The following is a 57,671-nucleotide window of genomic DNA, read 5'->3' as shown; positions in this document are numbered from 1 at the left end:
GCATATCGACATTGCCGGGACGGTTGATTCCATCGATAAAATCACGGCAGATAATCTATACGCGGCTTACCAGACCTTTTATCACCCCAGCAATATGGATTTAGTTGTGGTGGGGGATTTGGATCCTGAGCAAACGTTAGCGTGGATTGAGGCTAATCAGGCCCGCAAGACTTTTGCTCCAGTCACACCACTTAAGCGCATCGCCAGCCCACAAACGGCTCCTGATCAGGTCGTGGCCCACACGACCAAGTCATTGACCGTTGTTCGGCCTAAGGTTAGCTTGGGTCTGCGAGGCTACGATACCGTCCCGACTGGTCGTGAAGGCTTGCGGTATAACGTGGCTGTCTCGTTAGCCTTTGATTTGCTGTTCAACGATACCAGTGATAATTACTTACGCTTGTACGATGCTAACGTGATTGATGATAGCTTTGGGTACGATTTCGTGACGCAACGAGGGGCACACTTCGGGCAACTGGCAACGGATACCGACCAACCGGAGCTGTTCGTTGCGGAAATGCAGGCCATCTTGGCGGCTGTCCCGCAACAGTTACAAGCCGCTCAACCTCAGTTTGATCTGGTCAAACGGGAAGCGATTGGCCGGTTGATTGGCGCTATCAATTCGCCGGAAGCCATCGCCAATCAATATTCAGGGCCGCTATTTGCGGGGTCGACTTTGTTCGATGAATTAGCCATCCTGGAGGCCTTACGCTTCGAGGACCCGGAAACACTCGCCACGGCGTTCTTTGCGCAGAGTCAATCAACCGTCGCGACCATCCTGCCGAAGGGTTAAGAAAGCGTTAAATCCGGGATTCTGACCGCTAACGCTGAAAATCTGGGGAAGCCTATGCTATACTGCAATAGAGAATACTGAAATTAAATGGAGAGTTTAAACATGAGCGAGAACAACAAAATTACACTGGGAAAAACGCTGAAGGACGCGCGGATTGCCAAAGGGTTCACGTTGGACGACTTACAACAGGCAACCAAGATTCAAAAACGGTACTTGATTGCCATCGAGGACCAGCAATTCGATGAACTTCCGGGGGATTTCTACGTGCGGGCCTTCATCAAGCAATACGCGGACATGGTTGATTTAGACGGTGCCGAACTCCTTAAACAGTTCGACAGTGCGTTACCAAGTACCCAGACTCAAGAATACGCGGACAAGGTCAACGAAAGTAATCCAGAGACCCGTTCACAGCAACGCAAGGATGACGATCGCTACTTAAAGATGCGGCGGATCATTCCGATTACCGGGATCGTGATTGTGGTCCTGTTAGTATTGGTTGGCATCTGGGTCGCGGCGGCTAAAAGTGGTCACTCGACGGAAAAGCAAAACGTGGACAGCAGCGCCGTGAGCGTCTCAGGGAGCAGTTCATCCAGCAGTAGCTCGTCCAGTAGCCAGTCGTCGTCGAAGAAGTCATCATCGAAAAAGAAGGCCGCAACGGCGAGCTTTAAGCAACTGAGCTCAACGTCGTCCGGGTCGACTTGGGAACTGAAGAACGCGCCAAGTAAGCGGACCGTTAAGTTGTCGGCAACTGGGAGCAGTTGGATTGCCGTTTCAGTTGGGGGGTCTACGACTTGGCAAGGGACGTTGTCGTCATCGACCACACACACGCTGACGATTCCCAGCTCAGCATCGAGTGTGACCTTTAAGTTCGGAAACGCACCAGTCACAACGGTCACGTTGAATGGTAAGAAGTTTAACTTTAATTCGGCCACGAGTACCAGTTCAGCCTCGAGCAGTAGTTCGAGCACGACTGGGGCCACGACCAGCAGTAGTTCCAGCACCAATAGTACGCAAGTTCAAGACGTGACGTTGAAATTCAAATAATGCACAGGGGGAGCGGGTCGGTCCGTTGACGACCGGGACGCTTTTTTTGTGTCAGTGAGTGAGCTAAAGGAGGAATAGGTTGTGAACGTTCCAAATCGTTTGACCTTAATACGAATCATTATGATTCCCATTTTCTTGTTAATCCTAGTGTTGCCCCTTAATTGGGGAACGGTAACGTGGTTGGGGACCACCATTCCGGTGACTCAAGTGTGGGGGGCGCTGATCTTTGCGGCGGCGTCAATCACGGATTTTTTGGACGGGCAGATTGCCCGGCGTCAACACCTGGTGACGAACTTTGGGAAGTTCGCTGACCCGTTGGCGGATAAGATGATTGTGATGACGGCCTTTATTCTGTTGGTCGCGATGGGTGCCGTCCCGGCTTGGGGCGTGGCCATCATCGTCTGCCGAGAACTTGCCGTGACCGGCTTACGGTTAATCGTCGTGGAGACTGGCGGTCGCGTTTTAGCGGCGGCTTGGCCGGGTAAGATCAAGACCACGACGCAAATGGTTGGGATTATCTTGCTGTTGCTGAACAACATTGGGTTCAGTACATTGAATATTCCCATGGCGTTAATTTTCTTTTATATTTGCCTGTTCTTCACGATTTACTCGGGAATCGACTACTTCGTGCAGAACCGGGAAGTTTTTGCGGACTCTTCCGCAGAATAGCGGTGCACCGGGACCGATTTCTCGGTGGACTGCGCCAATTCGAAATGAGTCTGAGAATTCTCAGACTCATTTTTGGCGCGGTCAGAAAAAAGAATGTTACGCTTAACGGAGCTTACTAAGATTGTTTAGGAGGGGTGACCATGCAAGCAGAGATTATTGCAGTGGGAACGGAAATTTTATTAGGGCAGGTCGTCGATACTAATTCGGCGTTCATTGCCCGTGAACTGGCAGGAGCCGGGATTGAGGTCTATTATCATTCCCTAGTCGGCGATAATGCGGACCGGTTGACCGGTGTGGTGAAACAGGCACGTTCGCGCAGTGATTTAGTCGTCATCAGTGGTGGCTTGGGTCCCACGAAAGATGATTTGACCAAACAGACTGTTGCCCACTTGCTGGGCGTGAAGCTAGTTGAAAACGAAGCGGCCATGACGAAGATTAAAAACCACTTTGCGACGACTGGTAAACCCTTGACGCCGAACAATCGCCTTCAAGCACTGTATCTAGCAGGGAGTCAACCCCTGAAGAACAGTACGGGGATGGCCGTGGGGGCCTTTTACCAGGCTCCGGATGACGAGGCCGACATGTTACTGTTGCCCGGTCCACCAAGTGAGATGCAACCGATGATGACGCACGAAGCCGTGCCAGCGTTACGAGCGGCTTACCAACGCCACGAATACCTAACGTCGCGGGTCCTCCGTTTCTTTGGTATCGGGGAGAGTCAGCTGACCACTAAGTTGGGCGACCTCATCGAGCACCAGACTAATCCGACTATTGCCTCCTACGCCAAGCGCAACGAGGTAACGTTGCGTTTGACGGCCAGCACTACGGGAAGTGCTGAAGCGCAGACGTTGCTCGACCAAATGACGGCCACCATCAAGGAACGAGTCGGTGACTACCTGTATGGGTACGGCGACGACAATAGTTTAGCCAACGTGGTGGTTCAGCGATTGATCGACCAGCATCTGACGATTACCGGTGCCGAAAGCTTAACGGCTGGTGAATTCCAGAGTACTATCGGATCGATTCCCGGGGTGTCGGCTGTCTTTCCCGGAGGATTCGTGACCTACGCCAACCGGGCCAAACACGACTTGTTGGGGATTCCGCAACGGATTATCGATAATGACGGGGTCGTTAGTGAAGCCACAGCTAAGGAAATGGCCGAACGGTCGCGGAAGTTGCTCGACACGGACTTAGCCCTTAGTTTCACCGGTGTTGCGGGTCCCGATAGCCTCGAAGGGCAACCAGCGGGAACCGTTTGGTTAGGGTTAGCCCAACGGGGACAGGCTCCCCAGGCCAAATTGATGCACTTTGCGGGCACCCGCGGAGACATCCGGATGCGATCGGTTTTGACCGGTTTAGATTGGTTACGGCGACTGATCCCGGCAGCAAAATAAGGGGAACTTTTGTTCTGGTTTTGCTTGCATTTTGTCCCTAATGCCGGTATAGTATTACTTGAATGTTTAAGAGCGATTAAAGGAGGATTTGAATGGCTGACGAACGACAAGCGGCGTTAGATAAAGCGCTGAAGAAGATCGAAAAAGATTTCGGTAAGGGCTCCATCATGCGGATGGGTGACGATGCCAAGACACAAGTCTTGACGGTGCCATCTGGCTCGTTGGCTTTGGACGTGGCCTTAGGTGTCGGGGGTTACCCACGGGGCCGAATCGTTGAGATTTACGGTCCTGAATCATCTGGGAAAACGACCGTTGCCTTACACGCGGTAGCCGAAGTGCAAAAGCGCGGCGGTACGGCGGCCTACATCGATGCCGAAAATGCCTTGGATCCCGCCTATGCGACGGCTCTCGGGGTAGATATTGACAATCTCTTGCTGTCTCAACCGGATACCGGAGAACAAGGGTTACAGATTACGGATGCGCTGATTTCTTCGGGAGCGGTCGACATCGTGGTCATTGACTCCGTGGCAGCCCTGGTTCCACGGGCTGAAATCGAAGGCGAAATGGGTGACGCCCACGTGGGGTTACAGGCCCGGTTGATGTCCCAAGCACTCCGGAAACTATCCGGGACCATCAACAAGACCAAGACCATTGCCCTCTTTATCAACCAGATTCGGGAAAAAGTTGGGGTCATGTTTGGGAACCCAGAAGTTACGCCCGGTGGTCGGGCTTTGAAGTTCTATTCGACGATTCGCCTGGAGATTCGGCGGGCCGAACAGATCAAGAACGGCACGGACGTGATTGGGAACCGGACCCGGATCAAGGTCGTGAAGAACAAGGTTGCGCCGCCGTTTAAGAAAGCCGAGGTCGACATCATGTATGGCCAAGGAATTTCCCAGACGGGTGAATTGCTCGACATGGCGGTCGAAAAGGACATCGTGGACAAGAGTGGGTCCTGGTATTCTTACGGTGAAGACCGGATTGGTCAAGGCCGCGAGAACGCTAAGCAGTATATAGCGGACCACCCGGACATGATGGCTGAGGTCAACCAACGGGTTCGTAAGGCCTACGGGGTGGCTGATGAAGACGCCAATGACGATGAAGCAGCGGGCAAGTCCAAGGCAAAGACCAAGGACGACGCTAAGTCAACAAAGTCGGCAACCAAGACAGCCGATAAAGCAGCTGCGACTAAGGGGACAGCCAAACCGGATACAACGCCTGGTGCGACGGTGATTCAACCCCATTCAACCAAATAACTAACTGACGAAACGATTTGAGAAACGCTCAGCCAATGGAATGACCACTGGCTGAGCGTTTTTTGTAAGCCGGCAATTGCTCGTCTACCGTGAAGCCATGCGGCTTGAACTGATTTTTGAACTTAGTCGGGGTTTCTGGTGAGTTTAGTTGACAGGCCCCCTAGCAACTATTAAAATTAAGTTTGTGTCAGTTATCATATAAACATCTTAAAAAGTCTGATTTTTAATTAGTCATTTTTGATGATGCGGAGGTGGAATCATGAGTGTTCCAAGCATAATCCTCGCAATCATCGCTATCGTTGTTGGTGTCGTGGGTGGTTATTATTTACGGAAATCCGTTCACGAACGACAGTTAGACGCTGCAAAGTACACGGCCAAGGGTGTATTAGCGGAGGCACATAAACAAGCTGAAACGGCTACTAAAGAGGCTCTGTTAGGGGCTAAAGAGGACAGTCATAAGTACCGCGCGGAAGTTGAACAGGAGCTCAAGCAACGCCGAGCCGAAGTTCAAAAACAAGAGGATCGGTTGATTCAGCGTGAAGAGACGTTGGACCGGAAAGATAACTCACTAGAGAAGCGTGAAAACGCTTTGAACCGGCGGGACAAAAAGCTGAGTGCTGAAGAGCAGAACTTAACTCGTAAGCAGCAACAAGCAGACTCACTGATTGAAAAACGGCAGGCAACGGTTGAATCCGTTGCGGCCTTATCCCAGGAAGACGCACGGGACCTGATTATTTCCGAAGCCAAAACGACTTTGGCCGGGGAACGTGCCAAAATGATCAAGGAGAGCGAAGAAACTGCCCGCAAGACGGCCGAAGCGAACGCGAAGGACTTAATCGTCTCCGCGATTCAACGCAGTGCCGCCGACATGGTGACCGAAACGACGATTACCGTTGTGACGTTGCCGAACGACGACATGAAGGGTCGAATCATTGGGCGTGAGGGTCGTAATATTCGGACCTTAGAAACGCTGACCGGAATTGATCTTATTATTGATGATACGCCCGAGGCAGTCGTCTTGAGCGGATTTGATCCGTTGCGGCGCGAAGTCGCGAAGATCGCGCTAGAGAAGTTGATTCAAGATGGCCGGATTCATCCGGCACGAATTGAAGAAATGGTTGCCAAAGCGAAGAAGGAACTCGGCGAACGTATCCGAGAACTCGGTGAGCAAGCAACCTTTGATTTGGGAATTCATTCGATGCATCCCGAACTGATCAAGCTCGTGGGTCGCTTGAATTTCCGGATTTCTCACGGGCAAAATGCGTTAGCCCATTCTATTGAAGTGGCGAAGATCACTGGGGTCTTGGCCGCTGAACTCGGTGAGGATGTTACGTTAGCAAAACGTGCAGGATTACTACATGATATTGGCCGCGCTGCAGAGCACGAAGATGACAGTTCATTTATCACCCTCGGAACGGAACTGGCGAAGAAATACCGGGAAAGTTCGACCGTGGTAAACGCCATCGCGGCGCAAGCAGATCAGACGGCTCCGCAATCTGTGATTGCGGAACTGGTCGAGACCGCGGATACGATTTCTGCGACCCGACCGGGAGCACGTTCGGATTCCCTGGAAAGCTACATTCACCGCTTAGACAAACTGGAGACCATCGCCAATGAATTTGACGGGGTCGACCATAGCTTTGCCATTCAAGCGGGACGGGAAGTTCGGGTCATTGTGCGGCCGGAGAAGATTTCCGATACGGATGCCGTGGTCTTGGCCCGCGACATCAAGAAACGCATTGAAAGTGACCTGGATTATCCGGGCCACGTCAAAGTTTCCGTGATTCGGGAAGTTCGGTCAGTTGAATATGCAAAATAAGTCAGAGAAGCTAGGCCCTAGGTCCTAGCTTTTTTACGTCATAACCTAAAGAAGCATGGTAAAATAGACAATATTTGAAGTGGCGGCAACGACCCGCCCAGATAGGGGAACGAAAATGCGTATTTTATTTGTTGGTGACGTGGTCGGAAACGTTGGGCAGGCCATGATTCACGAGTATTTGCCCCAATTGAAACGGGACTTAAAGCCCCAAGTGACCATCGTCAATGGCGAAAATTCCACACCGGTGGGCCGCGGAATCAGTTATAAAATTTATAAGCAATTATTGAAAGATGGCGCCGACGTGGTGACTATGGGGAACCACACCTGGGATAACGCGGAGTTGTTTGACTTTATCGATGATGCGAACCGGTTGGTCCGGCCCGCCAACTTCCCGGGTGAGACACCGGGACAGGGCTGGACCAAGGTCAAGGTCAACCAACAGTCGTTGGCCGTGGTCAACCTGCAAGGGCGCGTCTTCATGAACCAATTGGTCGATGACCCGTTTGCCAAAATGACGGCGCTGTTGCCACAATTGGACACGCCGTTTGTCTTCGTCGACTTCCACGGGGAGGTCACCAGTGAAAAGCGGGCCTTTGCCATGCGCTTTACCGGCAATGTGTCAGGTGTCGTCGGCACCCACACCCACGTGCAGACCAGTGACGCCCAGGTCCTGGACCACCAGACGGCCTTTTTGACCGAAGTGGGGATGACCGGTCCAGCCGACAGCATCTTAGGGATGCAGGCTGACAGTGTCATCACCAAGTTCGAGAATCAACGACCAGCCCGCTACACGGTCCAAGAACAGGGACCGGGGCTGTTATCGGGGTGTGTGATCGACCTCAACGACAAGACGGGCCACGCGACCGCCATTCGGGAGATTTTAATCAGTCCCGAGCATCCCTATCAAGGCTAGGACGACGGAAATGGAAGGATGACAGAATTTTCATGAGTACACCAAAGCTAACCCCGATGATGGTTCAATACCAAAAAATCAAGGATCAATATCCCGATGCCTTTTTATTCTACCGGCTCGGGGACTTTTACGAAATGTTTAATGACGACGCCGTTAAGGGGTCACAATTACTTGAATTAACGCTGACGACGAGAAGTCACAGCTCGAAGAACCCCATTCCGATGTGTGGGGTACCGCATAAGGCGGTCCAAAACTACGTGGACATCTTGGTCGACCAGGGCTACAAGGTCGCTATCTGTGAACAGATGGAGGATCCAAAATTGGCCAAAGGGATGGTCAAACGGGAAGTCATCCAACTGGTGACGCCTGGGACCCAGACCGATACGGGCGCAGCTGGGGCCAAACGGAACAACTATTTGACGGCCTTGATGATGCCGCAGGCCGACCAATATAACCTGGCTTACACGGACCTTTCGACCGGAGAGCTCAAGGCGGCCGCTATCGATAGCCGGACCACGGTCATGAATGAACTGATGAGTTTACAGACCAAAGAAGTCGTGGTGGACGACAGTGTGCCCACGGCCTTGACCAACCAATTGCAGAAGATGGGGATTTTAATCTCTAAGCAGGAGACCGTTGAACCTAGCGCTGAGGTCAGTTACGTCCAACAAGACCTGACCGATCCCCGCTTACAACAAGTCGTGGGCTTATTGGTGACCTACGTGACAGTGACCCAAAAACGCAGCTTAGCGCATTTGCAACGAGCAGTGGCCTACAAGCCCACGTCGTTCTTGAAGTTTGACCACTCGTCACAGGTAAACCTGGAACTGACCCAAAATCTGCGGACCAAAAAGAAGTCTGGGACCTTACTCTGGTTGCTGGACGAGACCAAGACGGCGATGGGGGGCCGACTGCTTAAGCAGTGGCTCGACCGCCCGTTAATCGATCGGCAGCAAATCGAGACCCGGCAGGCGCGGGTGGGTGCCTTACTGGACCACTATTTCGAGCGCAACAGTCTCCAAGATGAACTGGTCAAGGTCTATGATTTGGAACGCTTAGCCGGCCGGGTCGCCTTTGGTAGCGTCAACGGCCGGGACTTGATCCAACTCCAGACCTCACTAGAACAGGTGCCACAAATCAAGCACACCCTAGCGGAACTGGATGAAGCAGTTTTTGACCCGTTGCTGACGCAACTGGACCCGGTCGACGACGTGGCAGCGGCCATCAAGGCCGCTATCGTCCCCGAACCACCATTGTCGGTCACCGACGGGGGTCTCATTAAAGATGGGTACAACGACCAATTAGACACCTATCGCGACGCCATGCGTAATGGCAAACAGTGGTTGGCTGAGATGGAAGCCCACGAACGCGAAGTCACCGGAATCAACAACTTGAAGATTGGCTATAACCACGTTTTTGGCTATTACATCGAAGTGACCAAGGTCAATTTGGACAAGTTACCGGCGGACCGATACGAACGCAAGCAGACCTTAGCCAACGCAGAACGGTTCTCGACGCCTGAATTAAAGGATAAAGAACGCTTGATCCTGGAAGCGGAAGAAAAGTCGGTCGCTTTGGAATACAAGTTGTTCGTAGACTTACGCGAGCAGGTCAAGTCTGCTATCACGCGCCTTCAGAAATTAGCCGCAGCGATTGCGAGTCTCGATGTGTTACAGAGCTTTGCCGTGGTCAGCGAAAATTACCACTTTGTGAAACCGACTTTTACTACGGGGCACGTCTTGGATATCAAGCAGGGCCGGCACCCGGTCGTGGAGAAGGTGTTAGGGCGCCAGTCCTACGTGCCCAATGACGTCGAGATGCCCGACGACACCACCATCTTACTGATTACGGGGCCGAACATGTCCGGGAAGAGTACCTACATGCGGCAACTAGCGTTAACGGTCATCATCGCGCAGATGGGGTGCTTCGTCCCAGCGGAAAGCGCGCAGATGCCGATTTTTGACCAAATCTTCACGCGTATTGGGGCGGCCGACGACCTGATTTCGGGCCAGAGTACCTTCATGGTGGAAATGCAGGAAGCTAACCGAGCACTCAGCCAGGCCACCGAAAATAGCCTGATCCTCTTTGACGAAATCGGGCGGGGGACCGCAACCTACGATGGGATGGCGTTAGCCCAGGCCATCGTGGAGTTTGTGCACAACCATGTTCACGCGAAAACGCTGTTCTCGACTCACTACCATGAATTAACGGCCTTAGACACCGTGCTCCCTGCGTTACGTAACGTGCACGTGGGCGCGGTCGAACAAGATGGTGATTTGGTCTTCTTACACCAGGTCCAGCCTGGTCCTGCCGATAAGTCATATGGGATCCACGTGGCAAAACTGGCGGGGATGCCGGAGTCGTTACTCAAACGGGCCGACGTGATTTTAGGTGAGTTGGAACAACAAGCCGCCAGTGCACCGACCGTGGCCAAGGAACTGACGCATGATCGCCCTAATGTGGCTTCTGCTGAGTCACAGTTTGCTACAACCAGTCCGGTCAGTGCCAGTACCAGTACTAGTACCGTTGCGGAACAATCCGTTTCGGCTGTGTCCGCGACGCCGGCAGCAACCAGCGATGCGGTGACACCCAAACCACAACCAACGGATGCCGACCAACAACTGTCCCTGTTTACGGATGAACCGGAGGTCGACCCCACTCAAGCCAAGGTTTTAGCCCAATTGAAGGACTTGAACTTAATGGGGATGACGCCGATGGCTATCATGAACCAGGTCTACCAGTGGCAGCAGAAATTGAACAAGTAAGACAAGACGGCGGCCAAGATGCGCGCCGATAAAACTAAGCGAAAGGAAGGGTCACAATGGCGAAAATTCATGAACTAGCCTCGGTACTAGCCGACCAGATTGCGGCGGGTGAGGTGGTCGAACGCCCCGCTTCCGTGGTCAAGGAATTAGTGGAAAACGCCATTGACGCGCACAGTACCCAGGTGGACATCACCGTGGAGGAGTCTGGCTTGAAACGCATCTCGGTGGTCGATGACGGTGACGGTATCGCCGACGAAGACGTTGAGATGGCTTTTAAGCGCCACGCGACTAGCAAAATTACTGACCGGCGGGACCTCTTTAAGGTCAAATCACTGGGGTTTCGGGGTGAGGCTTTACCGAGTATTGCCTCGGTGGCCGACGTCACGTTGACCACGTCCACGGGCAGCGTTGGCACTATGATTCATAACGTGGGGGGCAAGATTGTGGCCCACGAGCCCGCGGCCGCCCGTAAGGGGACCGACGTCACGGTCAAAGACCTATTCGGCAACGTCCCGGCCCGGTTGAAGTATTTGAAATCACCGACGACCGAGTTGTCTAAAATTACGGACATCGTTAATCGTATCGCGTTGAGTTATCCCGACATCGCTTTTTCGCTGGTGCATAATGGCCGCGAATTAACGCGGACCAGTGGTCGTGGTGACCTCCAGCAGGTGATCGCCGGCATCTACGGGGTCCAAAGCGCTCGTAAGATGGTGGCTATCTCTGGTGAGACGCCCGACTTCAAGGTGAGTGGGTACGTGAGCCTACCAGAACTGACCCGGGCCAGCCGGCAATATATCTCGATACTGCTGAATGGTCGCTACATCCATAACTATCAGTTGAGTAAGGCCCTAGTCGCCGGTTACGGCTCGAAGTTGATGGTCGGCCGGTACCCGCTTGCGGTGCTGGCCATCACCATGGACCCGTTGCTGGTAGATGTGAACGTGCACCCGACCAAGCAAGAAGTCCGGATCAGTCAGGAAGCGGATCTGACCAAGTTGATTCAGACTACCGTCTTTCAACGCTTGTCTCAGGAGAACTTAATTCCGGATGTTTTCAGCGAGATGCCGAAAAAATCTCGGACCGAACCGGCCAGTGACCAGTTGACCATGGCGTTGAACCAGGTCTCCCAAAAACACGCGCCGACTAGTAGCTTAGCGGCCGCCCCGCACGCAAGGTCCGCGGCTTCGCTCACGGCTCAATCAGCCGCCACGGCACCGGAAACGGCTGCGACTGAAAGTGCCGACCGCCCAGTGGGACCCGCACCGATGACCACGCCGACGACTAACCCGGTCGAACCGGTGATGGTACAGTCGGCCGCCGAATTACAGTTGCCGGCGGTCCAGGCGTTTGATGCCAAGTACCAGCATGAGGGCAAGGTCTGGGCGTTAGGAGCACCGGACCCCGCACCACAAGTGGCCACGGCGCCAGCCCAGCCCACGTCGCCGCAACCTCGGTTCCCCCAACTGCGCTACTTGGGGCAGGTCCACGGGACTTATTTACTGGCGGAAGCGGACGATGGTTTGTACCTGATTGACCAACACGCCGCTCAAGAGCGAGTCAACTACGAGTATTACCGCCAGGCGATTGGCGAGGTCGGTGACGATGAACAGAAGTTGCTGGTGCCTATCGTCTTGGATTACCCGACTACGGACATCCTGGCATTGAACGACCATTTAGATACCTTAGCGAGTGTTGGGATTCACTTGGAGTCGTTTGGACCGAACAGTTTCATCGTCCACGAGCACCCGACCTGGTTCAAGGCTGGCCAGGAAACGGCGACCATCAAAGAAATGATCGACTGGGTCTTACGGGACGGTAAGTTGACCGTGGCTGCCTTTCGAGAGAAGACCGCCATCATGATGAGTTGTAAGCGAGCCATCAAGGCGAACCACCATCTGGATGGTCAACAGGCCCAAGCCCTCTTGGCCAAGCTAGCGACCGCCGAGAACCCGTTCAACTGTCCTCACGGCCGCCCGGTACTGGTTCACTTTACCGACCAAGATTTGGAACGCTTGTTTAAACGGATTCAAGATCCACACCATAGCGGGGATGATTGGGGCGAGTAGTTTCTCCGTAATTGTTGGTGCGAATATGGTACAATTTAAAAAAGCAAACGTATGTTTCTAAAAGGAGAATCAAGCGGCATGTATGAATACCTACGAGGGACCGTGGCGGCCATCAAACCCGACCATATCGTGGTCGATGTGCAGGGCGTTGGCTACTTGGTCAACACGGCCAATCCCTACCGCTACACCCAAGACCAAGAAGTCACGATTTACGTCTATCAGGCGGTCAGTGACTCGGCCCAGACCCTTTACGGGTTTGCAGACTATGCGGAAAAGCAATTGTTTTTGAAACTGATCAACGTGAGTGGAATCGGGCCCAAGAGTGCTTTGGCGATTCTGGCCAATCCAGACCACCAGGGACTGATGGTCGCCATCAAGACCAACGACATCAGCTTTTTGACTAAGTTTCCTGGTGTGGGCAAGAAGACCGCGGGCCAGTTGGTCTTAGATTTGCAAGGCAAGTTGGATGACTTAGCGGATAACGAGTCGCCGGACCTGTTCAAACCGGAGGCCGTTGCCACGGGCACGACCAACGCCCAGCTCGACGACGCGTTGGCGGCGTTGCAAGCTTTGGGCTACCGGGAAGCCGCCGTCAAAAAGATTACCCCGCAACTCAAGCAGTTAGCGGGTCAAGACACGAACGAATACTTGAGTGAGGGCTTACGGCTCTTGACCAAGTAATGGCAAATGAGAAAGGAGGGGTCGTGTATGGCAGATGACGACCGCATTGTGTCACCAGAACCGGAAGATGCGCGGGAAGACTCCGTAGAAAAATCCTTACGACCCCAGACATTGGGGCAGTACATCGGCCAGGCGCCCATCAAGCACGAATTAAATGTGTATATCAAAGCCGCTAAGCAACGCGAAGAGTCCTTGGACCACGTTCTGTTGTATGGGCCACCGGGACTCGGGAAAACCACGCTGGCTTGGGTGATTGCCAACGAAATGGGGGTGCAGATTCGCACGACCAGTGGCCCGGCTATCGAAAAACCGGGGGACTTGGTCGCGTTGCTCAATGAATTGCAGCCCGGTGATATCCTGTTTATCGATGAGATTCACCGGTTACCGAAAATCGTCGAAGAAATGTTGTACTCGGCAATGGAAGACTTTTACATCGATATCGTGGTGGGGCAGGGCCCAACTGCGCACCCGGTCCACTTCCCGTTACCGCCGTTCACGTTGATTGGGGCGACGACACGAGCCGGATTATTGTCGGCACCATTACGGGATCGCTTTGGCATCGTGGAACACATGGCGTATTACAACGCGCAGGACCTCGAAGAAATCGTCTTGCGGTCGGCCGACATTTTCCAGACACCGATTGCGACGGCCGGGGCCCACGCAATTGCGCTCCGGTCGCGGGGGACGCCGCGAATCGCTAACCGGCTGTTGAAGCGGGTCCGCGACTTTGCGGAAGTCTCCCCGGACCACGACACCATTGACCCGGAGATCGTCGACCACGCGCTGACGCTATTACGGGTCGATTCCGCCGGGTTAGACTCGACAGATATCAAGTTACTGACCACCATGATCGACTATTACGATGGCGGTCCGGTCGGGTTGAACACATTAGCCGCTAACATTGGTGAAGAGACCGAGACGGTAGCGGCGATGTATGAGCCGTACCTGTTACAACGAGGGTTTTTGAAGCGCACGGCGAAGGGCCGCGTGGTGACCGAAGCGGGTTACCAACACCTGGGCCGGCAGTTTAAACCCAAAGACTAAGGTTAAAGGGGGATGCTGACGATGACGACACTAGCGGATTACGATTACGAGTTGCCACCGGAGCTGATTGCGCAAACGCCAATCGAGCACCGGGATGCGTCGCGGTTATTGGTCTTGGACCACCGCACAGGCCAATTGACCGACAAGCACTTTTACGATATTTTGGCGGAGATTCACCCGGGGGACGCCATCGTCATGAACAATTCCCGGGTGATGCCCGCCCGATTGTATGGGGTCAAAGAAGATACCGGTGGTCACGTCGAAGTCTTACTGTTGCATAACGTGGCTGGTGATGTCTGGGAGACTTTGATGAAACCGGCCAAACGTTTACGAGTTGGCACCACCGTTAGCTTTGGGGCCGGTCAGTTAACGGCGACCGTGACTGAAGAACGTGAAGATGGGATTCGGCTGATCGAATTTCACTACCAGGGCATTTTTATGGAAATCCTGGAACAACTGGGTGAAACGCCGTTGCCGCCTTACATCAAAGAAAAGTTGGCTGATGCCGACCGTTACCAAACGGTTTACGCCAAGGAAAACGGCTCGGCGGCCGCCCCCACGGCAGGGTTACACTGGACTCAGGCGTTACTGGACCAGGCCGTGGCTAAGGGGGCCAAGCTGGTGTACCTGACGTTACACGTCGGGTTAGGTACCTTCCGGCCGGTCGAAGAAGAAAACGTGGACGACCACAAGATGCACAGCGAATTTTATCGGTTGGACGAAAAGTCCGCCGCGACCTTGAATCAGGTCCGGCAAAACGGGGGGCGAATCATTGCCACCGGGACCACGTCGATTCGCACCTTGGAGACCATTGGCACCAAGTTTCACGGTGAGATACGCGCCGACTCCGGCTGGACAGACATCTTCATTCGTCCGGGTTACCATTGGCAGGTCGTTGACGCGTTTATCACTAACTTTCACTTGCCTAAGTCGACCTTGATTATGCTGGTGGCCGCCTTTACGGGGCGCGAGCAGATTCTGGCCGCTTATCAGCACGCCATCGCTGAACGTTACCGTTTCTTTAGCTTTGGGGATGCAATGTTTATCAAATAATTGGAGGGACAGCATGGAACCCGCGATTAAGTATCGTTTGATCAAGACCGAAAAGCACACCGGAGCGCGGTTGGGTGAACTCATGACGCCCCACGGGACCTTTGCGACCCCGATGTTCATGCCGGTCGGGACTCAAGCGGCCATGAAGGGGGCCATCAGTCCCGAGGAACTGGACGAGATGGGCTCACAGGTCATTTTGGCCAATACTTATCACCTGTGGCTCCAACCGGGGGCAGACCTGATAGCCGAGGCGGGAGGCCTGCACCGGTTCATGAATTGGCCCAAAGGAATTTTGACCGATTCAGGGGGCTTTCAGGTCTTCTCGCTGGCGAAGAACCGGCGACTGACCGAGGAAGGCGTTCATTTCCGTAACGCGGTCAACGGTGACCGGTTGTTTTTGTCGCCGGAAAAGGCGATTCACATTCAAAACCAACTGGGGCCTGATATCATGATGAGTTTGGATGAATGCCCGCCGTTCTTTGAAAGTTACGATTATGTCAAACACTCGGTCGAGCGGACCTCGCGCTGGGCAGAACGGGGGTTAAAAGCCCACGCCCACCCCGATTACCAGGGGTTGTTTGGCATCGTACAGGGCGCCGGTTACGAAGACTTGCGACGTGAATCCGCCCGGGACTTGGTCAGCTTGGACTTTCCGGGTTATTCGATTGGGGGGCTTTCCGTGGGCGAATCCAAGGACGAGATGAACCGCATCTTAGCCTTGACGACCCCGCTCCTGCCAACGAGCAAACCCCGCTATCTGATGGGCGTCGGGACTGCTGATTCCCTGATTGACGGGGTGATTCGTGGCGTCGACATGTTCGACTGTGTTTTACCTACTCGGATTGCCCGGAAAGGGACTTGCATGACCACCCACGGTCGTTTGGTGGTCAAAAACGCCAAGTATGCCCGGGATTTTCGGCCCATTGACCCGGATTGCGATTGCTATACTTGCCAGCATTATAGTCGGGCCTACTTGCGGCATTTGTTCAAGGCGGACGAGGATTTTGGTCTCCGGTTAGCCAGTTACCATAATTTGTATTTCTTACACCACCTGATGAAACGGGTGCGCCAGGCAATCCAAAATGACAGTTTGTTGGACTTGCGGGCGGAGGTCTTCGACACGTATGGCTATAATGCCGAACATCCGAAGAACTTTTAGAAATAATTGGACGGATTCCTTGGAGTCTGGTAAAGTTGTTCATTAGATAGGATACGAAGGAGTGAACCAATGTGTTAAGTAATCTTGTAGTTGCCGCAGGCGGCCAGTACTCGACGTTAATTATTTTGGTCGTTTTCTTGGCCTTAATGTACTTCTTAATGTTGCGGCCGCAACAAAAGCAACAAAAGAAGCACCGGGACATGATGAGCCAGTTGAAGAAGGGTGATCATGTCATCACGATTGGCCGGTTACACGGGGTCATCGATGAAATCAACCAAACCGACAAAACAGTCACCTTGGATTGTGACGGGATTTATTTGGTCTTTGACTTACGGGCGATTGCGCAAGTGACGTCCCAAGGCCCACAAGCGGTCACTGCACCGGCTGCTAAGCCAGCCGCGGCCGCACCCGCAAAGCCGGCGGACCAACCAGCCGACACGCAACAACCAACGGCAACTAAAACAGATGATCAAGCTGACGATGCACCGAAGTCTGACGACGATGCCAACGATAGTGCCAAGAAGTAAGCTTGATGACCCGGCGACTCCTTTTGGGGGTCGTTTTTTTTTAGCGCTAAGCGTGCAAGCAAACAAACGTTCTGGTATAATAATAATCAACGGGGAAGGGTGGTGTGTTCAATGATTGACGCAAAATTTACGCAACGCAAAATCATTCATGTCGACATGGATGCCTTTTACGCGTCTATTGAGGAACGGGACCACCCAGAATTCAAACGCCACCCGTTGATCATCGCCAAGGATCCCCGTAAGACCGGTGGGCGTGGCGTAGTGACCACCGCCAATTATCGGGCCAGAAAGCATGGTGTTCACTCGGCAATGAGTGCCAACGAAGCGTTGAAACTTTGCCCGCAAGCCATCTTTCAGACACCGAATTTTCCCCACTACCGGGAAATCTCTAACCAGATTCACCGCATTTTTCACGAGTACACAGATAAAATCGAACCGGTCGCCTTTGACGAAGCCTATCTGGATGTAACTGAAAATAAGCACCATCTGCATTCGGCCGTGCAGGTGGCCCACGAAATCCAAGCTGAAATCTATGATCAGACCCATTTGACTTGCTCGACGGGGATTTCTTACAGTAAATTTTTGGCCAAGGAAGCCTCGGATTTTCGCAAACCGGTCGGTGTCAGCGTGATTTTACCCGAAGACGCCCATGATTTTTTGATGGCACTGCCCATCGAGCGCTTCCGGGGCGTGGGTAAGAAGACCGTCCCCAAGATGCACGATTTGGGCATCCAGACCGGGGCTGACCTCTACCAGCGCTCGCAACTGGAATTGATTCACGACTTTGGGAAGTTCGGCTACGTCTTGTATCAGCGGGTCCGCGGCATCGACGAGCGGCCAGTGGCTTATCAACGGGAACGCAAGTCCATCGGTAAAGAACGGACGTATGGTCCGCCGTTAACTACTAGTGGTGAGGTGGAGAACCAGTTGCGTCACTTGGCCGAACTGGTGGCTCAGGCCGTGGCCCGTAAACAGCGGCACGGTAAAACGCTGGTCTTGAAGTTGCGGACCAGCGACTTTACCACGGTGACCAAGCGGGTGACTCAGGAAGATTTTTTGACCAACGAAGCAGAAAATTACTACGAGTTAGCGCTGGAGTTGTACCATGAGGTGGCGACGCCCGATGAACAGATTCGTTTGCTAGGCATCACCATCACCAGTCTGGCTGCACAGACTTTTGAAAACGTCCGCCTGCCTTTATGGGGGGATTAAGGCAGACTTTCTTTGAAATTACCCCCTAAAACTTGTATACTGAAACGCAGTATTGCGGCGGGAGCAACCCGCCAATCGGAAAGAACGGGTGAACAGCATGGCAATTCAAACCGCCATTTTAGAAGAAATCAAACGTTACCAGACCATTATTATCCACCGACACCAGCATCCAGACCCGGATTGTGTGGGCGCCCAACTAGGCTTACGAACCATTTTACGGGCTAGTTTTCCCGCTAAGACCATCTTAGCGGTAGGTAAGCACTATCCTGGTTTTGACTGGTTAGGCCAAGCCGACCAGAATGTCAGTGACGACCAATATAAAGACGCTTTAGTCATTGTGGTCGACACGGCCAATCAGCCGCGGGTCGACGATGCGCGTTGGGAAACGGGTAAGGCCGTGATTAAGATCGACCACCACCCTAACGACGACGCCTTTGGTGACCTCCAATGGGTCGACGATCAGGCGTCGAGTACCTCGGAATTACTAACGGACTTTTACACCGCCAACGAAGCGGAATTGACGTTGCCCCAAGAGGCCGCGCGGTTATTCTACGCCGGCATCGTCGGGGATACGGGCCGCTTCATGTACCCGGCTACCTCGGCGCATACCATGGCTGTGGCGGGGCAATTGATGACCACGGGCTTTTCCGCCAACGACGTCAACCAGGCCGAAGACGAAATTTCGCCAGCTATGGCGCGCTTATCGGCGTACGTTTATCAGAATTTGACCATCCTGCCAAGTGGGGCGGCTTATTTGAAGTTAAGCGATGCGGACTTAGAACCCTTCGAGTTAGCGGAGACCGATTCAACGTCAGCCGTGGTCCCGTTGCCTGGCAAGATCACCACGGTCAAGGCCTGGGCGTTCTTCGTCGAAGCTAAGGACCACACTTACCGCATTCGGTTGCGGTCGAAGGGTCCTTCGATCAACGGCTTAGCCAAGCAACACGGTGGCGGGGGCCACGCCTTGGCCAGTGGCGCAACGGCCCATGACCAAGCTGAAATTGACCAGGTCATCCAGGAATTGGATACCTTGGTCGCACAAGATAAAGGAGAGTAACATGACCGCAAATTTTAGCGAGTTTCACTTGCAGCCATATTTGATGACGGCCTTAAAAAAGATTGGCTTCAAACAGCCGACCGCCGTGCAGGAAAAATTGATTCCCATCATTGCTGCGGGCAAGGACGTCGTCGGCCAATCCCAGACCGGGAGCGGGAAAACCCACACGTTCTTACTGCCCATTTTTAACCAGCTGACCAGTGAGAACCAGGTCCAGGCCGTTATCACGACCCCCAGTCGGGAGTTGGCCTACCAGATCCACACGGCGGCTGAACAGTTAGCCGCCGAAGCCCCCTTTGAGATTCGGATTGGCAACTACGTCGGGGGGACTGACAAGCAGCGTCAGGTCAATAAATTGCACCATTTCCAACCACAATTGGTCATCGGGACCCCCGGCCGGGTCTTGGATCTGATTCAATCACAAGCCCTAGACGTGCATACGGCGCACCAATTCGTGGTGGACGAAGCCGACATGACCTTGGACCTCGGGTTCTTGGATCAGGTCGATAAGATTGCGGCCCGGATGCCGCACGACCTGCAGATGATGGTCTTTTCCGCGACCATCCCGCAACGGTTGAACCCGTTCTTACGCAAGTACATGAACCAACCGGTCATCGAAGAGATCCCAGTGACCTCGATTATCAGTGATACTATCGATAACTGGTTGATTTCGACTAAGGGGAAGAACCGTAACCAGTTGATTTACCAACTAATTACGATGGGAGAACCCTACCTGGTGCTGATTTTTGCCAACACCAAGAAGCGGGTGGAAGAACTCCACGATTACCTGAAGAACCAGGGACTGAAAGTCGCCATGATTCACGGCGACATCAAGCCGCGGGAACGTAAACGGGTGATGCGCGAAGTCAAGAACCTGCAATTCCAATACGTCGTGGCGACCGATTTGGCGGCTCGAGGAATTGACATTGAAGGGGTCTCGCACGTCATCAACGATGATATTCCGGAAGATCTCGACTTCTTCATTCACCGGGTCGGCCGGACGGGTCGTCAGGGGATGCCAGGAACGGCCATCACCCTGTACTCCCCAGGGGAAGAGGCCCAGGTTGCGGCCATCGAAGAACTCGGCGTGCACTTCAAACCTAAGCGCATCAGCAACGGTGAAGTCGTCGACTCTTACGACCGGAACCGGCGAAAGAAGCGCAATAAGTCCACCCAAAAGCTGGACCCAACGCTGATTGGCCTGGTCAAGAAGAAGAAAAAGAAGATTAAACCCGGCTACAAGCACCAGATCAAGCAAGCCATTCACCACAAGAAGGACCAGGAACGCCGGATCGAACAACGGGCTGCGGCCCGGGCCGAACGAAAACGGCGCAAACGCGAGTCCAATCGTTACCAATAGACTTGCGATTGACAAGTGCCAACCGGCCACCTATAATTTCAAGTGGACAATTAAATAAGCATAGAGGATATACCGGTGGGGCCCGACTTTCAGAAACGTTTTGGGTGCTGTGAAAAACGACTCGACCCCAATTGGTGCTCCCTCGCAGGCAACATCGCGACTCGGCGTTATGAGTTTAAGAGGTTAACGACTAAACATCGTTGCAAGTAAAGTGGTACCGCGCTTCGGCGTCTTTACGGGCAACGGTGTTTTTATCTTTTTTTGGAGGTATTTAAGAGATGAAAGAGCTAAGCAGTAGTCAGATTCGGCAGATGTATCTCGACTTCTTCAAGTCCAAGGGACACACCATTGAACCCAGCGCCTCGCTGGTGCCGAAGGATGACCCGTCCTTACTCTGGATCAATTCCGGAGTAGCAACCATGAAAAAGTATTTCAGTGGCCAAGTGGTTCCCGAAAACCCGCGGCTGACCAGTTCACAGAAGAGTATCCGGACCAACGATATCGAAAATGTCGGTCGGACCGCCCGGCACCACACGTTATTTGAAATGTTAGGGAACTTCTCGGTGGGTGATTACTTTAAAAAAGAAGCCATCACCTGGGCTTGGGAACTCTTAACGTCGCCCGACTGGTTCGGCTGGGACCCCGATAAGCTGTACATGACGGTCTACCCCAAGGATACGGTCGCTAAGGAAGACTGGGAAAAGGCCGGGGTCGCCCCCGACCACATCATCGCGGTGGAAGACAACTTTTGGGATATCGGTGAAGGGCCTTCGGGACCCGACTCCGAAATTTTCTATGACCGGGGCGAAGACTTCAACAACTTAGCACCGGACGACCCGGAAAACTACCCGGGTGGTGAAAATGAACGGTATCTGGAAGTTTGGAACATCGTCTTCTCCCAGTTCAACCACGAACCAGACGGCAGCTACAAGCCGTTACCGCGGAAGAACATTGATACGGGGATGGGGCTGGAACGGGTCGTCTCGATTTTCCAAAACGCCCGGACCAACTTTGAGACCGACTTGTTCATGCCGCTGATTGAAAAGACGCAAGCCTTAAGTGACAACAAGCATTACGGTGCTGACAAGGAAGATGACATCTCCTTTAAGGTCATTGCTGACCATGCGCGGGCCATCACTTTTGCCATCGGTGACGGGGCGTTGCCAAGTAACGAAGGCCGCGGCTATGTCATCCGGCGCTTGATTCGTCGGGCCGTTGTCAACGGGCAGAAGCTCGGGATTCAAGGCGCCTTCTTGGACCAATTAGTGCCCATCGTGGGGCAAATCATGCAGTCCTACTACCCAGAAGTCTTAAAGCAAAAGGACTACATCGCAAAGATTGTGCGCTCTGAAGAAGACCGGTTCGGCGAAACGCTGACCGGTGGCTTGGACCTCTTGAACGGTTTAATCGCCGATCTCAAGCAAACGGGGAAGAAGCAAATTAATGGGGCTGACGCCTTCAAATTGTACGATACCTACGGCTTCCCGGTTGAACTGACCCAGGAATACGCCATCGATCAGGGCGTCACGGTCGATCAAGACGGATTCAAGGTCGAGATGCAAAAGCAACGGGACCGGGCTCGTAATGCGCGCGGTAAGCAAAAGGCCATGGGCTTACAACACGACTTGTTGATCAACGTCAAAACCCCGAGTGAATACGTGGGGTACACGCAGCTGACGGCTAAGAGTGACTTGGTCGAATTAGTGGCTAACGACCAGTTGACCGACGAAGTCACCACTGGGACGGCCGAAGCCATGTTTGCTCAGACGCCGTTCTACGCCGAGATGGGGGGCCAAGTCGCCGACCACGGGGACATTTATGACTTGGATGGTCAGGTCGTGGCTCACGTGACGGACGTGCAACATGCCCCGAACGGCCAGAACCTGCACACCTTAGATGTCGTAGCGCCACTGAAAAAGGGCACCACGTACGAACTCAAGGTCGACCCAGTCTTCCACAGCAAGGTCGAAAAGAACCATACCGCAACGCATTTGTTGGACAAGGCGTTACGCGATGTCTTTGGCGAACACACTCAACAGGCCGGTTCCTTAGTTGAAGGCGACTACCTGCGGTTTGACTTTACCCACTTTGGCCAAGTCGACCCGGCTGATTTGGCGAAGGCCGAAGCCATCGTCAACCAAAAGATTTTTGACGAATTGCCGGTGAACACGGTCGTGACCGACATCGACAGTGCTAAGAAGATGGGCGCCATCGCGTTGTTCAGTGAAAAGTACGGCAAGACGGTCCGCGTGGTGAGCGCCGGCGATTACGTCACGGAATTCTGTGGCGGGAACCATGTCCGCAACACCAATGAAATCGGCTTGTTCAAGATTACCTCGGAATCCGGGGTCGGCGCCGGTGTGCGGCGAATCGAAGCCGTGACCTCGGCGGCCGCTTACCGTTACTTGAATGACCGGAGTAACGTCTTGGATCGGGTTGCGGGCGATTTGAAGGTCACCCAGACCAGCGAAGTTGAGATACGTCTGCAGGCCTTACAAGCCCAGGTCAAGGACTTACAACAGAAGCAGGCGACCTTGGAAGGCAAGTTGGCCGGTCAACAAGCTGGAGCGGTCTTTGACCACGTCGAAACGGCTGGTCAATATCGGTTGATTAGCGGGACCGTCCAAGTCTCCAAGATGGACCAGTTGCGAGCCTTAGCTGACACTTGGCGCGACAAGGCGTTATCCGACGTCTTGGTCTTGGGGGCCGAGGTCAACGGTAAGGCTAATCTGATTGTGGCGGTCAGTGCCGACAAGCAAAAGCAAGTCAAGGCCGGTGATTTGATTAAAGCCATTGCCCCGAAGATTAACGGTGGCGGTGGCGGCCGGCCGAACCTAGCTCAAGCCGGTGGCAAGAACCCAGCGGGCTTGCCGGATGCGATGCAGGCCGCTAATGATTGGTTAAGTGCCCAAGATTAACCGGTTACGAGACTGAAAATGGTAAGGACGGTGAGGACGCGTAACTAGTGGCCGCGCCGTCTTTGCGTTGGCACCCCAAAGTGGTTAAGAGTATTACGAAAACATTACATTGGAGGCCCGTCGTTGTAGTTTAACGGGCAATCGAGTAAAATTAAGACTAAGTGAGGAAGTACGGGGGTGTGATATAGTGAGTTCATTAGACAAAACGATGTATTTTGATTTTGGCGCCAACCAGCCAAAGGATGTTCATGAGACACTGGTAACGGTTTATCAGGCACTGGAAGAGAAGGGGTATAATCCCATTAATCAGATTGTCGGGTACCTGCTATCAGGCGATCCTGCGTACATCCCGCGAATCAATGATGCGCGGAATTTAATTCGCAAACACGAACGTGACGAGATTATTGAAGAACTCGTGCGTTTCTATCTTAATCAGAATGGACCGGTGAAACCTTCATGAAGTTAATGGGACTAGACGTCGGATCACGAACCGTGGGGGTCGCCGTGAGCGACGCCTTGGGCTGGACGGCTCAAGGGGTTGAGATCATTCCAATTGATGAAGATCAAGAGGTGTTTGGCTTGGACCGCGTGGCGGAACTGGTCAAGGCCCATGAAGTTGACGGTTTCGTGGTCGGATTACCTAAGAACATGAACAATACCTTAGGCCCGCGTGTGGCGGCTTCGCAACGTTACGGTCAAATGTTAACGGATCGGTTTCACTTACCGGTCGATTACGAAGACGAACGGTTGACAACGGTTGAAGCGGAGCGTATGTTAGTGGAACAAGCAGACACGTCACGGCGGAAACGCAAGCGTGTCATTGACAAATTAGCAGCTGGGTTGATTTTGCAGAATTATTTGGATCGTAAAGGCAAATTAACCCGAGAAAAGTGAGGTTTCCCATGAACGAAGACCAAGAACAAATTACATTAGTTGATGAAAATGGTAACGAAGAGTTATACGACGTGTTATTCACGTTTGAATCCGACGACTTTGGTAAATCTTACATTTTGATTTACCCGGCTGGTAAGAGTGACGACGAAGAAGTCGACATTCAGGCCTATGCCTTACCGGCTGACGATGACCCGGCTAATCCTTCCGGCGGCGATCTTCAATTGATCGAATCCGACGAAGAATGGGACATGGTCGAATCCGTTTTGAACACCTTCTTAGCGGATGGTACCATCGACCCGAACGCGGGCAAAAAGTAAAGCAAGCGGGCAATGAGGGGCGGATGACCGCCCTTTTTGTTTGGGCTCATTTTGGTGTGTGTCAAAACTAGGCCCAACTCCCAATTAATGGTAAAATTAAGGCATTGTGGAAAATAGGGGGATGATGAGATGACAGAACAGACCCACCGCTTTAAGGCGGTGATTGCGGGCAAGCCCTACACCATCGTGGGTCAAGCAACCGATGACCATATGCGTGCCGTAACCACTTTATTGAATGAACAATTCGACCAATTGAAAAAGGTATCTCCGGATATCAGTAAGGAAGATGCGGCAGTTTTAATGGCGTTTAACGCCATTTCGGATCAATTGAAGATGGCGGCCAAGGCTCAGAATCAGCAAAAAGCCCCCAATGCGCAGAAGACGTCCGCGGATACGGAGGACCACACTCCCCGACCGCACTCACCAGAAACGGGGGCTTAGGGTGTTACTCAGTCTCGGAATTTTAGTGATTTTAGCTTGGGGCTTTCACCGTGGTTATCGGCGCGGGTTCGTGATCCAAATTTTATTGACCGTGGGGTACCTCGTGGTCTGGGTGGCAGCTCGATTTGGCGCCCAGCCGGTGGCAACGGGCCTCAGTCAATTCGTGGGCAACTTGAATCTGAATAGTTCGGTCAGTGCGGTAACGGCTGGCCAAAGTAGCCACTTTTTCTTGAATGGGTTGGCTTTTTCCGCCATCCTGACCGTGGGCTACTTTATCGTGCGCCGTCGTTTGGGTTGAACCGGGCGACTAAGCTACCGGTCGTCCACCAAGTGAACGCCTTAGCTGGCGGTTTGATCAACTTAGTGATTCGTTATGTGGTTATCTTTTTAATTTTGAATTTATTGATTTTATTACCCATTACCGGGTTTCAAACGACCTACCAGGCGTCTCCTGTGGCGCAGTGGATCGTGAAACAGACCCCTGGCTTGTCTTATCAGATTTATGACTGGTGGTTGACCAAGTCCTAGGGAGCCCTTTGTGAGAGGAGTTACACATGAACCAAAAAACACTCAGCATCATGGAGTATGGGCGCATCAAGCAAGCTATCCAGCACTACTTGGTCTCGGCGGCTGGTCGCCGAGAACTCGATCACTTACAGCCCACGGCCGATAGTGAGCAGTTACAGCGTTGGTTAGATGAATCTCGTGACGGCGCGGATATTTACCGCTTAGAAAGTGGGATTCCGTTGCCGAAACTAGATGACATTCGCCCGCATTTGAAACGGTTGGCCTTAGAAGCCGTTTTAAACGGTCTGGAATTAGCGCAAATTAGTCGAATCCTGTGGACGACCAGTTCCGTGGTCCGGTTCTTTGAACAGTTGGCGGATAAAGAAGTTGACCTACGCGTACTAGACCAAGAAGTCCACGAATTAGTGACTTTACCAGACGTGACGCGGCGGTTACGCACGTCGTTAGAAGGAGACGGTCATCTAACTGACGACGCGTCACCGGAGTTACGCCAGATTCGCCAACACATCACCCAAACGGCGGCGGCCATTCGTCAAAGTATGGATCAGTACACCCGGGGCAAGGACGCCAAGTATTTAAGCGAGACCATCGTAACGATTCGCGACGACCGCTACGTGTTGCCGGTCCGTTCGGAATATAAGCAACACTTCGGGGGCATCGTCCACGACCAAAGTGCCAGTGGGCAGACCCTGTTTATTGAACCGCAAGCGGTGGTTAGTTTGAATAACCGTTTGCGGCAAAACCAGATGGACGAACGGCACGAAGAGCAGCGTCTGTTAGCGGAATTGACCGCCTTACTGACGCCGTACCAACAAGAAATCTTACGTAACGCTGAAATTTTAGGGCACTTTGACTTTATCAACGCCAAGGCCCAGTACGCGCATCACTTGCACGCCACAGAACCCAAATTGTCGACGACTAATCAGGTGAACCTGCGCCAAGCGCGGCACCCGTTGATCGACCAAAAAAAGGTTGTGGCTAACGACATCGCAATCGGTCAGGATTACAAGACCATCATCGTCACTGGGCCCAACACTGGTGGGAAGACCATCACCTTGAAAACCCTGGCGTTGGTCCAGTTGATGGGTCAGTCCGGTCTTTTTATTCCAGCCAACGAGAACAGTGTGATTGGCGTCTTCGACGATATTTTTGCCGATATTGGAGACGAACAATCCATCGAACAAAGCCTAAGTACCTTCTCGGGGCACATGGAAAACATCGTCGGCATCTTGAAACAGGCCGATGAAAATAGCCTGATTGTTATCGACGAACTGGGTGCTGGGACCGACCCTCAAGAAGGGGCCGCACTGGCGATTGCCATTTTGGACCAGATTGGGACTTTGGGCAGTTACGTGATGGTGTCGACCCACTACCCGGAACTCAAGGCTTACGGGTATAACCGGCCGGAGACCATCAACGCCAGCATGGAGTTCGACGCCGAAAGTTTGCAACCGACTTATCGGTTGTTGATTGGGATTCCGGGGCGCAGTAACGCGTTAGATATCGCGGCCCGTTTAGGAATGCCTAGCCAAGTCGTGGCGGCGGCGCGGGGCTTGACCGACCAGGATAGCCAAGACTTGAACGCCATGATCAGTGACTTGACCGAGCAAAAACGCGTGGCTGATAGCCATGCGGCCGAATTGGCCACGCAACTGAAGGAAGCCACGGAACTGCACCACGAGTTGCAACACCAATTTGACCAGTATCAGCAGCAAAAAGACCACCTGATGACGACGGCCAAACAGGAGGCCAACCGATTAGTGGACGAATCACGTAAGCGGGCCAACAAGATCATTTCTGACCTGCGAAAGAAACAACTCGATGCGGGGCGCAGTGTGGTCAAAGAAGATGAGTTGATTGCCGCGCAAGGCGCGTTGAACGCCATCCAACAAGATACGGGCCTGAAGAAAAACAAGGTTCTCCGCCGGGAAAAGGCGAAGCATACCTTCAAGAAGGGTGATAACGTGCTGGTCAAGTCGTACGGCCAACAAGGCGTCTTGATGCAACAACTCGACGACGACCACTGGGAAGTTCAATTGGGCATCTTGAAGATGAAGATTGCCACGTCGGACCTTGAAAAGGGTGCCGATCCCGCTAAATCAAAGAAGCAACCCCGAGCATCGGTACGCCGGACTGGGTCGAGCGGGATGTCACCAACTTTGGATCTGCGGGGGCACCGCTACGACGAGGCGATGGCCGAAGTCGACCGCTACATCGATGCCGCGTTACTCGCGGGTTACCCGACCGTGACGATTATTCACGGCAAGGGGACCGGGGCATTGCGTAAGGGGGTGACCGACTACTTGAAACGTAATAAGCGCGTCAAGAGTTTCGGTTTCTCGCCCGCTAATGCTGGTGGCGACGGGTCGACCGTCGTTCGCTTCTAACAAAATTAAGTTGTAAGCAATTTAGTTGTCATTTCGCGTCAATCTGTTAGACTAATCAATGTAGATGATTAACAGCTACTGGTAGTTCATAACGAATTAGGGAGGCAATAAGATGGTTACAGAAACAACGGATAAAACCTTCGAAGAAGACACAGCTAAGGGCGTCACGCTGACCGATTTTTGGGCAACGTGGTGCGGCCCGTGCCGGATGCAATCACCAGTGGTGGAACAGTTGTCTGAAGAAATGGGTGATCAAGTCACGTTCACTAAGATGGACGTAGACGCTAACCCAAATACGCCCCAAAACTTCGGCATCATGAGTATTCCAACGCTGTTAGTAAAAAAGGACGGCGAAGCGGTCGACTCCATCGTGGGTTACCACTCCAAGGAACAATTAAAGAAGATTTTAGACCAATACGTTGAAGCTTAAGTACGCTCCACGTTATCTAGAATGAAGCGGCGCTTATTCGTCGCATTTGAGGGGCCAGAAGAGATTCTGACTCCTTTTTTGATTGATCATAAAAAACGTGCCTCACAAGGGTCACGTTAGCTAGAGCTAGCGCGCCGTTATGGGACACGTTTCGAAAAATTAAATTATTGGTCCTGGTCGGCGTCAGTCGTTGGTGTGATTAACTTAAGCGGCTGGGGAGCGTCATAATCGGGAATGACGTCGTTGGGGTCCGTATAAACGTTGAAGGTGACTACGTGGTCGCGTAATTTGCGCGTCGTCTCGGTCATTTCGGCCTCGGCATTAACTCCGAGTTGTTGGGCCATCATTTCGGCTAAGAAGCCGGCTTCTAAAGTAAAATCGTTGTCGGCTTTGACTTGCTTGCGTAGCTTAACGGGTTCCCCGCTTAGTTGCCAACTGGTCATCTCGGCCGTTTGGTTGAGCAATGTTAGGTCGCCAAACCCAACTTGTTGGAAGAAGGTGGCCGCGTCCGTTGGGTTGCCTAGGGGGAACTTACGGGCGAGGGATTTACCTGCCCAGTAGCCGATGGCCCCCCGGTCATCCCCTAACAGTTCTGGTATGAGCGCGTCACGCAAAATCAACTGGGGCAAATAAGGTGCGCCGGCAGCGTCGTGCATGACGGTTTGGTATAAATTCTTCAAAATTATTGACTCCTTCGTCCGATTAGTGGTCTGTTTTGTTACCATATTGTTATTATACCGTAAAATAAGAGGGGAACTGGATTTTACGATAACTTTAGACTTTTTTTAGGACCGGGGGTCATGGCATCTGACTTGAAACCGGTTCAATAAAGGATGATAATATAAGTTCAACTAATAAGCTGTGAGGAGGCGTTGAGTGATGCGCAATGATCCGATTGGATTGATGGATTCGGGAGTGGGCGGATTGACAGTATTGAAGGCGATTCACCGGCGATTGCCGGCGGAAGCCACGGTGTATTTTGGGGACCAGCAACGGTTACCATATGGCCCCCGCACCAAACAGGAGGTCCGCACGTTTGTCCGGCAAATTGCGACGTTTTTGCGGCGGACCGATCGAATTAAACTACTGGTGATTGCCTGTAACACGGCGACTGCGGCGGCCTTGCCAGCCTTACACCAAGAACTCCCCATTCCGGTCGTCGGCGTGATTGCCCCGGGCGCAAAAGCCGCGGCTAAGGTGACGCAGACGCATCGCATTGGAGTCATCGCCACGGCCGGAACGGTCAACAGCCGCAGTTACGACCGGTTGGTCCGTAAACAGGACCTGCAAAATCAGGTCACCAGTCTGGCTTGTCCGGAGTTCGTGACCTTGGCGGAAGCTAACGACCTGACCTCGCCTCACGCCCAACAAGTCGTGACCGCCAAGCTTCAGCCGTTACGCGCGGCACATTTGGACACGTTGATTTTGGGGTGTACCCACTTTCCCCTTTTACAACCGGTGATTCACCGCGCGATGGGGCCGACCGTTCACTTGGTGGACCCCGGCGTCGCGACGGCCCAACGGGTGGCCACCGTGTTGACGGAGCACCAGCTAACACGGTTAAAAACAACGCCACCCACCGCGAGATATTACACGACCGGGGATGGGGCGAGTTTCGAACGGGTGGCGCAGCAATGGTTATCGACAGCTGTCCACGTGCAGACCGTTCCACTGACCGATTTAACGCAATTAGACACATTGGAGGCTAAATAAACTATGACAGAAACACTAGTCGTTGCAACGACCAATGCCGGGAAGGCCCGTGAATTTCGGACGATTTTTGAACCGAAGGGCATCACGGTCAAGACCCTGGCAGATTTTCCAGCTTTACCCCCGATCAACGAAACGGGGCATACGTTCACCGAAAACGCGGTATTGAAGGCGACCACCGTGGATCACGCAACCCAGTTGCCGGTGTTAGCCGACGATTCGGGGTTGATGGTCGACGCCCTAGACGGAGCGCCCGGCATCTACTCCGCCCGGTATGCCGGGGACCACGATGACGCAAAGAACAAGTCCAAACTCTTGGCACAACTGCGGGGGACGGCGCCGGCTCAACGGACGGCGACCTTTCATACCTCGTTGGTGCTGGTAAAGCCTAACGGTCAACAATTGGTGACCGTGGGTGAGGTGGCCGGAACCATCTTAACGGCTCCACGGGGAACGGATGGCTTCGGGTACGACCCGTTGTTTTATGTCCCGGAAGAACACCAGACTTTCGCGGAGATGCCGCTGGCCAAGAAGAACCGGCTCAGTCACCGGGCTAAAGCCACGGCGGCGATGCTGGCAAAATTTGACGAATGGTGGGGGGCCTAGCGATGGCACGATGGTTAGTCATTAGTGATAATCACGGCGACCGGACGATTCTCGAACAATTGCGGCATCAGTTAGCCCCCGACCGCGTCTTTCACTGTGGCGATTCTGAAATGACGGTCGATGATCCCTGGTTTCAGAATACCTGGGTGGTCCGGGGCAACATGGATCGTGACCAACGGTTCCCGTTGACGGCGACTCCCAAAGTTGATGGCAGTCAGGTTCTACTAGTTCACGGACATCACGATGCGGTCAACTGGGACCTCACGCAATTAGCTTTACACGCCCAAGCCGAACAAGCCCAGGCGGTTTTCTTTGGCCACACCCACGAGTTAGCCGTGGAATTGGTCCACGGCTGCTTGTTCTTGAACCCGGGTAGTATCAGTCAACCCCGCGGGGAGTTTCGCACCTTAGGGGGCACCTGTGCGTTAGTCACGGTTACTGCTAAAAACTGGCAGGTCCAGTACTACACGCGCGACGGGCAACCCGTGCGCAAGTTGAACTTTACGTTTCCCCGTGCCACGCAGAAAGGATGACGGTATGTTAGACCCTGCAGTTGCCGACCTATTGCGGCAGACGCCCAAGAGCTATGTGATTCCGGCTGACCGGGTCGCCAACGTGACAGCCACCAATAATTTGGAGCACGCTTTGATGGTGCTGTCGAAAGTCGGCTACACGCGAATCCCCGTTTTGGCGCCCAACGACCAGCTTCAAGGATTATTGACGCTATCTTCGGTCACGGACCGTTTGTTACGAGTTAAGGGGGCGGCCGTGGAACAACTGCGGACGGTTCAAGTCGCCGACGTGATGTTGCCGGTGACCCACTGGGTCGATGATCCTGCTAAATTAGAACTGATTTTGAACCTGTTGGTGGATGAACCGTTCGTCCCTTTGGTGGGAGAACAAATGATTTTTCGGGGCATCATTACCCGTCGGGAGATTCTAAAACGCGTTAACTACTTAGCCCATAACTTGGACAACCAGTATCAGGTCATCCCCAAACAGACTGAGCAGACACTGAGTCAAGATTCTTGGCCTAAATCATAAACACGTTACTAAAAAACGCGCATTACATAACCGGAGAAGCTGGTTATGCGATGCGCGTTTGGTTATTTGACGATTAAGCTTGATGGGATGTGGAGGTATGGGTCGGCAGGTGAATGCCCGCTTGCCGAATAGCCTTCAAGTAGGCCGTGAGAAAGATGGCCTGTAGGTTGAACTGACTCCCGTTTTTAGTCATGAGAATGACTTGGTAGACCAATTCACCGGTCGGCAAAGTCACGACGCCCATGATGACGGGGTCCTCGATGATGCTCGGGTGCTGCGGGACCAACTGGTCGTTGACCGTGTCGATGATGGGCCGCAATTCCTCGATCGGCGTCGTCGTCGCAATGGGGATGTTGACCAAAGCCCGCATGTTATTGCGCGACCGGTTGGAGACGATGGTGATGTTGCGGTTGGGAATGAAGTTGACCGTCCCGTCGACACCGGTGACCTGGGTGGTACGTAACCCAATGGCAGTGACGATACCTTCGATGGTCCCAATCTTGACCGCGTCACCCACATCGAGCTGTTGTTCCAGGAGGATGGAAATCCCGGTAACCAAGTCACTGACGAAACCTTGAGCACCCAGCCCTAAAGCCAGACTGAAGATTCCGGCCCCAGCGACCAAAGTGCCCACCGGAACGCCTAATGTGGATAGAATGGCGTAAAGCCAAAAGAATAGAATGGTGTAATGGAACAGGTTCATGGTCAGCATGCTGATGGTCTGCAGGCGATTGGTCGACTGCTGGGTCTTAGATTTACCCTGTAAGTAACGCTTGAAGCTGTGGTTCAAGATGGCCTTACCAATGAGGTTAATCAAAAAGAAGAGCACGGTCAGTGCCAGTAAGGCGAAGAAGCGGCTGGTGACCAGGTGGAGAAAGGACTCCCAGTCAAATGATTTAAGGTAATTTTTGAACCACGAACTCGATTTGAGAGAAGTGGTGACGGCTGTTTGGATCGTCAAGCGACGAACCTCCTTTATAAAGAATGGGGCCCGGTCAACTGAAAGTCATGGTTGACGGCGAGCCAAGTGGTCAATCTGCCAAGCTCTAGTTTAGCAGATTTCCGGGCTGACGCCTATGATTAGACCGGAAATTGCGAAATTGGGGTGGGGTTTTAATTGCACCCCCGGCGTGACAATGCTATTCTATGGGTAAGTCATTAAGTATGCATAAGGAGGGGTTGTCATGACCGGGGGACAGATAGCAGGCTTGATTGCAGCAATTGCGTTGTTGATCTTGGTGCTCTTCATTGGGATGTTCTTAGTCAAATTAAACAAAACGTTAACCGAGGTTAATCGTTCGATGAAAACCGTGACCGATGATGTCGATACGTTGAGCAAGCAAACGGAAAACATCATGGCTAACGCTAACGAATTATTGAAGGACGTGAACCAGAAGGTCGCTACGATCGACCCGGTTTTCCAAGCTGCGGCGGACTTGGGTGAAAGCGTCTCCGATTTGAACACGGCGACGCGTAAATTGACCGACCGGGTCGGCGTCACGGCGACCCGTAAGTCGTCAGTGGCGGCGCGCATGAGTAAGACGGCATTTGATCTGTACCGGAATCGGCGCCATAAGCACAAGCAGACGACAGTCGACTAATACGGAAGGGAAGTCATCAGAATGGCAAAGCACAAGTTATTAGCAGGATTAATTTTAGGCGGTGCAGCCTACGCGGCCTACCAAGCTTTGGATTTGGAAAAACGTGAGGCCTTGAAAGATATGGTGCGTAAACAAGGGGATGCCTTGAAGGATCGCGCCGTGGACTATGCCTTTTACGCGGCTGATGCCTTAGACGACTTTAAGGAAAACCTTCACGATCACTTGGACACTGATGAAGACGATGACGAGCCAGAAGATTGGCGGACGGCGAGTGATGAAAGCGCTGAAGCGACCGATGACGACATCGTGTTGAGTAGTGACCAAGTTTCCAGTATGGACAGTGAGACGGCGACTGAATCAGAGACCGACTCTTCTGAAAGTACGGCCGCGACCGATACGGCAAGTGAAGCCTCCACGTCGGCGACGACTCAACCAGGTACACCGGCTTAACGGTTGCCATAACCTAAAGTAAAGATCGGTGTTCAAGTGACCCTCCAAGATTGGAGATTAAAGCCAATCCTGGGGGGTCACTGTGTTTCCCCTTTTTGAGTATCGCGAGTGGGGGAAGTGATGCCCCTTTGCAAGAAATTTTATGATACATTGGTGTCCAAGTCTGGTAAAATGATGATAGCTCATAGCGGGGACGTCTTTGCTTTTCGTGGTTGTTAGGTGATTAAACCCGCTATGGGTCTTTTTAGTGATTTGGTGTCTGTCAACGTAAGGCAGCACAACATAAAACCCCTAGGGTGGCTTTTAAGGGCCAACCTGGGGGTGTTTTTAATTTCGATGATTTTTTAAGCTATTGGGTGCAACTTAACCGACGTAAGTGAGTTCCTTTGACGTGTGGGTGAAGGGGAGACTGCCGTCAGCGGTGACGTGGACGCAGTCTTCGATACGAACACCCGCCACACCAGGGATGTAGATACCGGGCTCAATGGAGAAGCACATGCCGGGTTCTAAGACCAGGTCGTTGCCCGCCATGATGGACGGAAATTCGTGGTCGCTCATGCCCATGCCGTGGCCTAACCGATGAATGAAGTATTCGCCATAACCGGCCTTAGTGATGATGGCGCGGGCAATCTTGTCGAGTTGGGCGGCCGTGATACCAGGCTTAACGGCAGCTTGGGCCGTTAACTGGGCTTCTAAGCAAACGTCATAGATTTCCTTTTGCTTGGCGGTTGGCGTACCCAAGGCAACGGTCCGGGAAGCATCCGAAATGTAGCCTTGGTAGACGTTCCCGAGGTCGAACAAGACTAATTCGTTAGTGGCAAATTTGGTATCGTTGGTTGCCCCGTGGGGTTCCGCGGCGTGGGCGCCAGCTTGGACCAGACTGCCGAAGGACATCTCCATGATGCCTTCCTTCATTAAAGCGTACTGCAGTTCGGCAACAGCGGATTGTTCCGTGCGACCGGCTTTCACGGCGGCAAAGCCATGTTCAAAGGCGAAATCGTCCCACTTTCCAGCGATTTCCAGCTTCTTGATTTCGTCGGCGGACTTGATCAGGCGCATGTGGTCGATGAAGCTGGTGATATCGATATCGAAGGTCGGGTGGTTCAACTGAGCGCCTAAGGCTTCCATTCGGGCCACCTGTAGTTGTCCCTTTTCCAGGGCGATGTGCGTGGGGGCAACGTGGCGTGCCTTGACTTGGTCGGCGATTAACGCCCAGGGATTTTCGTGATCTAGGTAACCGATGACTGGGAAGGCCCAACCAGTGGCTTTGATAACTTCCACTTCTAGCGCGGGAGCGAAGATAAAGGGATCTTGGTCGGGAAAGACGACTAAAGCGAGGACCCGTTCGATGGGGTCACTGCCAAAACCAGTTAAATATTGGATGGTTTTGGGATTGCTGAGGTAAGTCATATCCGCGTGGTGTTCCGCGGTCCATTGCTGGATCTGTTCGAGTTTTGTCATGTCATCACCCTTTCAAAAGTTAGCCTCATTATAGCATAGCCAGGCTCTTAGCTTGAAAATTCAGTGAAATTAGGGTATTCTTTGGGATGAAAGCGTTTTCAGTTCTTGCACGCCAAACTAACTTTTTGTATACTAGTTCAAGTCGCATGAAAACGGATGAAAACAACTTAAAACAGAAAAGAAAGGGCTATCGTTATTATGGAAAAGCAGACAGTAACAATTTACGATGTGGCGCGTGAAGCGGCAGTTTCCATGGCCACCGTCTCCCGGGTGGTCAATGGCAATCCGAACGTTAAACCAGCAACTCGGAAGAAAGTATTGGAGGTCATTGATCGTCTGGACTACCGGCCAAACGCCGTCGCTCGTGGCTTAGCTAGTAAGAAGACCACCACGGTCGGGGTTATCATTCCGGACGTCACCAACGTGTACTTTGCCTCGTTAGCACGAGGAATCGATGACATTGCGATGATGTACAAGTATAACATCATTTTGACCAACTCCGATGAAAATGGGGGCAAAGAGGTTCAGGTGCTGAACACTCTGATGGCTAAACAGGTCGACGGAATTATTTTCATGGGTAACCAAGTAACCCCCGAACTCCGCGATGAGTTTAAACGGTCAAAGGCGCCAATCGTTTTGGCGGGTTCAGTGGACGAAGAACAGAACCAACCGAGCGTCAACATTGACTACGTGGCTGCAGTGGCAGAAGCTGTTAAGAATTTGATTGATCACGGGAACCGCAAGATTGCCTTTGTGTCCGGGTCGATGGATGAGGCCATTAACCATGATTACCGCTTGAAAGGCTACAAGAAAGCCTTGAAAGATGCGGGGATCGCTTACGATGACAAGCTGATTTTTGAAACGGATTACACTTACAAGGCGGGGCAAGCTTTGGAGCCCGCGTTGATGTCGACGGGAGCTACGGCGGCCTTTGTTGGCGACGACGAACTGGCAGCTGGGGTGATGAACGGTTTGACCGATGCCCAAGTCGCTGTCCCAGATGACTTTGAAGTCATCACCAGTAACGATACCAAGTTAACGGAATTGGTTCGGCCAAAGATGAGTTCTATCACGCAACCGTTGTACGATATTGGTGCCGTTGCGATGCGGTTGTTAACTAAATTAATGAACAACGAAACGGTCGACGACAAAACGGTCATCTTACCTTATGGGCTGATGAAGCGGAGTTCGACCAAGTAAGCAATCCGGATTGGGCCACAAGAAAAGCGGCTCTCAACCTGGTTTGTGTGAGGGCCGGGACGGTTTGGCGTTCCGGCCTTTTTCACCTTAAGCCCCCCTTAACCTTTTAACCATTAAGATGTGCTACAATAAGTAACAATAAATTTCTAGTCATGGAGGTGGCTGGTGTGAGTGAAAACACTCGAATGGCCCGTTACCATCCCACAGAACCTAAACAGGCCCCGGACCCCCAACCACAGGCCACTTATCAGCGGCGCCCCGCGTTAGGGCGTTGGTTGGCCGTTTTGGTTCTTCTGTTAACGGTAACGGTTGGCCTTAAACTGACCGTTTTTAACGCGACGTATACGGCCGGTGTAGTCTCCCGGTCGACGGTGGGGGAACGTGTCATCAACCGGTTGAATAATAAACTTAGTGATTTAGGCGTGACGGGAAATCCGGTGACTGCGAGCGTTGCGCAACCTTATCTGGCGATGGGGGTGGCCCAGTTGTATGGTCAATCGGCTAATTCCGTTGATGCAACCGAATTGACCAGTGCGATTGAGACACAGGCCTCGACAGATGGCGTGTCCGCTAGTACCTCGTTGACCAAAAGCATTGCCCAACGAGCAGAGAAGCTTGTGACGAAGACCTTTAACACGACGGCCATGCAGACAGCGGCTAGTCAGTTACAATGGGCTCGGCAGCTGAACTTCTACGTGCTGGTCGCGGCGTTACTCTTAACTGCGGTGACAGTGGGGTACGCGTTAAGCGTCCACCATTTCTGGGCCGGTTTGGGACCTGGTTTGACGTTGGGGGGCTTGTTAGCTGTGATTGTCGGCGTGGTGGGCTGGTTCATATTGCCAGTTATGTTGCCCAACACGACCACCACGGTGACCCACTTATTAACCTCGATTGGCCATAGTGGCCTGGGCGTCTTGATCTTTGTTGGCGGGGGTGAAATTGTCTTAGGCCTCCTCGCCTTACTCGGTCACCGCACGTTTCGGTCCGCGTAACTAATTGAATGTTAAAACAGTGTCATTAGCTCGGGAGAGACTCCCGGGCTTTTTTGTTGTTTCAACAAGTATGGGTGGGGAAAGTGGCAACGTGCGAATAATTAATTACCCACTCAACCTATAAAAGGATAATGGACTAACTAAAGCTGGTAAAAAACTACCACTGGGTAAGCGTCCGCTTTATGATGTAAACGGATTTGAAACCAGCTATCTGATGGGATTACGAGCTGGTCGGGGTACTTAATGCAACCCATAATTAATAGTTGCAATTAATAGATAATCGCTTAATATATTTGGCAGAGCCTCATTTTAATCAGAGTGGGCGACAGAATCTTGGGGGGATCAACATGCCAGTGAAACAAGGGACCACAAAACAAATTTTGACACAGCGTTGGGCCATTACGGCAGCCACTGTAGCGGCGATTGGAATCGGCGTCACCACTGTGCCTGGGCACGCGGACGAAACTTCGGCAGCGGCTAGTTCAGCACAAGCGACAGTGAGTGCGGCTCAGACCACCACAACGAGTCAAGCGACGTTAAGTTCGTCTTCAGCGGTAAGCTCGGCGGCGAGTTCAGAAGCGACGCCAAACCGGAGCGCAACTGCTAGTTCGGCCACAAGTAGTGCTGTGACAAAAGCACTGAGTTCCGCTGAAACGCCAGTTAGTTCTGGGGCGGTGACGAGCACGGCACAACCAGGTAGTTTAGCCGCCAATTCAACAGCGACTGTGAGTTCAAGTGCGGCAGCAGGGAGTGGTCATTTGGCGGCTAGTTCTGTGGCTGCATCAGTAGCGGCGACCATTACCAATGATGCGCAGGGGACGGGGCAAGGCACAGCTTCAGCCGGCAAGGCAACGGTCGCCCAAGCCGCGCAGCAAGCTACGGCTACCAGTTTACAAATTCCGGTCGTACCAACCGTTACGGCCGCAGCCACGGCGGCTAAGACGCCCGCTTATGCGGACAGTAGCGTGTTTGATTGGCAATTGAACGCCGATGGCACTGCGACGATTACGGGAGTCACCCAGCAAGTGACCGGAACGTTGAATTTACCCCCGACTTATACAGTCAATGGGCAGACTTATACGGTCACGGGAATTGGTGCGGCAGCCTTTGCATCGCAAACCGGGTTGACGGATGGATTGACCGGCGTGGTCTTTGCCAACGGACTGATCACGATTGGGGATTCCGCGTTTGCGTATTTACCGAATCTCCAGCTGGTCGATTTTTCGGCTAACCAGACGCTCCAGACGATTGGGCGGGAAGCCTTCGTTGCCGATGGGCTGACGCAACTGGTCTTACCTGCTAGTGTGACTAGCATTGGTGAAGCAGCGTTCACCTATAATAATACGTTGACCACGGTGACGCTGCCTGCCGCGTTGACGTCACTGGGCGACACGGCCTTTGCGAGTTGCGCCCAGTTGACTAGTGTTGATTTGACACCGGCTACGGGGCTGACCACAATTACCGCGCACGCCTTTGAAAACGACCCGCTGACGACTTTAGTGATTCCCGCCAACATCCAAACGATTGGTGAAGCAGCGTTTGCCAATAACGTGCACCTGACCACGTTGACCTTTGCGCCGGCTAGCCAATTGACCACGATTGAAAAAGATGCGTTTATCTATGATTGTGAGTTGACTGATCTGGTCTTACCAGATGCTGTGACGACGATTGGCGACCAGGCTTTCTTGGCGAATGCCAAACTAGCAACGTTAACGTTAGGAGCGGGCCTACAAACGATTGGGGTCAATGCGTTCACCTACGATAATGCACTGACCACGGTCGATTGGGCGCCGGCTCAACAGCTCCAAACGATTGGCGCCGGCGCCTTTGAATATGACAGTATCATGGGTGACTTGCCGGTGTTGGCGAGCCTCACCACGATTGGTGAGGCGGCGCTAGCAGGCAACCAACTGAATAGTGTGGTCTTCGGCGATCAACTGGTGACTATCGGGGACGCGGCGTTTAGCTTTAACCACTTGACGGGGAGCCTCGTGGTTCCCGAAACGGTTACCAGCGTGGGTGAACGGGCGTTTTACGGTAACGAATTAACTGCGGCTACTGTGGGCGATGCGACCACCTTAGGAGTGGACGCGCTGTCTTATAACCGTTTGACCACGTTACACGGGCCAACGGTCAGTGATATCGTGGCTGATGAGCAACTGGTGACCACCTTTAAGATGGCCCCGGACACATTACCGTTGACCGATTTATTCGATTTGAATCTCGGCGGCCAAACGACGGCGGATCTCACCCTCAGTAATCTCACCAATGGCGTCACATTAGTAAATGGTCAATTGATAATCCCGCAGGGGACGGATCGGTTCACCTTCGACTGGGCCTTGCCGCTGACGACGGGGGCGACCGCTTACTCTGGAACTTATACGGTCATCTTGGACAATCCGGATATCAAAGTCACGGATTCGACCATTTTCGCGGGAAGCACTTGGACGCCGAGTGATAACTTCGTCAGTGCGGTCACACCACAGGGCGACGATTTGACACTGGACCAATTGACGACGGTCGGTAACGTGGACACGACTCAGGCGGGAACCTATCAGGTGACTTACCAGTACCTGGCGAACGGGGCCGTGGTTTCGGCGCAGACCGCTACCGTGACGGTGCTCAAGCGAACCGCCACGTACCGCTTGACCGGAAGTTCGACCACGACTTATACGGGGCAGACTCCCACGTTAGACGGCAGTGGTTACCGGATTGTGTTGCCCGATGGGACCATTTGTGAGTTGACCACGGGTGATCTCGATTTCACGGGAACTGCGACCGCCCCCACCGCGGTTGGAACTTATGCAGTGGGGCTCTCAGCAGCGGGTCAAGCGAAACTAGCCGCTCAGCCAGCCTCGCAAATGTACGATTGGGTCGCAAACACTACTGGGGCCACGGCGACCATTACACCCGCACCGGTGACCATCACCCCTAATAACGTTGTGGTCTATGTGGGCGAGACGCCGACGTTGACTGCGACCGTCAGTGGCCAGCCAGTTGATGGGGTGCCGGTTGACTATACTTTTGCACCGGTGACCACCACGACGGCGGGGTATCAAGATATCCAGGTGATTTTGGGCGCTAACCCGAACTATACGGTGACCCTCCAGCCGGGACGGTTGACCGTGTTGGCTTCTCAGCAGACCTTATTGGGAACGGATTACACCTGGACGATTGGCGACCCAACGCCCACGGCTGCCGACTTCAATGCCAGTGCCACGGATAAAACGGGGGCGGCGATTCTCGTGACGGTCGATTTGAGTCAAGCCGAATTGACACAGGCAGGGGATTATCCGGTCACGCTCACCACGAGTGACGGACAAACCAAGACCGTGACGTTACACGTCGTGGCCGCGACCACGGGTGGTGACACCGGCGGCGGGAATGGGGCGGTGACGCCAGGGGAGGATCCGGACCAGGGCGTCGACCCTGACACGCCAAGTAGTCCGGACCCAACACCAGTCGTACCGGACCCAGCACCCACGCCAACGACACCAGGAAGTAATCTGCCGGCGGATAAGTCAACGGACGGCGAAACGCACCGCGTGATTGGGGATGCCGCCGTCCCTAAGACGGTCACCGGGAGCGCACTGGTGCGGTCGTTAAAGACGAATCCGCGTTTGCGGGTTCCAGGTTCAACGGGCACTTCAACGACTTCTACTCGGCAAGCAAATGGGTATCGGGGGCACGGCGTTCAATCGCTAGCGACGAGTCACGGTAAAACGACGCAACTTGCCAAAAGCAAAACCAACCCAACGACGCCAAGGTCAACCATTAAGGTGGCTCAAGCAACGGTCTTGCCACAAACCAATGAAAACCCACTTCACGGTCGGTTGTGGGCCGCGATAGGGCTGATTCTCGGTGCGCTGGGGTTGAAACGGTTCCGCCGGCACACGGATGAGTAATTGAATTTAATATGAATAAGTAAGATAAGTAAAAGTGCGTCCCCAAGAAATCATCATCTCTTGGGGACGCACTTTTAAGTCGTTTGTGAGGTTACATTAAGATTTTAGAGAGGAAGTCCTTGGCCCGGTCGGTCTTGGGGTGGGCGAAGAAATCCGCCGGGGTACTGTTTTCTTGGATGTACCCGTCGTCCATGAACCAGACCCGGTCGGCCACGGACTTCGCAAAGCCCATTTCGTGGGTCACGACGACCATGGTCATTCCCTGAGCGGCTAAGTCTTGCATAACGTTGAGGACTTCACCGACCATTTCGGGGTCTAGGGCCGACGTGGGTTCGTCAAAGAGCATGACCTTGGGGTTCATAGCCAGGGCCCGGGCGATAGCGACCCGTTGAGCTTGCCCCCCGGAAAGACTGGTTGGGAAAGCATCGGCGTGGTCGTCCAAGTTGACCTGTTGGAGTAACTGGTGGGCTAACTTGGTGGCTTCATCGTTACCCATGCCCTTGACCTTCATTGGGGCCAACTTGATGTTTTCTAGCACGGACATGTTCGGGAAGAGGTTAAAGCTTTGAAATACCATTCCCATTTCTTCTCGCAAGGCGTTGACCCGTTTGGTGTCTAGCGTGGTCAGGTCTTGGCCATCAAAGGAGACTTGGCCACTGGTCGGGGTCTCGAGTAAGTTCAAGCACCGCAGAAAGGTACTCTTCCCACTCCCGGAAGGGCCGATGACGACCACGACTTGACCGGGGTCGACCTGTTCAGTGATGTCTTTAAGCACCACGTTTTTGTCGAAATTCTTGGCGAGGTTCTTGACCTCAATGATCGGTTTAGTCATGTTGCATTCTCCTTTCGAAGTAGTTCAAAATCCGCGAGGCGGTAAAGGTCATGATAAAGTATAGCACCATGATGACCGCAATGGGAGCCACGCCCCGGTAGGTATCGGACCGCACGATGTTGCTTTGGAAAATCAGTTCGGAGACCCCGATGATCGAGACGATGGAACTATCCTTGATTAAGGTGATAAATTCGTTTCCAAGTGATGGCCAGATGTTCTTTAACGCTTGAGGGAGCACCACGTAACGTAACGTTGAGGCGCTGGTTAACCCTAGGCTCCGAGCGGCTTCGGTTTGGCCTTCGTCTACGGAGTTAATCCCACCCCGAATGTATTCGGCGATGTACGCCCCGGAGTTCAACGAAATGGCGATAATCCCGGAAGTCAAAGCGGGGAGGTTCACGATGAGGCCTAATCCGAAGTAGACGAACATAACCTGGACCATCATTGGTGTCCCCCGAATGAATTCGACGTAGGCTGTAGCTAACCACCGCAAACCGGTCTTGAGGACGCCACCGTGTGCCATCCGGGCCAGCGACAAGATAACCCCTAAGATGAACCCGAAGAACACGGAGCAGACCGTGATGATCAAGGTGTATTTGACCCCGGTCAAGAAGGCTTTCCAGTAGTGCCACATGCTGGTGTTAACGGTGTTGGTCTTCAAATGCTTCCCGGCAGCGGGTAAGTACTTTTTGTTGACCAAGTTTTGTTTGCGAATCTGGTCGACAGACTTGTTGGCGGCGTTGACCAAGGAAGTCGAGCCCTTCTTAAAGGCCACGGCCGCACTAGTATCGGAAGAACTTAGATCAAAGTGGCTGGGAATCATGGCCAGTTGCTTGTTGTTCGCTACGTAGGCTTGTGCGGATGGCTTTTCCATCGCGACCCCATCGATTTTATGGCTTTGCAGGGCCAAAATCAGGTCGGACACGGAGGTCATCCCCTTGACCTTGGTGCCGGTCGTTTGCTTCTTGGTTTCGTTAAACATGGTCGACCCCGTTTGGGCACCAATCGTCTTCCCCTTGAAGGAATCCTTGTCCTTGTACAGGCCCTTTTCGCTCTTGTTGACCACGATGCTGTAACCACCTTGGTAGTACAGGTGGGTGAAGTCAACGTTCTTCTTCCGCGCGGGGGTCGGGTTCATCCCGGAGATGACCATGTCGACCTTACCAGTCTGCAAGGCGACCAGTAAGGAATCGAACGACATTGACTTGACGACTAGCTTGACGCCTAAGTCCTTGGCAATTTTTTGGCCGACCGCGACGTCCATGCCGACGATTTTGCTTTTGCCGTGGACCGTGGCTTGGAATTCATAGGGCGGGTAGTCGGGGGACGTCCCCATGACCAGCTTGCCCTTCTTTTGCACCTGGCTCAATGAGTCATCGGTGGCAGCTTGTGCCGTCGTGGGGGTCAGGGCTCCCCAACCGATGAACAGAGCGAAGGCAAGAGCGAAAATAAATGCTAATTTTTTCTTCATACCGAATTAATGCTCCTCTTTTATTGAATGATTGACCCTTATTATAGCGACAAATGTTTATTTATACAAGACATAGTTTCTAAAAACACATTTTATACATAAATTATTCTTATACGCAGGTTAAAAACGCACTGTATAGCTGTTTTTAAAATGTATATTATTTGATAATTTATGTATAGTTTAGGGGGGCTGATTTGAAGTAGGCCTTACTAATGAAGAAAGGGCCCCATCATAAGGCGCTATGGTGGCCCCAAAATGGGTTGCGGACAGATGGGTTGGTAAAGCCAGCTAGGGGGCGCCATGGCGGGATGGACGTTTATCTTGAAAAGGGCCCAAAGTGGTGCTAAAATTAACATTGTCTGTTTTATATGGATATATAAATTTATTAGAAAAGAGGAGTTACGAGATGTCAGGACACTCTAAATGGCATAACATTCAAGGGCGTAAAAACGCCCAGGATGCAAAACGTGGAAAAATTTTCCAAAAGATCTCACGTGATTTGTACCAAGCTGCAAAAGCAGGTGGTGTTGATCCCGACGGTAACCCTCAACTTCGTTTGGAAATGGACAAGGCCCGGGCAGCTAACATGCCGAAGGACAACATCAAGCGTGCGCTTGACAAGGCTTCCGGTGTTGGCGGTGCCAAGTTCGAAGAAATCACCTACGAAGGTTACGGTCCTGGCGGGACGGCAATCATGGTGGCAGCGTTAACGGATAACAAGAACCGGACGGCTGCGGCTGTACGGTCGGCGTTCACGCACCATGGTGGCTCATTAGGCGCTGCTGGTTCCGTTTCCTACATGTTCGACCGTAAGGGTTACATTGTAATCTTACGTGACGGCTTGGACACGGATGAAGATACGATGTTGATGGATGCTTTAGATGCCGGTGCGGACGACATGGAAACGACCGATGATGAATTCACCATCTGGACGGATCCTTCACAAGAAACGGCTGTCCGTGACGCGTTACAGGACAAGGGCTACAAGTTAGACACTTCCGAAGTACGGATGTTCCCGCAGAACACCACTGAAGTACCAGAAGCCAAAGTTTCCCAGTACCAAGGCTTGATCGACGAACTGGAAAACAACGACGATATTTCGGATATTTACGAAGCCGCCGTTTTGCCTGAAGGCGTGGAATAACAACACAAGATGAGAAGGCCGCGGGCAACTTGCCGGTGGCCTTTTTTGTGGGCTGAAAACGCGATGATTAGAACTGCAAAGTGGCGCGCCAAGATGACTTGTCTTGGCGCGCCACTTTTTGTCCGGTTCGGGAATGACGTTTATTTTAAGCTTTTCAAACTTTAAGGCTCAGTTTGCGAAACTACAGAGTACAAACGTTACGGGAGGTGACGGGGATGCCAATCAAATCCCTAATTGACGAACTCTTAGCTGCTGCGGTCCAGGACAAAAGCAGCGACATTTACGTGTTACCCAGGGCACAAGCCTACTATATTCATTTACGACAAACGCAAACCGTACGATTATGGCGGGAGGTGACTACTGACGTGGGCCAGCAATTGCTGACCTACTTTAAGTTTCATGCCGACATGGCCGTGAGTGAGCACCGACGTCCCCAAGTGGGGGCGTTGACCTGGCCGACGGTAACGGGGCATTTAGAACTGCGGTTTTCGACGGTCGGTGACTACGCCGGTCGCGAGTCACTGGTCATTCGGGTGATTTACCCTTATCAGACGCTTCAGTTAGATTACTTGGAAACCGGTCAACGACAACAATTGGGTGATTTGGCCCAACAACGGGGGCTCATGCTCTTTGCCGGGCCCACTGGTGCGGGTAAGACCACGACCATGTACACTACGGCGCGGCATCTGACCGCGAAAGCCGTAGTGTTGAGTATCGAAGACCCGGTCGAAATCAAGGAGCCTCATTTTATTCAGCTTCAGGTCAATGCCTCTGCGGGGATGACCTATGACGAGTTGATCAAGGTTGGCTTACGGCACCGGCCGGATGCCTTTATCATTGGCGAGATTCGCGACGCGTTGACGGCCCAAGCCGCAATCCGGGCAGCCCTCAGTGGTCACTTAGTGTTGAGTACGGTTCATGCGCGCAGTGCAGCGGGAACTATCAGCCGTCTATTGGACCTTGGTGTGGCGCAGACGCAGCTACGCCAAGTCCTGACGGCGGCCTGTTACCAACGGCTAATTCCCCGGCAACAGCAGGGATCAGCCGTGTTATTGGAGATTTTAGCCGGGGCGGCTTTGTGGTCCCCGACGACTAACCCACGAGAAAGGTGGCGGCACAGTCTTGAACAAGCACGAATGGCGGGAACGATTAGCCAGCAGACTTACCAGACGTATGCGGCCGGGTAAGTGGTCGTTAGCCCAGCAGGCCCGGGTCTGTCAATTGTTGGCGGACCAATTGCAAAGTGGCTTTTCGTTGCAGCAGGCGTTGACCTTTATGCGCACGACGGATAGTCGTTTGCCAGCAGAGTTGCAACAGATTGAAGCGCAATTAGTCGCCGGAGTGGGGTTAGTGGTGGGCCTCAAGCCGTACCTCCAAGAAAACATTTACTTCCAGTTGCGTCTGACCAGCCATTACGGGGACTTAGGACCCGCGTTAGCCCGTTCGGCGACGTTATTGACCTTGATGGCCACTCAACGCCAACGACTACGGCAACTCTTAGACTACCCAGTGGGGTTACTGGGGGGCATGGGCCTGCTCTTTGCCACGCTCCAATACGGGGTGATGCCGCAGTTACAAACCAGTCTGGCTCCGACCACGACCGGCCCCCGGTTGACCTGGCCGGCGTACGTTGCCATTGTAGCCATTATCGGGTTTGGCATCACGGGGGTGGCCGTGGCTCGGTGGTGGTGGCACCAACCAACGCTTTCTCGAGTCCGGGGCTACTTACGTTGGCCATTGGTGGGGCGGATTTTTCAGGCTTACTACGGCTATTACTTAACGGAAAACCTCAGTCAACTGGTTCAAAGCGGGCTGAGCGTCAAACAAATGATTCAGACCCTCCAACGATTGCCAGAACGGGCATTGTTGCACCAACTGGCCGTGGTGTTGGCCCAACTTTTGGATCAAGGCACGTCACCGATGGGCTGGCTTTCCCGGCAACCCTACATCCCCAGCCAATTGGTGGTGTTACTCCAGCAGGGTAACACGCCAGAACAACTGGCCCGAGAACTAACGGCTTACAGTCGGTTACAGTACCAGCGATTGGTCCAACGTAGCGAACGGGGCTTAGCCTGGGTGCAACCGATTTTATTTACCCTGGTGGCAGGCCTCATCGTCATGGCGTATTTACGGTTGTTACTACCGCTCTACCATAATTTACAGGGGGTCTACTAATGACACGTGTGCGGCGGGGATTCACTCTGGTCGAAATGACCATCGTCCTCTTTATTATTTCCCTATTGATTTTAATTATTCTACCGAATTTAAACGGTCAGCGCAGCCGCGCCCAAAAGATTCATCGTGACGCCATGGTGACCATGGTCCAGGGACAAGCGACTGCCTATTTAGATGAGAACCCGACCGCTAAGACGGTTACCATCGAGGAACTGGGCAAACAGGGCTATTTGACCGCGCAACAGGTGGAACGGGCTGGAAAGGAAGGGTTGGTGATCCATGATGGCCAGGTTGAACGTCCGGCGAAGAAGTAGGGGCTTTACCGTGTACGAAGTGTTACTGGTCTTGATGATGACGACCGGCTTGGCCGTGGTGGTGGCACGGCCAACGACGAGTGCCCCTAAACTGGTGGCGGAACGCGCCTTTTGGCCCGCCTATCAGCGCCTGTGGACGGCAACGCGACAACTCGCCGTCCGCCGTCGCGCCAGATACGTCGTGCACATCGACAGTGACCACCACCAAGTCGAAGTCTTGACCACGACGACCCCGGCTCGGCAGGTGAGCAGGTTACCGATTCCCCGGTCGTTGACGTTGGCCGATGAGCGGGCCCCCATTTGGGACCTTAAAATTTATGAGTCGGGCTGGGCGCAGGGAACGACCGTTGAATGGTACAGTCAGGCCAATCACCGGTGGTGGTACCAGGCCTTTCAACTGAGAGGAGCGATGATTCATGTTACGTCCGAGACGACGCGTCGGCCACCTAAAGCCAAAGCGGCGTAATCGCGGCTGGTTGTTGCCCGACGCGTTGCTGGCGTTAAGTATTGTTGCGCTAACTTTGGTCATGTCCTATCAGGCCTTGCAAGTCACCCAGCACGTGGAACGGGTCCGTGAAGCACGGTTAGCCAGTGCTCGGTTGGCTCACGACCGGGCCTTAGAAAGGGAGTTGGCGGGCTCATGAGGTCACATCAAGGATTTACCTTAATCGAGGCCGTTTTAGCCCTCGGTATCGCAGCGTTATTGGTGGGTTTGACCACCGGCTGGGCGCGCGCTTTGAGTTTTCCGTTGCAGACCGATGCAACGGAGTTCTACGAGATGCTGGCAGTCTTAGAGGTACCGCAACGGTATTCGGTCGACAAGGTGAGCGCGACGGAACTCACATTAAAGGATTGGACCGAAAAGCAAAAAATCGTGACCTTGAGTGTGGATCATGATGGAATGTTGAAACTGAGTAGTCAGACGGGTCAAGGGTATTTGCCCTTGTTAGCGCATGTGACGAAGCTGAACTGGCAAAAAACGACTTCACCAGACCTAGTGCGTTTAAATTTAAAACAGGAGGGCTTGCCATGGCGCCACACCATCGTCGACTTTCGCGGGGGTTCTTAACCTTATGGGCGCTGGGCTTTTTGGTAGTCGTCAGCACCTTATTGATGATTGTCTTGGCCGGACAACTCGCCCGAATTCGGACCACTGATGAGCTCCTAGCTCGCTACCAACGCCCGGTTAACCCGCAGCAGTCCCCAGTTAAACCCGTGACACCAAACGCCCCGTCATCATGAGGGGCGTTTCAATGTTCTCACTAAAGATTGCTTGAATAAGTCCATAAAAATCGGTAGTATAGAGAACGGATACACGATGTTATGGAATCTGCATAAGGAGGCGAAACGTACTGTCACAAGAACAGACAGAGACGCTCTTTAAGGTCTTAGATGAGTCAACAACGACCTTACAAGCAGCGCTCGCGACATCTTATTTAGATGCCTTTATTGAAACGGGAGATAATCTCCTGAATGATGACGTTCAAGTGGAAGACGGTCGCCCGGATGCTGCGACGGTGAAGCGTTTGACGGCGCTTTACCAGCAAGCCGCTTGGCAACAGTATGATGCCGAGACGGTGCGCCGGGCAATTCAACTGGCGATGTTAAAGGCGATTCGGGTCGACGAGATTCAGGCCAATCACCAGTTGACGCCGGATACGATTGCCTACATCATGGGCTACCTCGTGACCCGATTAGAACGGGGCAAGGATGAGTTGACTTTGCTGGATCTGACCGTCGGCACGGGTAACCTGTTGACAGCAGTCGTCACCCAGTTACAGGCCGTGGTGGGCAAGATTGACGCTTACGGCGTGGACAACGACGACACCATGTTGGCCATTGCACAGTTGTCGAGTAACCTGCAACAAATGTCGCTCAACCTAGTGCACCAAGATGCGTTGGACCCGTTATTGGTCCCGGCCAGTGACTTGGTCGTGGCGGATTTACCGATTGGGTATTATCCGGTCGACGACAACGCCGCGGGCTATGCGACGCACGCCAAGACGGGCCACTCCTTCGTGCATCATTTGTTGTTGGAACAAGCCATTCACCAGTTGAAACCCGGTGGCATCGGTGTCTTTTTGGTGCCATCTCAGCTGTTTCAAACGGCTGAAGCCAAGGGCCTGCTCAAATGGTTGCCCCACAACGCCTATTTACAAGGTCTCTTGAACCTGCCGAGCGAGTTGTTTGCGAACACCAACGCTCAGAAGGCCATTTTGATTTTGCAAAAGCCGGGGGCTAACGCCAAGCAAGTTAAGCAAGTGATGTTGGGTGAGTTTCCATCATTCAAGGATCAATCAGCGTTTCAAAAGTTTGTCGCGGAAATCGTCCAATGGGAAGAACAGAATCTCATGACGGATCGCGCGTAAAAGGAGAAAAAGACCACATGGGAAAATCTATTGCAATTAACGCCGGAAGTTCAACGTTGAAGTTCAAGCTGTTCCAAATGCCAGAAGAAGCGGTGATCGCTGAAGGCGCCATCGACCGGATTGGTTTGGGCAACTCGTTAGTCGAAATCAAGTACGGTGACGGCCAGAAATACGAAGCCCACCAAGACGTCAATGATCATCGGGAAGCCATCCAATTAATGTTGGACCAACTGACCGAACTCAAGATCATCACGAACTTTGACGAAATCACCGGTGTTGGTCACCGGGTCGTAGCCGGTGGGGAAGAGTTCAAGGACTCCGCCGTCATCGATGACGATGTGTTGAAGAAAATCGAAGACTTAGCCGAATACGCACCGCTGCATAACCCAGCGGCTGCCATGGGCATTCGGGCCTTCAAGAAGATTTTGCCAAACGTCTTGAGTGTGGCGGTCTTTGATACGTCCTTCCACCAATCTATGCCAGAAGTCAACTACATGTACGGGATTCCTTACGAGTACTACCAGAAGTTTGGGGCCCGGAAGTACGGGGCTCACGGGACCAGTCACCGCTATGTCGCTGGTCGGGCGGCTGCGATGTTAGGCAAGCCGTTGGAAGACTTAAAGTTGATTACCATGCACTTAGGGGCTGGTGGCTCGATTACCGCCATCAAGAACGGTAAATCCTACGACACGTCCATGGGCTTCACGCCTTTGGCCGGAATCGAAATGGCCACCCGTTCTGGGGACATCGACGCCTCGTTGGTCGCTTATTTGATGGAAAAACTCAACATCGACAAGCCTAACGACATGATCAATATCTTGAACAAGAAGTCTGGTTTGCTGGGTGTTTCTGGCGTGTCTGCCGACATGCGGGACCTCGAAAAAGTTCAGGCTGAAAATCACCGGGCAAAGTTAGCTCGTGACATGTTCATCAACCGGATTGTCCGTTACGTGGGGGCATACTTAGCCGAATTAGGCGGTGCGGACGCCATCGTTTACACGGCCGGGGTTGGTGAAAACGATATTATGATTCGTCAAGAAGTGGCCGACAAGTTAGGCTACTTCGGAATCGGCGTTGATCCCGAAAAGAACAACATTCGGGGCGAAGAACGTGACTTGAGTAAGGCCGGGTCCAAGATTAAGACCTTGTTGATCCCAACGGATGAAGAATTAATGATTGTTCGCGATATCGAACGGTTACGTAAATAAGCTTTGATTTAAGCGACTCGGGTCGGCTAAATGCCGGTCCGAGCCGCTTTTTCACACATAGTTGAATTAATTTCATGTAATATTGATAAAAGTGAAATGAATGCGGCAACGGTGGGCTGGAGACTTGCTTTAGGCCACTGAACTTACCAGCAGTGTTGCTGGTATTGGGGTCAAGCACGTGTATAATGTATTTCAACAAGGGGGCATAAAGATGAAAAATACTCAATCAAATGACGGGCAAAGCTTTTCCCGTGAGCTGAAGAGTCGTCACGTGCAGTTGATCGCTTTGGGGGGAACGATTGGCACGGGGCTGTTCTTGGGGTCCGGGCAGGGGATTCACTTAGCGGGATCTTCCATTATCTTCGCCTACTTAATCACTGGAATCATGTGTTTCTTACTGATGCGTGCGCTCGGAGAGTTGTTGCTTTCCGACTTGAACGTGCATTCTTACATTGACTTCATCCATCGTTACTTAGGCGAGAACATGAGCTTCGTGGCGGGGTGGACCTACTGGATCTGCTGGATCACGATTGCGATGGCCGAAATCACGGCGGCCGGACAGTACATGCAGTACTGGTTCCCGGGGCTGCCGCAGTGGGTCACCGGTTTGGTCTTGCTCGGGGTGTTACTCCTATTGAACTCCGTGACCGTCAAGGCATTTGGGGAAACGGAATTCTGGTTTGCCATTATCAAGATTGTAGCGATTGTGGCCTTGATTATCGCCGGTATCTACATGGTGGCTGTACACTTTGCCACCCCCGTTGGCCATGCCAGTGTGGCGAACTTGAGCAATGGTGGGTTCTTCGCCGATGGGTGGAAGGGCTTCTTCCTCTCCTTCCAGATGGTGCTCTTTAGCTTCGTCGGAATCGAAATGGTGGGGATGACCGCTTCCGAAACGGCCGACCCGAAAAAAGTCATTCCCAAGGCCATCAACGAGATTCCCATGCGGATTATCCTGTTCTATGTTGGTTCACTGTTGGCTTTGATGTGCATCTACCCGTGGCAATCGATTTCCGCCACTAGTAGTCCGTTCGTCCAGGTCTTCAAGAACGCTGGGGTCCAAGCCGCGGCTTCCGTCATCAACTTCGTGGTGTTGACTGCAGCGGCTTCAGCCTGCAACAGCTCGCTGTTTACGACCGGGCGGATGCTCTTCTCCCTAACTTACAAGGGCAAGAGCCGTTTCGCCAAGCGCATGGGCACCCTGTCGAAAGCCCAGGTACCGGTCCACGCCTTACGATTCTCCACGGTCATCATTGCGATCTCCGTCTTCTTGAACCTGATTATTCCAGGCCACGTATTCTCCTTCGTTTCCAGTGTGGCCACCACTTGCTTCCTGTTCATCTGGGGCGCCATCGTGGTTGCTCACATCAAGTACCGGCGCCAGTTAGACGCTAAGCAAGGGACAAGCAGCTTCAAGATGCCACTCTTTCCTGTCAGTGACTACCTCATCCTGCTTTTCTTGGGGATGGTGGCCGTCGTCTTACTGTTCCAAGTCGACACCTTGATTGCGTTAGTTGGTTCCATCGTCTGGTTGCTCGGTTTATGGTTGAGCAAAAGGTTTGCGGACCGCGAACACCTAACGAGTCTAGCTGGCTCCGATGACTCCCCCCGGGACTAAGTCTTAGCCCCCCTTGATTTAGACCTAACTTAAACGAAAGCCCGACACCATTAGCTGGTCGTCGGGCTTTTTTGTTGCCATTAATAGGGTGACAATTGGTCTTGCGAAGCGAACCAGCTGAGAAGACATCTGCCGGGGGCGGCGTAATTAATCGTAAAGTGCTAGGATAAAGAAGGATAACCGATGCCGTTGGGGGTGACTGAACCCCCCAAAAGCGTCATTTAGGAGGAATTCATGATGAAAACCGTAACGTTAGCGGGCCGGACTGTCCCGGCCATTGGGATTGGGACTTGGCACATGGGCGATGAGCCGAAGCAACGGGCCGCAGAGATTGCCACGATTCAAGCGGGAATCGCTGCGGGCGCGCAAGTGATTGACACCGCCGAAATGTACGGTGCCGGTCGAGCCGAATCCTTGGTGGGTGAAGCCATCCAGGATGTTGACCGGCAAAAATTGTTCTTGATTTCCAAGGTCTTACCCGAAAATGCCTCCAAAGCGCGCATGGAACAGAGCTTGAAGGCCAGTCTAAAGCGCCTGGGGACCGACTACGTGGATTTGTACCTGTACCATTGGCGCGGCAGTGTCCCGCTAGCCGAAACGGTCGCCGAATTGAACCGGCTACAAGACACGGGACTCATCAAGGCGTGGGGCGTGTCGAATTTTGATATTGACGATTTAAAGGAACTCTGGGGCTTGCCGCAGGGCGACCAGGCGCAAGCCAACGAAGACCTGTACCATTTGGGTAGTCGGGGCGTCGATTATGCGGTCTTACCATGGCAACGAACACATCAGTTACCGTTGATTGCTTACTCGCCGGTCGCTCAGGGGGACTCGTGGGGCCAACATTTGACCACCAATCCGGTCGTTCAAGAGATTGCGACCCAGCACCAAGCCAGCATTTATCAGGTGCTCTTAGCGTGGGTCATTCGCCAGCCGCAGGTCTTGGCGATTCCGCAGACCAGTTCGGTGGAACATATGCGGCAAAATCTGGCGGCCGGCGATTTAGTTTTGACTGCCGAAGACTTAGCAGCGCTCGATGGTCAATTTCCGGCGCCGACCCACAAACAACCGTTAGACATTATTTAGGAGGCGTTGTGACGCATGCAATACTTTACGGCGGATACGCATTTTTTTCATAAGGATTTACTGGGGATGAGTGACTTTGCGCCCCGGCCATTCCCCGATGTGGCGACCATGAATCAGACCATCATCGATAATTGGAACGCGCGGGTGGCGCCAACCGATACCGTGTACCACCTAGGCGATATTGCGTTATACTTCACTCATCCCGCTAACAAATCAAATGAGGCGGTTGGGGATGTCTTGTCCCAACTGAATGGTCACTTGGAACTCATTAAGGGGAACCATGACAGCCGAGCGTTGTTTAAATATCTGGCGGCCAATAATCCCATCGACCACGGGCGGCCAAAGTACGCGTTTCACGACGTCGGGGTCTTGATCAAGTATGACCACCGGCAGTATTACTTGACGCATTACCCGATGATGTTGGGTATCGTCAAACAGATCATCAACCTGCACGGGCATATTCACCACTATGCCGTACCGGTCAAGGAGAACCTGAACGTGGGGGTCGACACGCCGGAACAGCGCTACCTCGACCAGCCATTACCGTTTGGGACGCCATTTTCGACCGCGGAAGTCGAGCAGATAGTCCTGGGCAAGGCCCAAGAGTTTCAACAGAAACAATAGCTTGACCGGCATGGGGGGATGCCGTACGATTAAATTCAGTGTTGAGGGGAGATTAGATGATGGAACAACTCACCATTTTGCACACCAACGATTTGCATTCGCACTTCGAAAATTGGCCCCGCATTCGACGTTATTTATTGGCCACACAGGAAGCCGAACGAGCCGCTAATCACGCAGTATTGACCTTTGATCTGGGGGACAACGTCGATACGATGCACCCCGCAAGCGAGGCGACGGCCGGACAAAAGAACGTGCAACTGATGAATCAGGCCGGGTACGACGGAGTCACGATTGGCAATAACGAGGGGCTGGGGTTTATGCGCGCCCAGTTGGACCAATTGTACACGCACGCGAATTTTCCGGTCATTCTAGGTAACCTCAAGAAGCCGGAGAATCACCAACAACCCGATTGGGCCATTGACCATAAAATTTACGTGACGGCGGGCGGTACCCGAGTCTTAGTACTGGGGTTGACCGCCCCGTATGAGTTGACCTACCCGTTAGCGGGCTGGGACCCAATCCAAGCGGTGCCCGCGTTAACGACATTACTGCGTCGCTATGCTGCGCAAGCCGATGTTTGTGTGCTATTATCACACCTAGGGTATAATGTGGACCAGAAATTGGCGCGGCGGTTCCCCCAACTAGACGTGATTATTGGGAGCCACACGCACCACTTGCTGATCCATGGGGAACACGACCGGAATAGTCTGTTGGCCGCGGCCGGTAAATATGGCCAGTATATTGGCCGGATCACGTTGATGCTGGATGCTGACCACCACTTACAGACCGCTCAAGCGGCGGTGGTCCGGACAGATACGTTACCACCGCTATCGACGGATGCCGCGGAGATTCGGCAATTGCAGGATCTAGGTGAAGCCATCTTAAGCGAACAACGGGTCGCCAAATTACCGGTCACCTTGGAAGCGGACCAGACGGGACACCCCCAACTGGTCCGCGAAGGGCTCCACGCGATTGCAGAATACGCGGGGACTCAAGCAGCGGTGTTGAACGCGGGGTTATTCTTACACGACTTGCCGCGGGGCATTGTGACGCAAAACCAGATTCACCAATTGTTGCCCCATAGTATGCGGGTGATGACGGTGACTTTAGATGGGTATAATTTGTGGCGGTTAGTTCAGGAGTTTGAAAAGGCCCGGCTGTTCTTGCGGCGCTTCCCCCAAAAGGGGATGGGCTTTCGGGGCAAAATCTTTGGGGAATTGAATTACCTGGGGATTGCCTACAATGACCGGACTCACCAGGTGACCTGGCGCGGCGAACCATTATCGCCGTTCAAACGGTATAAACTGGCCGTCGTGGACCGTTACCTGTTTATCCCTTTTTTCCCTACGATTGCCATTGTGGGGGAAAATCAGATTTTATACCATGACTTATTACGGGAAGTCTTTGCTCAGTACCTGAGCAAGCACTACCCGTTAACTTAACGTAACAGAGAGGATGAAAACGGTGGATCGAAAAGGTTTAGAGGCGTTAGTCGCCGAACAACGAGAAAAGCGGGAGCCGAGTGCCGAAGTGTTCCGGGTCGACGAGACCCACCTGAAAATCAATGGGCACGCCTATGAACTAGTGACGAACGTCCGGGACGGCTTTGACGTTGAGGAATTTGCCCAACGTTACAGCACGATTCTCAGTAAGTACGACTATATCGTAGGGGACTGGGGCTTCGAACAGCTCCGGTTGAAGGGCTTTTACGCCAACGACCGGGCTGGTGCCAAGCAAAATCAGATTGGGGCGGTCCAGGACTACCTGTACGAATCCTGTAACTTTGGCTGTGCCTACTTTATTTTGCATAACTTAGATGTCAAACCCGTTCCGCGGCCCCGACGCAACCGGACGCGCCGCCGAAACAGTGGCAACCATAACGGTAACGCCACAACAAACGCGAAGCAGTCCACATCAGCTAAGGCGTCCCCAACGGAAAAACCTGCAAACTCGCACCGACGTCGCCGTCGGTCACGGCGGCATCATGGTGGTCGTAACCGCCAATTTACGGAAGAGCAACGCCAACCCGCTAAAGCCACTACCCCCACGAAAACGGTGACGGTGGCTTCTGGCGGTCAGGGTCGGCGAAGCTTTACCATTCGACAGAAAAAAGAAGAATAGGAGCGTGCTCAGTGAAAGCTTATCAAGCATACATGATTGACCTTGACGGGACGGTCTATGCCGGCAGTCAGCGTTATCCGGCGGCCAAACGGTTCGTTGAACGCCTGCAGGCGGCCCAGATTCCCTTTAAATTTGTGACTAATAACACCACGAAACTGCCCGAAGACGTGGTCAAGAATCTAGCAGATAACCACGATATCCATGTAACGCCGGCAAACGTGTACACGGCTGGGTTAGCCACGGCGGATTATTTGGACCAACGCGCAGGGGCCACTGGCCGCCGGACCGTCTACGTCGTGGGTGAGATTGGCCTGCGCCAGGCGTTAGCTGCAAAAGGGTTCACCGTCGACGAGGAGCACCCGGAATACGTGGTGGTCGGTTTGGACAGTGACGTGACCTACGAGAAGTTCGCTAAGGCCATTTTAGCCATCAAGAGTGGATCGACGTTTATCGGGACCAACTCGGACTCCAACATTCCCAAGGCGCGTGGGTTGATGCCCGGAGCGGGTGCACTGGTTGACCTGGTGCGGTACGCCACCCAAACGGACCCCATCTTTGTCGGGAAACCAGAACCCATCATTTTGAACAATTCCTTGGCTCAATTAGGCGTTTCGGCCGATCAAGCGTTGATGGTGGGGGATAACTACCACACTGATATCGAGGCGGGCATCCATGCCGGGGTCGACACTTTACTGGTGTACACTGGGGTGTCCACTCCCGACCAAGTCGCCCACGAGGCCATTCAGCCGACCTATACGGTGCCATCTTTAGACCAGTGGGACTTGCAGGCGGGGCCGCGTGACTGAACGGCTTAAACGGTGGGGCGGGTTAACGGCCGTCATCCTATTGTTGCTCAGCTTGAGTATCACGCTGACCATCAACGGGGTGTGGCTGTACCGGCTGGATATCAACTGGCTCCACATCGAACATACGGTCAACTTGTCGGCGCATACGTTGATGCACAATTACGGGCAACTCTTGGCCTACCTAGAATTGCCCTGGGTCACAGATCT

At 53.0% G+C, this 57,671-nt stretch carries 57 protein-coding genes (2 of these 57 only partly in view); 52 read left to right on the top strand and 5 right to left on the bottom strand.

Going from position 1 to position 57,671, the window contains the following annotated elements:
• The 26 genes from yfmH to trxA all read left to right on the top strand — a co-directional run.
• Positions 1–790, top strand: the 3' portion of a protein-coding gene (gene yfmH, locus H3M12_RS10800; RefSeq protein ID WP_404819999.1) for an EF-P 5-aminopentanol modification-associated protein YfmH. Its footprint begins 503 nt before the window's first position; the window shows 790 of its 1,293 coding nt (coding positions 504–1,293); the start codon falls outside the window, past its left edge; the stop codon is at positions 788–790.
• A 102-nt stretch (positions 791–892) separates the two neighbouring features.
• On the top strand, positions 893–1,834 hold the full coding sequence (locus tag H3M12_RS10795) for a helix-turn-helix domain-containing protein (protein ID WP_129031277.1): 942 nt from the start codon (positions 893–895) through the stop codon (positions 1,832–1,834).
• An 81-nt stretch (positions 1,835–1,915) separates the two neighbouring features.
• Entirely contained in the window at positions 1,916–2,503 is a 588-nt protein-coding gene (gene pgsA, locus H3M12_RS10790; RefSeq protein WP_129031276.1) for a CDP-diacylglycerol--glycerol-3-phosphate 3-phosphatidyltransferase, read from the top strand.
• 140 nt (positions 2,504–2,643) lie between these two features.
• Positions 2,644–3,897, top strand: a complete 1,254-nt coding sequence (locus H3M12_RS10785) for a competence/damage-inducible protein A (protein WP_129031275.1) — start codon at positions 2,644–2,646, stop codon at positions 3,895–3,897.
• Between the two features lie 92 nt (positions 3,898–3,989).
• On the top strand, positions 3,990–5,153 hold the full coding sequence (gene recA, locus H3M12_RS10780; RefSeq protein ID WP_233449178.1) for a recombinase RecA: 1,164 nt from the start codon (positions 3,990–3,992) through the stop codon (positions 5,151–5,153).
• A gap of 259 nt (positions 5,154–5,412) precedes the next feature.
• Complete coding sequence (gene rny / locus H3M12_RS10775) at positions 5,413–6,972, top strand: ribonuclease Y (protein ID WP_129031274.1); 1,560 nt, start codon at positions 5,413–5,415, stop codon at positions 6,970–6,972.
• A gap of 115 nt (positions 6,973–7,087) precedes the next feature.
• Positions 7,088–7,885 carry a TIGR00282 family metallophosphoesterase gene (locus H3M12_RS10770; protein ID WP_129031273.1) on the top strand — a complete coding sequence of 266 codons (798 nt, stop codon included), beginning with the start codon at positions 7,088–7,090 and terminating at the stop codon, positions 7,883–7,885.
• A gap of 32 nt (positions 7,886–7,917) precedes the next feature.
• On the top strand, positions 7,918–10,650 hold the full coding sequence (gene mutS / locus H3M12_RS10765; RefSeq protein ID WP_182150715.1) for a DNA mismatch repair protein MutS: 2,733 nt from the start codon (positions 7,918–7,920) through the stop codon (positions 10,648–10,650).
• A gap of 56 nt (positions 10,651–10,706) precedes the next feature.
• Entirely contained in the window at positions 10,707–12,719 is a 2,013-nt protein-coding gene (gene mutL / locus H3M12_RS10760; protein ID WP_129031271.1) for a DNA mismatch repair endonuclease MutL, read from the top strand.
• 78 nt (positions 12,720–12,797) lie between these two features.
• Entirely contained in the window at positions 12,798–13,400 is a 603-nt protein-coding gene (gene ruvA / locus H3M12_RS10755) for a Holliday junction branch migration protein RuvA (RefSeq protein WP_129031270.1), read from the top strand.
• Positions 13,401–13,427: 27 nt separating this feature from the next.
• The gene (gene ruvB, locus H3M12_RS10750; protein WP_182150714.1) at positions 13,428–14,444 is read left to right on the top strand and encodes a Holliday junction branch migration DNA helicase RuvB; all 1,017 of its coding nucleotides are present in this window, start codon (positions 13,428–13,430) and stop codon (positions 14,442–14,444) included.
• 15 nt (positions 14,445–14,459) lie between these two features.
• Positions 14,460–15,497, top strand: a complete 1,038-nt coding sequence (queA, locus tag H3M12_RS10745) for a tRNA preQ1(34) S-adenosylmethionine ribosyltransferase-isomerase QueA (protein WP_170954927.1) — start codon at positions 14,460–14,462, stop codon at positions 15,495–15,497.
• 13 nt (positions 15,498–15,510) lie between these two features.
• Positions 15,511–16,656 (top strand): tRNA guanosine(34) transglycosylase Tgt, encoded by a 1,146-nt coding sequence (gene tgt / locus H3M12_RS10740; RefSeq protein WP_129031267.1) that lies wholly within the window; start codon positions 15,511–15,513, stop codon positions 16,654–16,656.
• A gap of 71 nt (positions 16,657–16,727) precedes the next feature.
• Positions 16,728–17,183 carry a preprotein translocase subunit YajC gene (yajC, locus tag H3M12_RS10735; protein ID WP_233449177.1) on the top strand — a complete coding sequence of 152 codons (456 nt, stop codon included), beginning with the start codon at positions 16,728–16,730 and terminating at the stop codon, positions 17,181–17,183.
• Between the two features lie 111 nt (positions 17,184–17,294).
• Positions 17,295–18,395 carry a DNA polymerase IV gene (gene dinB / locus H3M12_RS10730; protein ID WP_129031266.1) on the top strand — a complete coding sequence of 367 codons (1,101 nt, stop codon included), beginning with the start codon at positions 17,295–17,297 and terminating at the stop codon, positions 18,393–18,395.
• Positions 18,396–18,492: 97 nt separating this feature from the next.
• Positions 18,493–19,452, top strand: a complete 960-nt coding sequence (locus H3M12_RS10725; RefSeq protein WP_182150713.1) for a DHH family phosphoesterase — start codon at positions 18,493–18,495, stop codon at positions 19,450–19,452.
• 1 nt (position 19,453) lies between these two features.
• Positions 19,454–20,812 (top strand): DEAD/DEAH box helicase, encoded by a 1,359-nt coding sequence (locus H3M12_RS10720; protein ID WP_129031264.1) that lies wholly within the window; start codon positions 19,454–19,456, stop codon positions 20,810–20,812.
• Between the two features lie 278 nt (positions 20,813–21,090).
• Positions 21,091–23,730: an alanine--tRNA ligase gene (gene alaS / locus H3M12_RS10715; RefSeq protein WP_129031263.1), complete on the top strand. Its 2,640-nt coding sequence runs from the start codon at positions 21,091–21,093 to the stop codon at positions 23,728–23,730.
• Between the two features lie 187 nt (positions 23,731–23,917).
• Positions 23,918–24,190, top strand: coding sequence for an IreB family regulatory phosphoprotein (locus H3M12_RS10710; protein WP_129031262.1), 273 nt, complete (start codon positions 23,918–23,920; stop codon positions 24,188–24,190).
• Complete coding sequence (gene ruvX / locus H3M12_RS10705; RefSeq protein WP_129031261.1) at positions 24,187–24,624, top strand: Holliday junction resolvase RuvX; 438 nt, start codon at positions 24,187–24,189, stop codon at positions 24,622–24,624. Before H3M12_RS10710 ends, ruvX begins: the two co-directional genes overlap by 4 nt.
• An 8-nt stretch (positions 24,625–24,632) precedes the next feature.
• Positions 24,633–24,941, top strand: coding sequence for a DUF1292 domain-containing protein (locus tag H3M12_RS10700; protein ID WP_129031260.1), 309 nt, complete (start codon positions 24,633–24,635; stop codon positions 24,939–24,941).
• Between the two features lie 129 nt (positions 24,942–25,070).
• Positions 25,071–25,382 carry a cell division protein ZapA gene (locus tag H3M12_RS10695; protein ID WP_129031259.1) on the top strand — a complete coding sequence of 104 codons (312 nt, stop codon included), beginning with the start codon at positions 25,071–25,073 and terminating at the stop codon, positions 25,380–25,382.
• Position 25,383: 1 nt separating this feature from the next.
• Positions 25,384–25,680: a CvpA family protein gene (locus H3M12_RS13005; protein ID WP_263853887.1), complete on the top strand. Its 297-nt coding sequence runs from the start codon at positions 25,384–25,386 to the stop codon at positions 25,678–25,680.
• Positions 25,677–25,910 carry a CvpA family protein gene (locus tag H3M12_RS13000; protein ID WP_267905790.1) on the top strand — a complete coding sequence of 78 codons (234 nt, stop codon included), beginning with the start codon at positions 25,677–25,679 and terminating at the stop codon, positions 25,908–25,910. Before H3M12_RS13005 ends, H3M12_RS13000 begins: the two co-directional genes overlap by 4 nt.
• Before the next feature lie 26 nt (positions 25,911–25,936).
• Positions 25,937–28,297 carry an endonuclease MutS2 gene (locus tag H3M12_RS10685; RefSeq protein ID WP_129031258.1) on the top strand — a complete coding sequence of 787 codons (2,361 nt, stop codon included), beginning with the start codon at positions 25,937–25,939 and terminating at the stop codon, positions 28,295–28,297.
• Positions 28,298–28,409: 112 nt separating this feature from the next.
• On the top strand, positions 28,410–28,727 hold the full coding sequence (trxA, locus tag H3M12_RS10680; protein WP_129031257.1) for a thioredoxin: 318 nt from the start codon (positions 28,410–28,412) through the stop codon (positions 28,725–28,727).
• A 164-nt stretch (positions 28,728–28,891) separates the two neighbouring features.
• On the opposite strand, the gene H3M12_RS10675 is transcribed toward trxA, so the two are convergent.
• Entirely contained in the window at positions 28,892–29,407 is a 516-nt protein-coding gene (locus tag H3M12_RS10675) for a YslB family protein (RefSeq protein WP_129031256.1), read from the bottom strand.
• A gap of 199 nt (positions 29,408–29,606) precedes the next feature.
• Between H3M12_RS10675 and murI the strand changes: the two genes are divergently transcribed.
• The 4 genes from murI to cbpB are packed head-to-tail and all read left to right on the top strand — an operon-like array spanning position 29,607 to position 32,087.
• Positions 29,607–30,440, top strand: coding sequence for a glutamate racemase (murI, locus tag H3M12_RS12935; protein ID WP_233449176.1), 834 nt, complete (start codon positions 29,607–29,609; stop codon positions 30,438–30,440).
• Positions 30,441–30,443: 3 nt separating this feature from the next.
• Positions 30,444–31,043: an XTP/dITP diphosphatase gene (locus H3M12_RS12930; protein ID WP_225423470.1), complete on the top strand. Its 600-nt coding sequence runs from the start codon at positions 30,444–30,446 to the stop codon at positions 31,041–31,043.
• Between the two features lie 2 nt (positions 31,044–31,045).
• A complete protein-coding gene (locus H3M12_RS10665) occupies positions 31,046–31,576 on the top strand; it encodes a YfcE family phosphodiesterase (RefSeq protein WP_129031255.1) in 531 nt (176 codons plus the stop codon).
• Positions 31,557–32,087 carry a cyclic-di-AMP-binding protein CbpB gene (gene cbpB / locus H3M12_RS10660; protein WP_233449175.1) on the top strand — a complete coding sequence of 177 codons (531 nt, stop codon included), beginning with the start codon at positions 31,557–31,559 and terminating at the stop codon, positions 32,085–32,087. Before H3M12_RS10665 ends, cbpB begins: the two co-directional genes overlap by 20 nt.
• Before the next feature lie 73 nt (positions 32,088–32,160).
• Here cbpB and H3M12_RS10655 read toward each other — a convergent pair whose 3' ends face one another.
• The gene (locus tag H3M12_RS10655) at positions 32,161–33,042 is read right to left on the bottom strand and encodes a mechanosensitive ion channel family protein (RefSeq protein ID WP_129031412.1); all 882 of its coding nucleotides are present in this window, start codon (positions 33,040–33,042) and stop codon (positions 32,161–32,163) included.
• A 229-nt stretch (positions 33,043–33,271) separates the two neighbouring features.
• Here H3M12_RS10655 and H3M12_RS10650 point away from each other — a divergent pair, with 229 nt between their 5' ends.
• Both H3M12_RS10650 and H3M12_RS10645 read left to right on the top strand, forming a co-directional pair.
• Positions 33,272–33,688, top strand: coding sequence for a DUF948 domain-containing protein (locus tag H3M12_RS10650; protein WP_129031253.1), 417 nt, complete (start codon positions 33,272–33,274; stop codon positions 33,686–33,688).
• Between the two features lie 21 nt (positions 33,689–33,709).
• A complete protein-coding gene (locus tag H3M12_RS10645) occupies positions 33,710–34,138 on the top strand; it encodes a hypothetical protein (protein WP_182150712.1) in 429 nt (142 codons plus the stop codon).
• A gap of 363 nt (positions 34,139–34,501) precedes the next feature.
• On the opposite strand, the gene H3M12_RS10640 is transcribed toward H3M12_RS10645, so the two are convergent.
• Entirely contained in the window at positions 34,502–35,599 is a 1,098-nt protein-coding gene (locus tag H3M12_RS10640; RefSeq protein WP_182150711.1) for a M24 family metallopeptidase, read from the bottom strand.
• Between the two features lie 198 nt (positions 35,600–35,797).
• Between H3M12_RS10640 and ccpA the strand changes: the two genes are divergently transcribed.
• The 3 genes from ccpA to H3M12_RS10625 all read left to right on the top strand — a co-directional run bounded on the left by ccpA (position 35,798) and on the right by H3M12_RS10625 (position 41,696).
• Positions 35,798–36,799, top strand: coding sequence for a catabolite control protein A (gene ccpA / locus H3M12_RS10635; protein ID WP_129031251.1), 1,002 nt, complete (start codon positions 35,798–35,800; stop codon positions 36,797–36,799).
• A gap of 167 nt (positions 36,800–36,966) precedes the next feature.
• Positions 36,967–37,791 (top strand): hypothetical protein, encoded by an 825-nt coding sequence (locus H3M12_RS10630; protein WP_225423469.1) that lies wholly within the window; start codon positions 36,967–36,969, stop codon positions 37,789–37,791.
• Positions 37,792–38,138: 347 nt separating this feature from the next.
• Positions 38,139–41,696, top strand: coding sequence for a leucine-rich repeat protein (locus tag H3M12_RS10625; protein WP_182150710.1), 3,558 nt, complete (start codon positions 38,139–38,141; stop codon positions 41,694–41,696).
• A 91-nt stretch (positions 41,697–41,787) separates the two neighbouring features.
• Here H3M12_RS10625 and H3M12_RS10620 read toward each other — a convergent pair whose 3' ends face one another.
• Both H3M12_RS10620 and H3M12_RS10615 read right to left on the bottom strand, forming a co-directional pair.
• The gene (locus H3M12_RS10620) at positions 41,788–42,528 is read right to left on the bottom strand and encodes an amino acid ABC transporter ATP-binding protein (protein WP_129031248.1); all 741 of its coding nucleotides are present in this window, start codon (positions 42,526–42,528) and stop codon (positions 41,788–41,790) included.
• Positions 42,521–43,999: an ABC transporter substrate-binding protein/permease gene (locus H3M12_RS10615; protein ID WP_129031247.1), complete on the bottom strand. Its 1,479-nt coding sequence runs from the start codon at positions 43,997–43,999 to the stop codon at positions 42,521–42,523. The genes H3M12_RS10620 and H3M12_RS10615 overlap by 8 nt, the downstream gene beginning before the upstream one ends.
• 406 nt (positions 44,000–44,405) lie before the next feature.
• On the opposite strand from H3M12_RS10615, the gene H3M12_RS10610 reads away from it, so the two are divergent.
• The 17 genes from H3M12_RS10610 to H3M12_RS10530 form a co-directional block, all read left to right on the top strand.
• The gene (locus H3M12_RS10610) at positions 44,406–45,143 is read left to right on the top strand and encodes a YebC/PmpR family DNA-binding transcriptional regulator (RefSeq protein ID WP_129031246.1); all 738 of its coding nucleotides are present in this window, start codon (positions 44,406–44,408) and stop codon (positions 45,141–45,143) included.
• Positions 45,144–45,358: 215 nt separating this feature from the next.
• A complete protein-coding gene (comGA, locus tag H3M12_RS10605) occupies positions 45,359–46,330 on the top strand; it encodes a competence type IV pilus ATPase ComGA (protein WP_129031245.1) in 972 nt (323 codons plus the stop codon).
• A complete protein-coding gene (locus H3M12_RS10600) occupies positions 46,317–47,318 on the top strand; it encodes a type II secretion system F family protein (RefSeq protein WP_129031244.1) in 1,002 nt (333 codons plus the stop codon). The genes comGA and H3M12_RS10600 overlap by 14 nt, the downstream gene beginning before the upstream one ends.
• On the top strand, positions 47,318–47,632 hold the full coding sequence (comGC, locus tag H3M12_RS10595) for a competence type IV pilus major pilin ComGC (RefSeq protein WP_129031243.1): 315 nt from the start codon (positions 47,318–47,320) through the stop codon (positions 47,630–47,632). Before H3M12_RS10600 ends, comGC begins: the two co-directional genes overlap by 1 nt.
• 10 nt (positions 47,633–47,642) lie before the next feature.
• Entirely contained in the window at positions 47,643–48,098 is a 456-nt protein-coding gene (locus H3M12_RS10590) for a hypothetical protein (RefSeq protein ID WP_129031242.1), read from the top strand.
• Positions 48,049–48,276: a hypothetical protein gene (locus H3M12_RS10585; protein WP_182150709.1), complete on the top strand. Its 228-nt coding sequence runs from the start codon at positions 48,049–48,051 to the stop codon at positions 48,274–48,276. The genes H3M12_RS10590 and H3M12_RS10585 overlap by 50 nt, the downstream gene beginning before the upstream one ends.
• Complete coding sequence (locus H3M12_RS10580; RefSeq protein WP_129031240.1) at positions 48,273–48,701, top strand: prepilin-type N-terminal cleavage/methylation domain-containing protein; 429 nt, start codon at positions 48,273–48,275, stop codon at positions 48,699–48,701. Before H3M12_RS10585 ends, H3M12_RS10580 begins: the two co-directional genes overlap by 4 nt.
• Positions 48,662–48,874: a hypothetical protein gene (locus H3M12_RS10575; protein WP_129031239.1), complete on the top strand. Its 213-nt coding sequence runs from the start codon at positions 48,662–48,664 to the stop codon at positions 48,872–48,874. The genes H3M12_RS10580 and H3M12_RS10575 overlap by 40 nt, the downstream gene beginning before the upstream one ends.
• 110 nt (positions 48,875–48,984) lie before the next feature.
• Positions 48,985–50,001, top strand: coding sequence for a class I SAM-dependent methyltransferase (locus H3M12_RS10570; protein WP_170954925.1), 1,017 nt, complete (start codon positions 48,985–48,987; stop codon positions 49,999–50,001).
• A gap of 17 nt (positions 50,002–50,018) precedes the next feature.
• On the top strand, positions 50,019–51,209 hold the full coding sequence (locus H3M12_RS10565; protein WP_129031237.1) for an acetate/propionate family kinase: 1,191 nt from the start codon (positions 50,019–50,021) through the stop codon (positions 51,207–51,209).
• Between the two features lie 211 nt (positions 51,210–51,420).
• Positions 51,421–52,827, top strand: a complete 1,407-nt coding sequence (locus tag H3M12_RS10560) for an amino acid permease (protein WP_182150708.1) — start codon at positions 51,421–51,423, stop codon at positions 52,825–52,827.
• A 237-nt stretch (positions 52,828–53,064) separates the two neighbouring features.
• The gene (locus H3M12_RS10555; RefSeq protein WP_129031235.1) at positions 53,065–53,913 is read left to right on the top strand and encodes an aldo/keto reductase; all 849 of its coding nucleotides are present in this window, start codon (positions 53,065–53,067) and stop codon (positions 53,911–53,913) included.
• A 15-nt stretch (positions 53,914–53,928) separates the two neighbouring features.
• Entirely contained in the window at positions 53,929–54,537 is a 609-nt protein-coding gene (locus H3M12_RS10550) for a metallophosphoesterase family protein (protein WP_129031234.1), read from the top strand.
• 56 nt (positions 54,538–54,593) lie between these two features.
• Positions 54,594–55,979 (top strand): bifunctional metallophosphatase/5'-nucleotidase, encoded by a 1,386-nt coding sequence (locus H3M12_RS10545; protein WP_182150707.1) that lies wholly within the window; start codon positions 54,594–54,596, stop codon positions 55,977–55,979.
• Between the two features lie 13 nt (positions 55,980–55,992).
• Positions 55,993–56,658: a YutD family protein gene (locus H3M12_RS10540; protein WP_129031232.1), complete on the top strand. Its 666-nt coding sequence runs from the start codon at positions 55,993–55,995 to the stop codon at positions 56,656–56,658.
• 11 nt (positions 56,659–56,669) lie between these two features.
• Positions 56,670–57,464, top strand: coding sequence for a TIGR01457 family HAD-type hydrolase (locus tag H3M12_RS10535; RefSeq protein ID WP_129031231.1), 795 nt, complete (start codon positions 56,670–56,672; stop codon positions 57,462–57,464).
• Positions 57,457–57,671: the beginning of a TIGR01906 family membrane protein gene (locus H3M12_RS10530; protein WP_129031230.1), read on the top strand. 421 nt of this gene lie beyond the right edge of the window; the window shows 215 of its 636 coding nt (coding positions 1–215); the start codon lies at positions 57,457–57,459; its stop codon lies off the right edge, out of view. Before H3M12_RS10535 ends, H3M12_RS10530 begins: the two co-directional genes overlap by 8 nt.

Origin of the sequence: Levilactobacillus suantsaii (assembly GCF_014069315.1) — a bacterium.
Classification (GTDB): Bacteria; Bacillota; Bacilli; order Lactobacillales; family Lactobacillaceae; genus Levilactobacillus; species Levilactobacillus suantsaii.
The sequence above is the reverse complement of the archived record's forward strand: the minus strand, read 5'-3'. Positions and strand labels throughout refer to the sequence as shown.

Excerpts from the sequence above, each read along its gene's own strand:
- comGC (WP_129031243.1), top strand. The coding sequence starts at position 47,318 with ATGACACGTGTGCGGCGGGGATTCACTCTGGTCGAAATGACCATCGTC.
- H3M12_RS10650 (WP_129031253.1), top strand. The coding sequence starts at position 33,272 with ATGACCGGGGGACAGATAGCAGGCTTGATTGCAGCAATTGCGTTGTTG.
- H3M12_RS10600 (WP_129031244.1), top strand. The coding sequence starts at position 46,317 with ATGCGGCCGGGTAAGTGGTCGTTAGCCCAGCAGGCCCGGGTCTGTCAA.
- H3M12_RS10585 (WP_182150709.1), top strand. The coding sequence starts at position 48,049 with ATGTTACGTCCGAGACGACGCGTCGGCCACCTAAAGCCAAAGCGGCGT.
- H3M12_RS10625 (WP_182150710.1), top strand. The coding sequence starts at position 38,139 with ATGCCAGTGAAACAAGGGACCACAAAACAAATTTTGACACAGCGTTGG.
- H3M12_RS10575 (WP_129031239.1), top strand. The coding sequence starts at position 48,662 with ATGGCGCCACACCATCGTCGACTTTCGCGGGGGTTCTTAACCTTATGG.
- H3M12_RS10640 (WP_182150711.1), bottom strand. The coding sequence starts at position 35,599 with ATGACAAAACTCGAACAGATCCAGCAATGGACCGCGGAACACCACGCG.
- H3M12_RS10665 (WP_129031255.1), top strand. The coding sequence starts at position 31,046 with ATGGCACGATGGTTAGTCATTAGTGATAATCACGGCGACCGGACGATT.
- H3M12_RS10720 (WP_129031264.1), top strand. The coding sequence starts at position 19,454 with ATGACCGCAAATTTTAGCGAGTTTCACTTGCAGCCATATTTGATGACG.
- H3M12_RS12930 (WP_225423470.1), top strand. The coding sequence starts at position 30,444 with ATGACAGAAACACTAGTCGTTGCAACGACCAATGCCGGGAAGGCCCGT.
- ccpA (WP_129031251.1), top strand. The coding sequence starts at position 35,798 with ATGGAAAAGCAGACAGTAACAATTTACGATGTGGCGCGTGAAGCGGCA.
- H3M12_RS10545 (WP_182150707.1), top strand. The coding sequence starts at position 54,594 with ATGATGGAACAACTCACCATTTTGCACACCAACGATTTGCATTCGCAC.
- trxA (WP_129031257.1), top strand. The coding sequence starts at position 28,410 with ATGGTTACAGAAACAACGGATAAAACCTTCGAAGAAGACACAGCTAAG.
- mutS (WP_182150715.1), top strand. The coding sequence starts at position 7,918 with ATGAGTACACCAAAGCTAACCCCGATGATGGTTCAATACCAAAAAATC.
- H3M12_RS10700 (WP_129031260.1), top strand. The coding sequence starts at position 24,633 with ATGAACGAAGACCAAGAACAAATTACATTAGTTGATGAAAATGGTAAC.
- H3M12_RS10540 (WP_129031232.1), top strand. The coding sequence starts at position 55,993 with ATGAAAACGGTGGATCGAAAAGGTTTAGAGGCGTTAGTCGCCGAACAA.
- H3M12_RS10560 (WP_182150708.1), top strand. The coding sequence starts at position 51,421 with ATGAAAAATACTCAATCAAATGACGGGCAAAGCTTTTCCCGTGAGCTG.
- ruvB (WP_182150714.1), top strand. The coding sequence starts at position 13,428 with ATGGCAGATGACGACCGCATTGTGTCACCAGAACCGGAAGATGCGCGG.
- H3M12_RS10615 (WP_129031247.1), bottom strand. The coding sequence starts at position 43,999 with ATGAAGAAAAAATTAGCATTTATTTTCGCTCTTGCCTTCGCTCTGTTC.
- dinB (WP_129031266.1), top strand. The coding sequence starts at position 17,295 with ATGATTGACGCAAAATTTACGCAACGCAAAATCATTCATGTCGACATG.
- H3M12_RS10565 (WP_129031237.1), top strand. The coding sequence starts at position 50,019 with ATGGGAAAATCTATTGCAATTAACGCCGGAAGTTCAACGTTGAAGTTC.
- H3M12_RS10645 (WP_182150712.1), top strand. The coding sequence starts at position 33,710 with ATGGCAAAGCACAAGTTATTAGCAGGATTAATTTTAGGCGGTGCAGCC.
- H3M12_RS10550 (WP_129031234.1), top strand. The coding sequence starts at position 53,929 with ATGCAATACTTTACGGCGGATACGCATTTTTTTCATAAGGATTTACTG.
- H3M12_RS10580 (WP_129031240.1), top strand. The coding sequence starts at position 48,273 with ATGAGGTCACATCAAGGATTTACCTTAATCGAGGCCGTTTTAGCCCTC.
- H3M12_RS10620 (WP_129031248.1), bottom strand. The coding sequence starts at position 42,528 with ATGACTAAACCGATCATTGAGGTCAAGAACCTCGCCAAGAATTTCGAC.
- H3M12_RS10795 (WP_129031277.1), top strand. The coding sequence starts at position 893 with ATGAGCGAGAACAACAAAATTACACTGGGAAAAACGCTGAAGGACGCG.
- murI (WP_233449176.1), top strand. The coding sequence starts at position 29,607 with ATGCGCAATGATCCGATTGGATTGATGGATTCGGGAGTGGGCGGATTG.
- H3M12_RS10770 (WP_129031273.1), top strand. The coding sequence starts at position 7,088 with ATGCGTATTTTATTTGTTGGTGACGTGGTCGGAAACGTTGGGCAGGCC.
- alaS (WP_129031263.1), top strand. The coding sequence starts at position 21,091 with ATGAAAGAGCTAAGCAGTAGTCAGATTCGGCAGATGTATCTCGACTTC.
- H3M12_RS10725 (WP_182150713.1), top strand. The coding sequence starts at position 18,493 with ATGGCAATTCAAACCGCCATTTTAGAAGAAATCAAACGTTACCAGACC.
- H3M12_RS10695 (WP_129031259.1), top strand. The coding sequence starts at position 25,071 with ATGACAGAACAGACCCACCGCTTTAAGGCGGTGATTGCGGGCAAGCCC.
- mutL (WP_129031271.1), top strand. The coding sequence starts at position 10,707 with ATGGCGAAAATTCATGAACTAGCCTCGGTACTAGCCGACCAGATTGCG.
- H3M12_RS10610 (WP_129031246.1), top strand. The coding sequence starts at position 44,406 with ATGTCAGGACACTCTAAATGGCATAACATTCAAGGGCGTAAAAACGCC.
- H3M12_RS10685 (WP_129031258.1), top strand. The coding sequence starts at position 25,937 with ATGAACCAAAAAACACTCAGCATCATGGAGTATGGGCGCATCAAGCAA.
- H3M12_RS10555 (WP_129031235.1), top strand. The coding sequence starts at position 53,065 with ATGAAAACCGTAACGTTAGCGGGCCGGACTGTCCCGGCCATTGGGATT.
- recA (WP_233449178.1), top strand. The coding sequence starts at position 3,990 with ATGGCTGACGAACGACAAGCGGCGTTAGATAAAGCGCTGAAGAAGATC.
- tgt (WP_129031267.1), top strand. The coding sequence starts at position 15,511 with ATGGAACCCGCGATTAAGTATCGTTTGATCAAGACCGAAAAGCACACC.
- rny (WP_129031274.1), top strand. The coding sequence starts at position 5,413 with ATGAGTGTTCCAAGCATAATCCTCGCAATCATCGCTATCGTTGTTGGT.
- ruvA (WP_129031270.1), top strand. The coding sequence starts at position 12,798 with ATGTATGAATACCTACGAGGGACCGTGGCGGCCATCAAACCCGACCAT.
- H3M12_RS10785 (WP_129031275.1), top strand. The coding sequence starts at position 2,644 with ATGCAAGCAGAGATTATTGCAGTGGGAACGGAAATTTTATTAGGGCAG.
- ruvX (WP_129031261.1), top strand. The coding sequence starts at position 24,187 with ATGAAGTTAATGGGACTAGACGTCGGATCACGAACCGTGGGGGTCGCC.
- comGA (WP_129031245.1), top strand. The coding sequence starts at position 45,359 with ATGCCAATCAAATCCCTAATTGACGAACTCTTAGCTGCTGCGGTCCAG.